Source organism: Microvirga sp. BSC39, assembly GCF_000739015.1.
Lineage (GTDB): Bacteria > Pseudomonadota > Alphaproteobacteria > Rhizobiales > Beijerinckiaceae > Microvirga.
Genome location: NZ_JPUG01000079.1, coordinates 1 through 57,671, shown reverse-complemented (window position 1 = coordinate 57,671; position 57,671 = coordinate 1). Strand labels below are relative to the sequence as shown.

Below are 57,671 nucleotides of genomic sequence, written 5' to 3'. Positions count from 1 at the left end.
ACCGCATGTCTTCGAGATGCATGGGTCTCAAGTTCGGGACGACTACGCCTGGCTGAAGGCAGAGAACTGGAAGGAGGTTCTCAAGGATCCGTCCGTCCTCGATCCGGAGATCCGCGCCTGCCTGGAACAGGAGAACGCCTACGCGGCCGCAGCCTTCGCCGGCACGGAGGAGTTCCAGGCGCGCCTCGTGGCCGAGATGCGCGGCCGCATCAAGGAAGACGATTCCAGCGTTCCCGAGCCTGACGGTCCTTACGCCTATTTCACCCGCTACCGGGAGGGCGGACAGCACCCGCTGGTCTGCCGCCAGCCGCGCGAAGGCGGACCTGAGACCATCATGCTCGACGGTGACAGAGAAGCCGAGGGCCATCCGTTCTTCGATCTCGGCGGAGCGGATCACTCGCCCGATCACCGGCTCCTTGCCTGGGGCGCCGACATCAAGGGGTCGGAATACTTCACGATCCGCGTGCGCGACCTGGAGAGCGGCACCGAACTGCCCGACGAGGTGACCCAGACCTCCGGCGGCGCCGTGTGGCTCAACGATTCGTCGAGCTTCTATTACGTGGAACTCGACGAGAACCACCGCCCGGTCCGGGTCAAGCTCCATCGCCTCGGCACCGGCTCCGATCAGGATCAGGTCGTCTACGAGGAGAAGGATCCCGGCTTCTTCGTGAAGCTCGGCACCACCCAGTCGGACGCCTTCGTGCTCATCGAGGCGAGCGACCACGAAACCTCCGAGATCTGGCTTCTCGACCGGGCCGATCCGTCGGCCACGCCACGGATCGTCGAGCCGCGCACGCCGCAACTCAAGTATGACGTGGAGCATCACGGGGACGATCTCATCATCCTGACCAACGCGGATGGATCGGAGGACTTCAAGATCGTCTCGGCCCCCGTGGCAATGCCCGGGCGCGAGCACTGGCGCGATCTGGTGCCCTACAGGCCGGGCACCATGATCCTCTCCCACGTGGCGCTCGCCCGCTATCTCGTGCGCCTCGAGCGGGAAGACGCGAATCCCCGCATCGTGCTGCGGGAATTCGCGACGGGCCGTGAGGAGAGCGTCGCCTTCGATGAGGAGGCCTATTCGCTGGGCTTCTCGGCGGGCTACGAGTTCGACACGGACATGATCCGCTATCACTACTCGTCGATGACCACCCCGAGCGAGGTGATCGACTACAACCTGCGCACCGGGGAACGCACGCTTCGCAAGCGGCAGGAAGTGCCGAGCGGGCATAATCCGGCCGATTACGTGACCCGCCGCCTGTTCGCCACCGCTCCCGACGGAGAGCAGGTACCGATCTCCATCGTCCACCGGCGCGAGGTCGCCCTCGACGGATCCGCGCCCTGTCTGCTCTACGGCTATGGCTCCTACGGCATGTCGATGCCGGCGGGCTTTCGCACTGGGATCCTGTCCCTCGTCGACCGGGGCTTCGTCTATGCCATCGCGCATATCCGCGGCGGAACGGAAAAGGGCTGGCGCTGGTACATGGACGGCAAGCGCGAGAAGAAACCCAACACCTTCACGGATTTCATCGCCTGCGGCGAGGCCCTGGTCGAGGCCGGCTACACCTCGCGCGGCCGAATCGTCGCCCATGGCGGCAGCGCCGGCGGCATGCTCATGGGGGCGGTGGCCAATCTGGCGCCGGACCTCTTTGCCGGGATCATCGCCGAGGTGCCCTTCGTCGACGTGCTCAACACCATGCTCGACAGCGAGTTGCCCCTCACCCCGCCCGAGTGGCCGGAATGGGGCAACCCGGCTGCGGACGAGGCCGCCTTCCGCACGATCCTGGCCTACTCGCCCTACGACAACGTGAAGCCCCAGGCCTATCCGGCGATCCTGGCGCTGGCAGGCCTCACCGACCCGCGCGTCACCTATTGGGAGCCGGCAAAATGGGTGGCGCGGCTGCGGGCTACCATGACAGGCGGCGGCCCGATCCTGTTCAGGCTCAACATGGAGGCCGGGCACGCCGGCGCTGCCGGCCGCTTCGACCGCCTCGAGGAGGTCGCCCTCGCTTATACCTTCGCGTTGAAGTCCATCGGGGGGTTTCAGAGCTGACGCAGAGCCCTATGTCTCGTTGTACCGTATCCTGCCGCTCAGTTTGAGGCAGTCGGGAGACACCGGGGATTTCGAGAGTATGCGTCGATGACCGAAAGGCGCCCTTCAGGCACGGCCGCCGATATCGCTTCCTATGGAGACGGCGACAGGCAGCGCCTTGCCGATCTGGAACGCCGCCTGCGTGAGACTGAGGATGCCCTGCGCCTGAGCAACGGCAAGCTGCGGATGGCGCTCGACATCGGCAAGGTCGGGTCCTGGGAGCGCGACCTCAGGACCGGAGAGGTGACGGGAACTGCGACCTTCAAGGCAACCCTGGGCCTGCCGCTAGATGCCTCCTTGAACTACGAGGAATTCGAGAAGCTCATCCATCCCGGCGATATGGACCGGATGAATCAGGCCATCGTCTTCGCGCTCAAGACGAAAACCGATTTCAATGTCGAGCACCGGGTGATCCGGCCCGATGGCCGCATCGGACGGGTTCTCGTCCGGGGAGGCGCAATCTTCGAGGGCGAGGAACCCGTTCGCCTGATGGGGATCATCCAGGATGTGACGGCCCGTGAGCAGGCCAAGGAGGATATGAATTCGGCGCAACGCCGTCAGGAGTTCCTCCTGACCCTGAACGACCAACTGCGCAGCCTCGAGGATCCCGACGCCATCATGGAGGCCACGGCCAAAAGCCTGGGGCGTTTCCTGAAGGTGGACTGTGCCGGGTATGGCGAGGTGGACGAGGAGCGCGGCGTCATCCTGGTGGAGCGTGAATGGTCTAAGGGAGCCATCGGCAACGAGGGGCGAGCCTACCGCCTCTACGATTTCCTGCCCACCATGATGGCGGAACTCAAGCTGGGCCGGCCCATCTTCGTCGAGGACATCAGGACCGACCCGCGCGCGGACAATCCCGAGGTCCAGACGGCTTACAGCACGATCAATGCCCGCGCGGCTCTGGCCGTGCCCCTGCTCAAGAACCAGAAGCTGACGGCTGTGCTCTACATGCACACGTCCCAGCCCCGCGCCTGGTTCGGAGACGAGCTGTCCCTCGTCGAGGACGTCGCCGAGCGGACATGGACGGCTGTGGAAAAGGCTCGGGCCGAAAGGGACCTGAGGGAAACCGATGCCCGGTTCCGACTGATCGCGGAGTCGCTGCCGGCACTGGTCTGGATTCTTAATCCGAAGACGGAACTGCTCTACACAAACGAGCGCTGGGTGACCTATTCGGGCCTTCCCCGCGAAGAGGCGCTCGGCCACAGCTGGACCCGGGCCATTCATCCCGACGACATGGCCAGAATGAGCGAGGAGCTGGTGCCGGTCGTCACCCTGCATACGCCCTATACGACGGAAGCAAGATACAGGTCGCATGAGGGTCATTACCGTTGGCATCTGATCCAGGGCGCCCCGATTCATTTCGAGAATGGGGAGTTCAAGGGTTGGGTCGGCACCAGCGTCGACATTCACGACCTGAAGGTGACGGAAGAGGCGCTCAGAAAAAGCGAGGAGCAGCTCCGCATCGCCCTTCAGGCCGCCAGGATGGGCGACTGGAGCTGGGATATCGCCACGGATGTGTTCGACCTCTCGGACAGAGCCGCGGAAATATTCGGTCTTGCCCGTGGATCGATCGAGAGAGAGGAGCTGGCCAGGCAGATACATCCATCCGACCTGCCCCGGATGATCGAATCCAAGATGGACGCTATTCAAAATCAGCAACAGTTCAGCACCGAACTCAGGGTGAGGCGTCTGAACGACAATGTTCAGGTTTGGGTCGCCGCCCAGGGCCAGGTGACCTACGATCAAGACGGCACCCCGAGCGGCATGACCGGGGTCGTTCAGGACATCACCGACCGCAAGCAGGCCGAGGAGCGTCAGCAGCTGCTGATCCGTGAGCTGCATCACCGGGTCAAGAACACGCTCGCCACCGTCCAAGCCATCGTCGGCTCCACCGCCCGCACGGCCTCCAGCATCGACGAGTTCTACCAGGGCTTCGTCGGCCGCATCGTGTCGCTCGCCCGCACCCACAACCTGCTCACCGAGGATCTGTGGCAGAAGGCAGCCCTCGAGGACCTGATCCAGACGGAGCTCGGCCCCTACGAGGACGAGGCGCGCAACCGCATCATCGTCGAAGGACCCCATGTGGAGCTGCCCTCGGAAGCAGCTGTGCCCATCGGCATGGCCATCCATGAGCTCACCACCAACGCGGCCAAGCATGGAGCCCTGTCGACCTTTGGTGGCCAGGTGGAGGTGCGCTGGCGGGTGGAGCCGGGCGAGGAGCGGCCGATCCTGCACTTTGCCTGGACCGAGCATGGCGGGCCGCGGGTGAGCACGCCCACCCGCCAGGGCTTCGGATCCAGACTGCTAAGGCGTGTGCTGGCCACACAGCTTCAGGCCGAGGTGCAGATGGAATTTCCCGAGGAGGGCCTGCACTTCACCATGACCATGACGATTCCAGGCGACCCGCCGATTTTCAACCCGGATCGCCCCGAGAATTAACCCTCTGTTCAATAGTCGTTCCCTCCTTTGATCTATTGCTGCCCTCTCAACATGACTTTACGGCATGAGGTGACGTAGCCTCCAGAAATGCTTAGAAAGCAGCAGACGCAGCTCCAGAGCATTGTTCATGATCAACAGGGTCGACGTTCCTCCGTTTCCTAAAGCCGTTGCGCCGCAAGGCGAGCGGCAGCCGAGCGCACAGGAAAAGGGCCGAGACATCAGCGGGACGGACTCACGCGGGAACAGCGCCATGCTGCGTCTGGCGCTTGAGATCGGCCGCTTGGGATCATGGGAGCGGGATCTCGTGACGAACGAGATGACGGCCAATCCGATCTGCAGGGCACATCTCGGGCTGCCGGTCGATGAGCCTTTGACCTTCGAGAAGCTGAAGAAGCTGCAGCATCCGGGCGATGTCGAGCGCATCAACCAGGCCGTCACCTATGCGCTGGCGACCCGATCCGATTTCAATGTGGAGCATCGGATCGTCCGTCCCGATGGTTATATCGGCCGCCTCCTCGTCAGGGGCACGCCGATTTTCGAAGATGGCAGACCGGTCCGTCTGGTCGGCGTGACGCAGGACGTGACGGAACGCGAGCGCGCCAAGGAAGAGCTCAAGGATGCCAGACACCGCCAGGATTTTCTCCTGAAGCTGAATGAGCAGCTTCGGAGCGTGAAAGATCCTTTCGCCGCCATGGAAGCGACGGCTCAGAGCATCGGCCAACTCCTGAAGGTGGATTGCGTCGGCCACGGCGAGGTGGACGATGGCCGTGGCGTGGTGCTCGTCGAGCGGGAATGGTCGAGAGGTGCGATCAGCAACGAAGGTCGTGCCTACCGCCTGCAGGAATTCCTCCACGGCATGATCGACGACTCGAAGGTGGGGCAGACCCTGACCATCGATGATGTTTCCGCCGATCCGCGAACGGGAAGCCCTGCTGTCCAAAACTTCTACAGCACCATCAACGCCAGGGCTGTTCTCACGGTCCCGCTGCTCAAGGAGGGCCACATCACGGCCATCCTCTATGTGATCTCGTCCACGCCGCGCTCCTGGTCGGAGGACGACGTGGCCCTGGTCGAGGACGTGGCTGAGCGCACCTGGACGGCTGTCGAGAAACTGCGTGCCGAACGCGGCCTGCATGATACCGAGTTCCGTTTCCGGACCTTTACCGAGGCGCTCCCCGGATTTGCATGGATCGCCACCCCGGAACTCGAACTGGTCTATTACGTGAATGAGCAAACCTGGTTCGAATTCTCGGGCCTTTCGCGCGAGCAGACCCTGGGCCACGGGTGGCTGTCGATCGTCCATCCCGAGGACCTCGCCGCCATCATGCAGGATGCCAAGAACGCGACCGGCGACGTGATGGAAGCCGAGATGCGCTATCGCTCGGTCGACGGAACCTATCACTGGCACATCGTCCGGGTGGGCTCGCTTTACGATTCCAGTGGCGAGTTCAAGGGCAAGATCGGGACGAGCATCAACATCCATAACCTGAAGGAAACCGAGGCGGCCCTGCGCAAGAGCGAGGAGCGGCTCGCCCTGGCACAACGCGCAGCCCGGATCGGCGTCTTCGATTGGGATGTGGGCAGCGGCACCATTACCTGGATGTCGGAGCAGGAAGAGCTGTTCGGGATCGAGCCCGGCAGTTTCGAGGGAACTTACGAAGGCTGGACCTCCCGCATTCACCCGGCCGACGTGAACGCGTTTGAAAAGAGCTTCCGGGAGGCGATTGCACGGGGCGATCGGGAGATGGGCTTCACGTATCGTATCCCGCTCCCGGATGGCTCCTTCCGCCACATCGAAGGCAGCCTGATGATCTTCTATGGGCAGGACAACGGCCCGGCTCGGATCATCGGCGTCAATATCGATGTCACCAAGCACAAGCAGGCTGAGCATCGCCAGCAGTTGCTGATCCGTGAGCTGCATCACCGGGTCAAGAACACGCTCGCCACCGTCCAAGCCATCGTCGGCTCCACCGCCCGCACGGCCTCCAGCATCGACGAGTTCTACCAGGGCTTCGTCGGCCGCATCGTGTCGCTCGCCCGCACCCACAACCTGCTCACCGAGGATCTGTGGCAGAAGGCAGCCCTCGAGGACCTGATCCAGACGGAGCTCGGCCCCTACGAGGACGAGGCGCGCAACCGCATCATCGTCGAAGGACCCCATGTGGAGCTGCCCTCGGAAGCAGCTGTGCCCATCGGCATGGCCATCCATGAGCTCACCACCAACGCGGCCAAGCATGGAGCCCTGTCGACCTTTGGTGGCCAGGTGGAGGTGCGCTGGCGGGTGGAGCCGGGCGAGGAGCGGCCGATCCTGCACTTTGCCTGGACCGAGCATGGCGGGCCGCGGGTGAGCACGCCCACCCGCCAGGGCTTCGGATCCAGACTGCTGCAAAGGGTTCTGGCAACGCAGCTTCAGGCGAATGTCGCGATGAACTTCCCCGAAGAAGGGCTTCGCTTCACCATGACCCTGCCGATTCCTGGTGCCCCGCCGATCTTCAACCCGGATCAATGACGCCATGCTGATGAACGCAAGCCGCTCCCACCTTGTCGTGGTCGATGTTCAGGCCCGCCTGATGCCCGCAATCCACGAGGGCGAAGGCCTTGTCCGCAATCTGGCGATCCTGCTCGAAGCAGCCAAGCGGCTCGGGGTTCCCGTAACGGTGACGGAGCAGTACCCCAAGGGGCTGGGAGCCACCCTTCCGGCGGTGGCGGAGGCGCTCCCCACGGAGGCCGTCACCCTGTCGAAGACCACGTTCTCGGCCGCCCGGGAGCCTTCCATCATGGAGCGGATCGCAACCATGCGGGGCAGCGGCCGGGATCATCTCGTGATCTGTGGAGCAGAGGCGCATATCTGCGTTCTGCAGACCGCCCTGGAGTTCAGGACATCAGGCTTCGAGGTCTTCGTGGTGGCCGATGCGGTATCGAGCCGCTCGCCTCACAGCGTCAGCGCCGCCTGCGCGCGCCTGCTGCATGCGGGCTGCCACTGGGTGACGACGGAGATGGTTGCCTTCGAATGGATGGAGCGGGCCGCGACGGACGAGTTCCGCGCTCTGGCCCCGCTCTTCAAAGACTAGCCGACGAATTGCCTTCACCGCCGGCCGCGATGAACTCCTTCAGTTCATCGAGAGACTGGAAGCGGAAGGTGCCGCTCGGGGTCTGAGCCTCGATGGAGCCGTCCGAGAACATGACGTACTTGTTGTCGCCGGAATTGTAGGTGCCGATGATCGTGGCCGGTCCCTCTTCGCCGGACGTCGCCTCGTCCTCGGTAAAGGCTTCCTGATCGGTTTCCGCAGCGGCAGGCTCGCTGTCACGTTGCAGTTCTACCTCGGAGTCAACGTCTGCAACGGGCTCCAGAGGCTCATCGCCCCGGTCGCGATCCCTGGCCTCGGGCTCACGTTCATTACCCTGCTCAAAGACCTCGACGTCGAGACCCGGCTCGGCAACGAGAGGCCCCTCCTCATCGTTGCGCTGCCGGTCCGCCAGGAGGAAGTCAGGCACCTTGAGTTCCGAGTCCTGCTCATCCTCGGCAGGCAGAACAACCGGTGTGGTCCTCGGCGGAAATGGAATGACAGGAGCCGCATCCCTGTGCTCGGGCCACTCGGCGGCTGCCACCGTGGAATTGTCCTGAGGCTTGTCCTGGAGTTCATCCTGCTCGCGTCTCTCCTGCTCCTCAAAGAGAGGCAGGGTCGGCTGGCTCTCGTCGTTACGGTCCTCGGTGGCACTCTCCTCAAAGGCGCCGGCCGCCTCTGCGGCCGCGAGACCGCTACCGAGCCCTGCGCCGGCAAGTGCTCCGGGAACGCGATGACCCGGGCTGAATTCATTGATGCCTGACCCAGCCTGCAGCCCTGAGAGGCGCTTCTCGATCTTCGCCAGCTTGGAGACCGCCGCGGCAATGCCGAGCAGAAGCGCACCGCTTGCGGCCGTGATGCTGCCTGCGATCACCATGGTCCAGCCGCGTTCGACCAGAACGATATCCCATCCGAAGAAGGCAGCCAGCAATCCGCCGAGGATCATCGCAAGAGCGAGGGCCAGAAGAGCGATGATCATGCTGTCTCCATCATACGCAAACCAAAGATTACCGCGGAAAAGCTATGCTTCTATAGGCAAAAGACAACCGGCTGTGAAGCTTGAGCAGAAAAAAGTCCGGAGCTTGGCCGTTGCTCTTCGGCCCCTCGCGCTTTAACTAATGCTCAAGCGCATCCGGCGATGCGCGGTCGCAAGAGACCGGCATCGGATCGACCCCAAAGTCGCCACTACTTTCGGGTCCGATGCCCCGGGTCGCTCAATCCAAAGGAGACGCCGATGTCGTTCACCCTGCCCGAACTGCCTTACGCCTATGACGCCCTGCAGCCCTACATGTCGCGGGAAACCCTGGAGTTTCACCATGACAAGCACCACGCGGCTTACGTCAATACCGGCAACAACCTGCTGAAAGGCACGGAATTCGAGGGCAAGAGCGTCGAGGAGGTCGTGAAAGGCTCCTACGGCAAGAACCAGGCCCTCTTCAACAATGCGGGACAGCATTACAATCACATCCACTTCTGGATGTGGATGAAGCCCAATGGCGGCGGCGCCCTTCCCGGCAAGCTCGAGAAGAAAATCGTCGAGGATCTCGGCTCCGTCGACAAGATGAAGGAAGACTTCATCCAGGCCGGCGTCAGCCAGTTCGGCTCGGGCTGGGCTTGGCTCGCCCTCAAGGACGGCAAGATCACCGTCATGAAGACCCCGAACGGCGAGAACCCGCTGGTCCATGGCGCCCAGCCGATCCTCGGCTGCGACGTGTGGGAGCATTCCTATTACATCGACTACCGCAACCGTCGCCCCGACTACGTGAAGGCCTTCCTCGACAATCTCGTGAACTGGGAGCATGTCGAGGAGATGTTCGAGCAGGCCTCGAAGTAAGCGATATACCGCACCGTCAGACGGGCCTCTTCGGAGGCCCGTTTTCATTTCAGCCCGTGCCGCTTGCCCGCCAGAACTCCGCATTGGGCGTGAACCCGTCTGCGTCGGCGCTGAACTCGGGCCAGATGCGGTTGAGGAAGTACATGTCGATGGCGCCGATGTGTTTGACGCCGACCGACCCTCGCGCCTCCGCGTCGAACAGGCGGGAGACATGGTGGAACGTGCTGGCCGAGATATTGACCCGCCCGGGCTCGCAGGCCTCCTCAAGGCGTTGCGCGACATTCACCGCGTTGCCCCAGATGTCATAGGTGAAGCGGCGATGGCCGACGATGCCGGCGATCACCGGGCCTGAATTGATGCCGATCCTCAGCTCCCAGGGCGCGAGGCGAAACTTCTCCCGCTGCCGGTTGGCGCTCTGGATGTAGGCTTGCATCTGCAGGGCCGCCAGGCAGGTGTCGATGGCGTGGGTACGGCTGGGCACGGGCAATCCGCCTGCGCAGAGATAGGCATCGCCGATGGTCTTGATGGTCTCCACCCGGTTGTTAGCCGCGATCTCGTCGAACCGCCCGAAATTCTGATCGAGCTGATCGATCAGCCGGGCGGGATCGAAGGATTCGGTGAGCAGCGTGAACTTCTTGAAATCCGCGAACAGGATGGTGGTCGCCTCGTGGAAGCGTGGCTCGACCTTTCCGTGGCGCTGCAACTCGTGGGCTACCGGCTCCGGCAGAATGTTGCGCAGCAATCGCTCCGATTGGTCCCGCGCCTCCTCGGCCGAGGCCTTCGCCTGGGCCAGTTCGGTCAACAGGACGTTGCGCTCCAGAAGCTGCCGCCTCAATTCGAGCAGGGACATGGCCTGCTGCGCGAGGCGGCGCACGGCCTCACGCTGAGACGGGCGCAGCTCCCGCGGCTCGAAGGCCACGACACACAGGGTCCCCAGGCCAAACCCTTCGCGCGAGATCAGCGGCATCCCGCAATAGAAGCGCAGATGCGGCTCACCTGTAACCACGCCGACATGCTTGAACCGCTCATGGACCGTAAGGTCGGGCACGTAGACGAGATCGTTCGCGCAAACCGTGGAATTGCAGACGGTGATCTCGCGAGGGCATTCGGTGAAATCTGTTGGCAGTCCATACTTGGACTTGAACCATTGCCGCCGCTCATCGATCAGGCTGACGATCGCCACGGGACAGCGGCAGATCTCCGCCGCGAGCTCGGTGACGGCATCGAAGGCGAATTCGGGTGGCGTGTCGAGCACCTGATAGAGGGCAAGCGCCGCCAGCCGCTCGGTCTCATTGACGGAGGGGGCCTCCTGCATCAGCCTGCTCCCTTGGCCCCTGAGCCCTTGGATAAGCCTGCACGCTTACACAGTCCGATCTTAGGTAATTCCCGTCAATTTCAGGGGGAAATGCGGCCTTATTCCGGCTCAGAGGGTCGGAGCAAGCTTCAGTTGCTTGGCTGTCAGCAAATCACCGAAGGCCTCGGACCTCAGGTATTCCAGCTCCGCGACACGGCTCTCCAAAGCAGGATCGAGCGCCCGCAGCTCGTCGTCCACATAGCCCGGATGACACATGACGACCGGGTGAGGCCCGAGCGTCGAGAAGGCCTCCTCAAACACGCAGGGAGCCGGCACCGAGAGGTCGAGCGGGGCAAAGCCTGAAAAGCCTTCGTTCGTCCGGAAACCGGCTGCTTGCGCAGCCCGGGCAAAGCCGCGGCTCAGGGATTTCACGATGAGAGCTTTGCGTCGCCCAATGGGACGGCGCAGGATCGAGGCTATCCTGTCGGAAGGGTCTCGCAGCCAGACACGCCCGGCATAGCCCCTCCCCTTCAGAACCTGGATCAGAGCCGGCCTGATCACCGGCAGAACATGGACATGCTGATGGCCGTCCACGAAGGCCGGCGGCTCACCGTGGGCCTCGATGAAGGCAACGAGCTGACGCTCGATCTCCTGCGCAATCTCGTCTGCCGGAATCCGGCGCTTCAGAGCCTTCGGCAGCAGGTCTTTCAGGCTGGGAAAAACGCCCGACGGGGCGAGCTGCGGCATGGAGCCGAGAGGCGATCCCGTGGTGAGGTTGAGGTGAAGGCCCACCGCGATGCGGCCCCTCAGGGGCTTCAAATCCCCCGCGGCCCGTGGCCAGCCGGGCATGTTGGTCATGGCTCCCGTGGCCGAGAGCCGGCCCATCTCCGCAAGTTCCACGATGCCCCGGCTCACCCCGTCGGCGAGACCGAAATCGTCGGCGCAGAGAATGACGTTACGAAAGGAACCCATGTATGCCCTAAATCCAGCTTTGCCGCACCCTAGAGCATGATCAGGAAAGGTGGGAACCGGTTTTCCGGAGGGATCATGCGGCAATAAGAGGCCGAGCTATCCGCTTTGGTCCGCTGCGAAATTGTACGAAGGCCCTTGAGCAAAGCTGCAAACTCGGCTCTTGATGCGGCCCGACAATCAAGGGTTCTTCCAGTGGCGTCGCCCAAGCTTAGCGTCATCATCCCGGTTCATAACGAGAGCGCGAACATCGCGCCCCTCTGCGAGCGCCTACTGCCGGTCCTCGGACGCATCACCCAGGAGTGGGAGGTGATCTTCGTGGACGACGGCAGCCGGGACGACACCCTGGACATCGTCAAGGACGTCAGCCGCACCGAGCCCCGCATCGGAGCCGTCTCCTTCAGCCGCAACTTCGGCAAGGAGATCGCCATCGCGGCCGGGCTCGATCACGCCCGGGGCGATGCGGTGGTCATCATGGACGCCGATCTCCAGCACCCGCCTGAAATGATCGAGGCCTTCGTGGAGCGTTGGCGGGAGGGCTATCTCATGGTCTACGGCCAGCGCACCGACCGCTCGGACGAGACCCGGGCCAAGCGCGGCTTCGCTCAGGCCTTCTACAAGCTCTTCGCCCGCTTCGGCGAGATCCCCCTGCCCGAGGGCGCGGGCGACTTCCGGCTCATCGACCGCAAGGGGGTCGACGTTCTCAGAACCCTCGGCGAGAAGGCACGCTTCTCGAAGGGTCTCTATGCCTGGATCGGCTTCAAGGCCACGGGCGTGCCCTTCGTGGTGGAGGAGCGCCGTTTCGGCACCACGAAGTGGAGCTTCCGCAAGCTCTTCCGCTTCGCCTTCGACGGCATCGCGGCCTTCTCCACCGTGCCGCTGCGGATCTGGACCTATATCGGCTTCCTGGTCTCGTTCCTGGCGATCGCAACCGCCCTGTTCTTCATGGTCCGCACGCTCCTGTTCGGCACCGACCTCCCCGGCTTCCCGAGCCTGATCGTGTCGATCATGTTCTTCTCGGGCATCCAGCTCATGTCGCTGGGCATCGTCGGCGAATATGTCGGCCGCATCTTCGCCGAGGTGAAGCGGCGGCCGCTCTATGTGGTGGCCGAGCGGGTCGGCGATGCGGCGGAGGTCTCGAGCGATCTCGTTCCCGACAGTTATCGTATGCGTCGGGCCTGATCGATGTTCAGAAAGATTCTCTCCGTCGGCGGCTGGACGCTCGTCTCCCGTCTCACCGGCTTCATCCGTGACGTGGTGCTGGCCGCCGTCATGGGCGTGGGCCCCATCGCCGACGCCTTCGTGGTCGCCTCCCGGATCCCGAACCATTTCCGAGCCATCTTCAGCGAGGGTGCCTTCAACAGCGCCTTCCTGCCCACCTATGCAGGTGTGCTCGAACGGGAAGGCGCCGCCCCGGCCCGCTCGTTTGCCAGCCGCATCAGCACTCTGATGCTGATCGTGCAGATCGCGCTGCTGGCGGTTGCCCTCCTGGGCATGCCCGTAGTGGTGACCCTGCTTGCCCCGGGCTTCTCGGACGATCCGCAGAAATTCGACCTGGCGGTGACGCTCACCCGCATCACCTTCCCGTACCTCCTCTTCGTCACCCTGGTGACGATCCTCTCGGGCATCCTCAACGCCCATGAGCGCTTCGCGGCCGCTGCCGCCGCACCCGTGCTGCTCAACGTCTCCATTGTGGCGGCGCTCGCCGTCGCTTTCCTGTTCCCGAATGCCGGCTATGCGGCCGCCTGGGGCGTGACGGTAGCGGGCGTGCTCGAATTGCTGCTGGTGTGGTTCGCCGCCAAGCGCCTGGGCGTGGCGCCAGCAATTGCAGTGCCGCGCTTCGATCCGGCCATGAAGCACTTCTTCAAGGTGCTGGGTCCTGCCGTCATCGGTTCGGCGGGCGTGCAGCTCGCCATGTTCGCCGACACGATCATCGCCTCCTTCCTGCCCACCGGCGCCGTGGCCTCGCTCTATTATGCCGACCGCATCTACCAGCTGCCGCTCGGCGTGATCGGGATTGCGGCCGGCACCGTGCTGCTGCCGGAGATGAGCCGCCGCATCGCCGCCGGTGACGTCACAGGGGCTCACGGCGCGCAGAACCGGGCCGTGGGGCTCACCCTGGCGCTTGCGGCGCCCTTCGTGGTGGCCTTCGTCACCATGCCCGACCTGATCATGTCGGCCCTGTTCCAGCGCGGCGCCTTCGATGCCGCCGCCGCCGAACGTTCGGGCGCGGTGCTCGCGGCCTATGCCCTTGGCCTGCCCCCGGCGGTGCTCATCCGCTCGGCGGTGGCGAGCTTCTATTCCCGCTCGGATACGGTGACGCCGCTCATCGCTTCTCTGACGGCAGTGGCGGTCAACGTGGTCCTGAAGATCGTGCTGACGGGACCTTACGGCGTGGTCGGGTTAGCCCTTGCCACCGCCATCGGCATCTGGGTCAATCTCGGGCTCCTCGTCCTTCTCGCCCTGCGCCGGGACTGGATGGCGCCGGGCGGCACCCTGGGCCGCACCGCAGCCGCCGTCGCTGTGGCAAGCCTGCTCCTTGGAGCCTTTGCCTGGTTCGCCCCGATTCCGCTGTCCGAGTGGACTACCCGGCTCCCCGCCTGGAACAGCGAGATCCTGCTCGCGGTCCTCGGGATGGCCGGCGCCCTGCTCTATGGCGGCGTGCTGCTGGCAGGCCTCAAGGTGCTCGGGGTCAGGCTGTCCAGACGCTGACGTCCGCCAGAGTGAACAGCTCCCGCTCCGCTGCAATGCCCCGCAGGCGATGGCTCCCGAGAGGGCGAACCGGCACCGGGCTCACGGAGGCGACGCGGTCGGACAGGATCACCGAGCAGTCGAGGGCGCTGCACAGGGCCTCCATGCGGCTTGCTTCATTCACGGCAGGTCCGATCACCGTGAAGTCGAGGCGCCCGGCGGCGCCAATATTGCCGTAGAACACGTCCCCGCAATGGAGCGCGATGTCGAGGGCGAGCGGCGTCTCGTGCTGGCGGTTGACGGCCTCGTTGCGCTCGAGCGCCACCTGCGCAGCCCGGATCGCCGCCGCGCAGGCGCTCTCGTGCGACCGCTCCTCGGTGATCGGGAAAGCGGCCAAGAGGCCGTCGCCGAGAAACTTGAGGACCTCGCCGCCCTGCTCGGCCACCGGGTCGGCCATGGCCTCCAAGTGCCGGTCGAGCCGGGCGATGAGATCGAGACCCGCCGTGTCCGCAAGCGTCGTGAAGCCTCGGAGATCGGCAAAAAGCAAAGCCGCCTCGATGGTCGTGCCGGAGCCGCGCCGGATTGCCCCGCTCAGCACGCGCCGGCCGGCCGAGAACCCCACATAGGTGTCGAGCATGGTCACGGTGAGGTCGAACAAGGTCATGCGGTAAGCCGCAAGCCCCAGGAGCGGAAGGAGTGCATCGATGCGGGCAACCTCCTCCGGCCGGAGGCCTCCGGGGCGGCTGGTGGAGAACGAGGCTCCGAATCCCCGCAGGTCCGGAGCGCTGGCGTTCCCGAAGCTGAAGAGACGCGCCAGGTAATCGGTCCCTCCGAGACGTCTGATATCCTCGAACACGCCGAACCTTTCCGCATCAGGGCCGTGCATAAGCCAGTGGCATTTCTCCTGGTCGGTGTTCATCATGTAGGCGAAGGGGCTGACCTCGAAGGCACCGTCATTGCGCTCGTGGGAGACTCCTTCCACGATGGTGCCGGCAGATCGGGTCCAGAGATGCGTGTAGACCCGGATCGTCGGATTGACGGTCGGCAGGGCGATATAGGCCCGGACGAGAGGGATCCCCTCGTCGACCAGCCGCTCGGCAACCCCTGAGAGCAGCGAGACCATGTCGGATCCGCGCAGGCCCTGTTCGATGATCCAGCTTTCGAGATTCGTCATGGCGGGCAGTCTAGCATTCCGCGCGGGAATGTCTCGATGCTGTCAGCGGCTGGCGTGGCGCGTCGTGCCTCCGGTTCCGGCGATCTCCGTCAGGAGCTTGCGGCGTGCGGCCAGGGCGAAGGGCCGCGTCTCGTCGGCAATCTCCACGAAGGAGCCGGGACCTCCGATGACGTTCTGCGCGTAGTAATCCTCCAGCGACATGCCGCCGGGACCGCCCGGTCGGCCGCTGCCGGGGCGGCGGATGGCGAGGGCGTTGATGGTGAAGCCCTTGGCCAGCGCCTCCGCCCTCACCTGTTCCAGGGACCGGCCGTTCATGTTGGGGCCGTCGCCCGACACATCAATCACCTTGCGGGTGCCCTCATGGGCGTTGCCCTCGACGAGGCGCATGGAGAAGTCGATGGCGTTGGAGATGGAGTTGTAGCCCGTCGCGCCCCGCGGGGCGCCGAGGAGCTTGTCGGCGAACACCCTTGCGCTCGCCTCGTCACGGATCACGTGCCAGTCGACGATGAGCACCTGGGAGCTTGGCCCGCCCCATTCCATGAAAGCGACCGCGATGGCTCCGATGGGACCGCCCTTGATGCCGGTGAGCACATCGGGGCTGGTCAGCGCGTCGGCCCAGCCCTGCCGCTGGAGGCGCAGCTCGTCGTTGTCGATGGAGCCTGAGCCGTCGGCTGCAAAGACCAGTTCCAGATCGACGGATTCCGCAGCAGCAGGCGCGGTCAGGAGACTCAAGGCAACAAGGCTTTTCAGGACGAGGCGCATCGAGGGCTCCAGCTTCGGGCACAATGCTGGAGCCATGTAGGGCGTGGAGCGGCGGAAACCGCCGCTCCACGCGATCACAAATGTGTTGAGCGGAGAAAAGCTCAGCGAGCCTTCAGGAGATCCGCGACGTCGAGCAGAACGAACTCGTTGTCGTCCTGCTTGGTCGGCTCGCGGCTCGACGAGAAGGGCAGATTGTTGTCGTTGCCGACGACGATGTGACGGTCATCGACCACATCCACGTTCTCGATGGTGAAGAATGGGAAGGTCAGAACGGTATCGTTGAGAGGCTTCCTGGCCTTCTTGTTCGGGTCGGCGATCTGCATGAGGTCCACATACCCGACCTTGCGGACAACGCTGTTCACGTTGGATTCCGACAATTCGATCTTGACGATCCGCTTGAACTTTGCCGGGTCCTGGAAGCAGTCGGGGCGCTTCTCGCCCTGCGGGCAGGCACGGTCCGCAGTTCCCTCGCCGTTATCGCGCTCGATGACGAGGCCCGTCGTGGCATCGATCATGTTGAAGTCGCCGATGGCGAGACCGTTCTGGTCGAGAGCATATTTCCAGTGGCGGCCGGTCCACTTCTCCGCGGCAACGTCGAATTCGAGGATGCGAAGGTATTCCCGACCGTCGATGGTTTCCCACTGCTTCTTCTCGGCATCCCAGATCGGACCTTCCAGGAGGGCATAGAGGAACTTGCCGTCCTTTGAAGCGGCCATGCCCTCGTAGCCCTTTGAGCGGCGGACAGTGAAATTGACGGAACCGGTCGGAACGGCCGGCGTCGTGACCGCGTAGTGGTCCGGTGAGCGGGCGGGCTTGCCGTCCACGAGCGTCTCGTAAACGGCTTCGATCTTGCCGGAGCGATCCGCCTTGATGAGGTAAGGGCCGAACTCGTCGGCGATCCAGAGTTTGTCGCCGACAGGCTGAAAGCTTTCGAGATCGAAGTCCGAGCCGGTGAGATAGCGCTTCTCTGTGCCCTCGTTGGCAATGCGGAACGGCACCTTCTTGTCAGGATCGTGCAGGAACACCGTCTCCAGGCGCTCGACCGAGCCCTTGCTCCAGTCGATGCGGTGGCGGTTGAGATAGAGCATGGAATCCGGCGAGTTGGCCTTGGATCCGAAGCCGTTGTCGGTGATCACCCAGAACGTCCCGTCACCCATGGACTTGATGCCGGAATGTCCCTGCAGAGGCTGCCCGTGGAATGGCAGCTTCACCCCGGTCGGCCGATCGCCCGAGGTGCCCTCGATCGTTCCCAGAGCCTCGACGCGCTTGCCAGTCGTGAACTTGCCGGACACTTTCAGATCGGCAGGAGCGTCCACCGGCGCGTCAACGAAGCTCAGGGCCGGTAGAACCGCATGGCCGGCAAGGACAGCCGGGAATTGCTGCTGCGCCAGGGCGCTTGTGCCGAGCAGCACGGTCAGCGGCAGGGCCGCGAAAAAACGGACGGACATCTGAGAACCTCGTTCGCTTGTTGAAGCGAGGCTGCTCTTGCAGGAGCCCGATGTCCGGCCGTTAACAAATCGACGACGGATTGATGACGTTGGGGAACAATTCCCCAAGCGCACTACGCCGCCTTGAGCACACCCTTGTCGTGAGCGAAGGCCCAGTAGAGCTCGCGGGCGCGGCGGTAGAACGGACCGGGCTGGAGATCGCGGGAATCGATGCGCAGCACCGGCATCACCTTGGAATAATTGCCCGAGATGAAGATCTCGTCGGCGCTGGCGAAGTCCTCGTAGCGCAGGGTGCTCTCGACCACCTGCACGCCATCGTCGCGCAGGAGTTGGATCACGCGCTGGCGGGTGATGCCATTGAGGAACGTGCCGTTCGGATACGGCGTATGGACCACGCCGTCCTTGGCCATGAACACGTTGGAGGTCGCAGTTTCGGCGATGTTGCCCAGCGCATCGCACACCAGCGCGTTGTCGAAGCCCTTCTCCTTCGCCTCGCGGATGACGCGGGCGTTGTTGGGATAGAGAGCACCGGCCTTCGAGTCGGTGGGCATGGATTCGATTGTCGGGCGGCGGAAGCTCGACTTCATGACGGAGAGGCCGCCCGGCACCGGCATCGGCGCCTCGAACAGGGAGAGGCAGAACTGAGTCGATTCCGGATCCGGCGCAATGGTGGACAGGCCCTCGGCCTCGCCCCAGTACATGGGCTTCACATAGAGCGCGGTGCCGGGCGCGAACTTCTTCACGCCTTCACGCACGAGATCCATGATGGCCCGAGGCTCCATGGTCGGCTTGAGCCCGATGGTCAGCGCGGAGCGGTTCACGCGCTCGCAGTGAAGGTCGAGATCGGGCGCCACGCCCTCGAACACGCGGGCTCCGTCAAAGACGGACGACCCGAGCCAGGACACGTGAGAGCGCGGCCCGATCAGGGGCGGATTGCCCTCCTGCCAGGTGCCATTGAACCAATTCCAGGTTTGCGAATACCAAGCCACGTGTCCCATCCTTAATCGGTCAGAAGTTCTGCCCTATCGAAACGCCTGCGCCTGCAACCGTCAATCGCCGGGTTCATGGCTGGGGCATAAAGTCTTGTGATGGGTTTCATGAGGAGGGCTGATCATTGGCCGGCTTGCCATTGCCCGCGCCCGGTGGAAATCTGCCCTTCATGACCAGCACCAGCCTCATTCCGCCCCGTGCGAAGGCCGTGATCTTCGACGCCTATGGAACATTGTTCGACGTGCATTCCGCCGTCGGCCGCCACATGGCCCAGGTGGGGCCCGACGCGGCGCGTTTCTCTGAAGTGTGGCGTACGAAGCAACTCGAATATTCCTGGGTCCTGTCGCTGGCGGGCCGCTATGAGCCGTTCTGGACATTGACGGAACAGGCCCTGGACTATGCCTTCGCGCGTTTTCCTTCCGTCGACCGCTCGATCCGGCCTCTCCTGCTCGAGGCCTACCGCGCGCTTGACGCCTATCCGGAGGTTCAGCAGGCACTGGAAGCCTTGCGCACACGCGGCCTTCGCACCGGCATCCTGTCGAACGGCGATCCCGGCATGCTCAAAGCGGCAGTGGACTCGGCGAACCTTGCCGGCGATCTCGACGTGGTGTTGTCCGTCGATGCCGCGCAAGTCTTCAAGACGAGCCCGCGCAGCTACGATCTCGTGCTGCAGGCACTGTCCATCGCTGCGCATGAAGTCGTGTTCGTGTCGTCCAACCGCTGGGACATCGCAGGGGCTGCCGCATTCGGGTTCACGCCCATCTGGGTGAACCGGCTCGGCTTGCCGGACGAATACGCAGAGCTTGCGCCGAGCGCGGTGGTCGCATCGCTCGACGGGTTGATATGACTGCAATCACTGTCATTCCGGGGCCGCGCAGCGGAGCCCGGAATCCATAAACGCTGACGATGCAGAAAGAGGCGTAACGCTGCTCACTCTTTCCTTGTGATGTCGTGGTTATGGATTCCGGGCTCGGCTCCCGTGAGCCGCCCCGGAATGACAAGAATATAGGATTCTACTTCGCCAGAGCCGCCAGGATGCGTGCCCAGGAGCGGGTGCCCTTGTGGAAGCTCTTGAGGTCGTACTTCTCGTTCGGCGAGTGGATGCGGTCGTCGTCGAGGCCGAAGCCGACGAAGAGGGTGTCGAGGCCGAGCGTGCGCTTGAAGTCGCCGCCGACCGGGATCGAGCCGCCCATGCCGATGACGATCGGGTCCTTCTGCCACTCGTCATGCAGGGCGGATTTCGCCGCCGTGATGGCTGGGAAGTCGTGCGGCAGCGCCAAGGCCCGCGAGCCCTTGTGATGGATGAACTCCACCGAGCAGTCGGCAGGAATGCGCTCACGCACGAAGGCCTCGAAGTTCTGGGAGATCGCAACCGGATCCTGGTCGCCCACGAGACGGAACGAGACTTTGCAGCGCGCTTCGGATGCAATCACCGTCTTGGTGCCTTCGCCCGTATAGCCGCCGATGATGCCGTTCACATCGCAGGTGGGGCGCGACTGGATCTGCTCGATCAACATGCGTCCCTTCTCGCCGGCGGATTGCTTGAGGCCAACCTGCCCAAGGAATTCCTCCTCCGTGAGGTTCAGCCCCCTCCACTGCTCCAGCACCTGCGTAGGCGTTTCGTGGACGCCGTCGTAGAAGCCGGGGATCGTAATGCGGCCGTTGTCATCGTGAAACGCCGCGATGATCTTCGACAGCACATGGATCGGGTTGCGTGCCGCGCCGCCGAAGGTGCCGGAATGAAGGTCGCGATCGGCGCAGCGGACGATGATCTCCTCGTAGACCATGCCACGCAGGGACGAGGTGATGCCGGGCGTATTCTGATCCCACATGCCCGTGTCGCACACGAGCGCCACATCGGCCTTCAGCTCGTCCTTGTTGGCCTCGATGAACTCAGGGAGAAACTTGGATCCGTCCTCCTCGGCGCCTTCGACCAGGAAGGTGATGTTGATCGGCAGCGAGCCCGTCTCGGCCTTCCACGCACGGCAGGCCTCGACGAAGGTCATCACCTGACCTTTGTCGTCCGAGGAACCGCGGGCGCTGATGGCCTTGCGGCCGTCGGAAAGCGTGATCATGCGCGGCTCGAAAGGCGGCGTCTCCCACAGCTCCAGCGGGTCCACCGGCTGCACATCGTAGTGGCCGTAGAACAGCACATGCAGCTTCGCATCGCCCTTGGCGTGACCGACCACGGCCGGGTGCCCGCCCGTCTCGCGCAAGGAAGCCTCGATGCCGATACTCTTCAGCTCATCCACAAGCCACTGGCCTGCCGTGCGGCAATGATCCTTATAGGCGGGGTCCGTGGAGATGGACGGAACCTTGAGCCACTGGAACAGGCGCTCCAGGGAGGAATCGAGGTCGGAATCGATACGCTGCAGAACTTGGTCGAGCTTGGACATGGTGGCCCTGTGTTGGAATTTGTCGCGGCCGACAAGGTGCATCCAACAGGAGGATGCCGCAAGAGGTGTTCATGAAAACCGTCATCCCGGACGAAGCGCAGCGCAACTCCGGGATCGGACGCAGGATGTAGCCTAGAATCCCTCTCCCTGAGGGAGAGGGTTGGGGTGAGGGGTTAGTGTTTTGTCCGGATGAACCTGTAACCCCTCACCCGCGCCTGAAGGCGCGACCTCTCCCATAAGGAGAGGTGAACCGGCGCCACACTCGTCCAGCGATCCCGGATCGGCTTCGCCGTCCGGGATGACGATGCTTCTACCGTCTCAACAACCCACCCAAGGTCCCGCGCACGATGGCGCGCCCGATGGAGCTGCCCTGGCGGCCGCCGATGGACTTGCCGATCTCCGCCGCGAGATTGCCGACCGTCTGGTTGACGATGGTTCGCGTCACCTCGCGGGTGACGCGCTGTCCCACCGTCATGGAGCCCTTGCGCTGCGGGCCGGCGCCGAAGAGGCCGCCCAGCATGTCGAGGATCCCGCCTCCCCCTTCCGCCGCCTTCGCCTCGGCGGCCGCCTGCTCGGCGCGCTTGGCAAGCATCTCATATGCCGATTCCACATCGATGGACTGATCGTATTTTCCCTTCATGGGATTCGCCGCGATGATCTGCTGGCGCTCGGTCAGCTCGATCGGCCCGACTTGTGCCATGGGCGGCGCGATCAGCGTACGCTCCACCATGGACGGCGCGCTCTTGCCCTCGAGCGTCGAGACCAGCGCCTCGCCGACACCGAGTTCGGTGATGGCCTTCTGCGTGTCGAAGGCCGGGTTCTCCCGGAAGGACTGGGCCGCCGCTCGCACAGCCTTCTGCTCGCGCGGAGTATAGGCGCGCAGCGCGTGCTGGACCCGGTTGCCGAGCTGCGCCAGCACGCTCTCGGGAACGTCGATCGGATTCTGGGTGATGAAATAGACCCCGACGCCCTTGGACCGGATGAGGCGCACCACCCGCTCCACCGTCTCGACGAGGGCCTTCGGCGCATCGTTGAAGAGCAGATGCGCCTCATCGAAGAAGAACACCATCTTGGGCTGGTCGAGATCGCCTACCTCTGGCAGTTCCTCGAAGAGTTCGGACATCAGCCAAAGCAGGAAGGTGGCATAGAGGCGCGGATTGCTCATGAGCTTGTCCGCCGCCAGGATGTTGACGATGCCACGTCCATCGCGGTCGTTACGCATCAGGTCCTTGATGTCCAGCGCCGGCTCGCCGAGGAATTCGTCGCCCTGCTGGTTCTCCAGCACGAGGAGCTGGCGCTGAATGGTGCCGATGGTCGCCTTCGACACATTGCCGTAACTGGTGGTGAGCTGGCTGGCATTGTCGGAGACGAGCTGCAGCAGCGCGCGCAGATCCTTCAGGTCGAGCAGCAGGAGCCCCTGCTCGTCGGCGATGCGGAAGGCGATGTTGAGCACGCCCTCCTGCGTGTCGTTGAGATCGAGCAGGCGCGAGAGCAGCAGCGGCCCCATCTCGGAGATCGTGGCCCGCACCCGGTGCCCCTGCTCGCCGAACAGGTCCCAGAACACCACCGGGAACTTGTCGGGCACGTACTCGACACCGATGTCCTTGGCGCGCTTGACCAGAGGCTCCTTGCCGTTGCCGGGCGCTGCCATGCCGGAGAGATCGCCCTTGATGTCGGCGGCGAAGACGGGAACGCCCGCGTTGGAGAAGCCCTCCGCCAGCACCTGCAGGGAAACGGTCTTGCCCGTGCCCGTGGCTCCGGTCACGAGGCCGTGCCGGTTGGCGAGCCTCAGATCGAGATATTCGGGTTTCGTGCTCTTCCCGATGAAGATCTTCCCGTCCTGCAGCATCGCGTCCCTCCGAAATCCCTATAATGGATCTTAGAAGCGTTGCCGCGAGTTTCCACTCTCGGAATTCTTGATTAAACAGTTCAGATGTGAACTATCGGCCCCGTTCCAGCTTCAGGAGAATCAGATGGAAGAGCTTATCGCCCGCGTGACGCAGAAGACCGGTCTCGACGCAGCGACCGCCCGCAAGGCGATCGGCATCATCCTGGGCTACCTCCAGAAAGAGGGACCCTCGAGCGAGGTCAACCAGCTGATCGAGGCTCTTCCGGGCGCGATGGACGCCATCGAGGAGGGCAAGACCGGAGCCAGCGGCGGCCTCATGGGCATGATGGGCTCCATGGGCGGCGGCGTGATGGCGCTCGGCGGCCAGCTCATGGGCATCGGCGTGTCCATGGGCCAGATGCAGCCGCTCGGCAAGGAGCTCTTCACCTATGGCCGCGAAAAGGCCGGCGAGGACGTGATGGGCCCGATCGTCGGCTCGATCCCGGGGCTGTCGCAGTTCGTTTGATCACTCAAAGCTCGCCATCCGGGACCGTTAAAGCCGATGCGGGATCGTGGGCAGGATGGAGCCCCTGAACCTCCCCGGTGTCATCCCCGCGCAGGCGGGGATCCATAAACACGACGTTTTAGGAAAGGCGGGCAGCGTTACGCTTCATCCTGCCTCGTCAGCGGTTATGGATTCCGGGCTCGGCTCCGCCGCCCCGGGATGACAGCGCTGGACTGGTTTGCCCGATCCCGGATCGGCTTTGCCGTCCGGGATGATCTCTGTCAAAGAGCCAGCACTTCTGGGCCCGCAGCTGGCGCTGCGAGCCTGAAGAGTAATCGAGGGTGGCGCGTTGGGCAGCCCGGCTCGATGATGGATGGTGATAAGGAAGAGCCGGGATGCCTCTTCGCGCACGGCTTCTTTAGGCGGACAGGCGATGCCAGCCCGGTGACCGTCTCAGGCGGGGTCCGTCTGCTCGACGGGGGCCTGAGACCGGTTCCGACCACCGGCCCACAGCCTGGGCCTCCTGTCGGTGCTGCTTGCAAGGCTGCACCACAGGACCGTGCCTGCTCCCACACTGCGACGCCTCGCGAGCGCGCCCCTCTCAGGAACAGATCTAAGGAAACTATATAGCTTAGCTTAGGCGAATTATCAAGAACAAAGTGAGAACATGGCCTCCCCGTCATGGCCGGGCTCGTCCCGGCCATCCACGTCTTCGGTCCACTGCGTCTCTCCCTCTGCCCTCATCCTGAGGAGGTCACGCAGTGACCGTCTCGAAGGAGCCTCCAGAGAGCACGGGACGATCCTTCGAGACGCAGCCTCGCGGCTGCTCCTCAGGATGAGGCTGGAGAGATGGGCAGCGAAGACGTGGATCCCCGGAACAAGTCCGGGGATGACGAACAGGGTGGCAGGGCCGGAACAGTGTCATTCCCGGCCGGAGCGCAGCGGAGGGGAAGGGAATCCACCCGCACCCTCATCGCCATGGATCCCCTTCCCGGCCTCACGGCCGCCGGGGATGACACCGCGCGTTGTGGCTGGACCGCGGCGGGGATCGGGTCGATCCTTCCCCACCCTTTAGGGCATTCCCACCGCCTCCTCCTCCCGGTATTGTCCCGCCCTATTCGCGCAGCCTTCCTCCGGACGAGGCCTCCATGGACGATCTCTCTCTCGCCGCCGACTTTCCGCAAGCGACCCGCGAGCAATGGCTCAAGCTGGTCGAAGGCGTGCTGAAGGGTGGCGACTTCGAGACGAAGCTCGTCTCCCGCAGCCATGACGGCATTGCCATCCAGCCGCTTTATCCCAAGGCGGAAGGATCCACCCCGGTGGCACGCGAGCAGGCTGGTCGCTGGCGCGTCTCGCAGCGCGCCGACCATCCCGATCCTGCAAAGGCAAACGAGCTTGCTCTCCTCGACCTCGAAGGCGGCGCCGATGCGCTGACCCTCGTCACCCGCAAGGCTCCTGCGGCGCGCGGTTTCGGGGTGCAGATCAACTCCGTCGATGATCTCGACCGGACGCTCAAGGGCGTCATGCTCGACCTCATCCACCTGCGCATGGACGCGGGCGGGCATGGCCGCCAGATGGCCGCGCTGGTGCTGGCGTTGGCCGAGCGGCGCGGACACAAGCTTTCCGATCTCTCCCTCGATCTCGGCCTCGATCCGCTCAGCGCCATGGCGGCCATGGGCCGGATGTCGGCCTCCTGGGAGGCCATGGCGCAGCGCATGGGCGATACGCTGGCCCACCTGACGGACCAGGGCTTTGCCGGTCGTGCGTTCCTGGCCGATGGGCGCGTCTATCACGAGGCCGGCGCCAGCGAGGCGCAGGAACTCGCGGCCGTGCTGGCGACGGGCTTGAGCTATCTGCGCGGTCTGGAAGCCGCCGGGCATTCGCTCGATGCCGCGCGGCGCTCTCTGGCTTTTCTGCTCGTGGCCGATGCGGACGAGTTCCTTACCGTCGCAAAGCTCCGGGCCCTGCGCCGCCTGTGGGCGCGCGTCGAGCAGGCCTGCGGCATCGAGCCGAGGCCGATCCGACTGCATGCGGAAACCGCCTGGCGCATGACCACACGACGCGACCCCTGGGTGAACATGCTGCGCACCACGGTGGCGGCGTTCTCGGCCGGGATCGGCGGAGCGGATGCGATCACGGTGCTGCCCTTCACAGCCCCCCTCGGCCTGCCCGATGCCTTCGCGCGCCGTGTTGCGCGCAACACGCAATTGATCCTGCTCGATGAGTCCAACCTCGCCCGCGTGGCCGATCCTGCGGCCGGCGCCGGCGGGTTCGAGGCGCTCACCGACGCCCTGTGCGAAAAGGCCTGGGGCCTGTTCCGGGAGATCGAGCGCGAGGGCGGAATTCTGGAAAGCCTGAAGGGCGAAACGCTCCAGGGTCGCATCGCAACTGTTCGCGCCCAGCGGGAGAAGGCCGTGGCCACCCGCAGGGAGCCGATCACCGGCACGAGCGAGTTCCCGAACATCAACGAAGCGGACGTGACGGTTCTGATGTCTGTACCGGCCGCGACAGAGAATGACGGACCTGCGCCCCAGGCTGCTGCTCGCTCAGGGGAAACCTCATTCGCCTCTCTCGTGCAGATGGCTGCCGATGGAGCAACGCTGCCGCAGCTTGCCATGACGGCAGCGGGCGCCAACGTCGTAGCGATTGCCCCCCTGCCTTCCGTTCGCACCGCCGAGCCTTTCGAACGCCTGCGCGACATCTCCGACGCGTATCGGGCCAGGACGGGCGAGCGACCGAAGGTGTTCCTCGCGAACCTCGGCTCCATTGCCGATTTCACCGCCCGCGCAACCTTTACCAAGAACTTCTTCGAGGCCGGCGGTGTAGAAGCCATCATGAACGATGGATTAACAGACCAGGATAGCCTGCAAAAAGCTTTCACCGACAGTAAAGCCAAGATTAGCTGCATCTGCTCTACTGACGAGATTTACAGGCTTCATGCCCCTGCGACCGCAAGGACCTTGCATCGGGCAGGCTCAAAACTTATCTTCCTGGCTGGCCGCCCCGGGGAAGATCAAGAAGAGCTGACCGGGGCCGGCATAACAACCTTTATTTTCACCGGGTGCGATACCCTCAAGATCCTCGCCGAGGCCCTCGATAAGGCCTGCGCGGAGCCTTGAGATTGTCCTCCCGGCCCCACAACCGGGAGGATCACGGTTATGACTTTCACGAAGATGACGGCTGCAGCCCTCGCTCTCGGCATCATGGGCGCCGGCGCGGCCCTGGCCGCACCCAAGGACAAGCACGATGGCACCTGGCAGGTGCAGATGGTGACGGATTCCGGCATCTGCGGCACCAACACCTATGCCATCACGGTCGAGAAGGGGAATGTCCGCTACCACGGCAATCCCGGTGACACCCCGGCTCAGATCAGCGGGCAGATCGCCACCAACGGTTCCGTCAGCCTGGACATCCGCCGCAGTTCCGCCCAGGCCCAGGCCTCGGGCAGCCTGGCGGGCCAGTCCGGCTCGGGCGTCTGGAAGGTCGACTCCTACGGCTGCTCCGGCCGCTGGAATGCCCAGAAGCGCTCCAGCGTCGCGCAGAGCTGACCGGCCCCGCTTCTTTCAAGCCGCTGCATCCAACGGGTGCGGCGGCTTTTTTCGTGCCTGCGACCGTCTGCCATGAAGAGGAACCCCGCCCGAAACACCCACGTTGGTTCATCCGATCCAATGTGTTCAGGAGTGTTTGATGCGTGTTCTTTCCTGGCTTGGCGGAATCGCCATGGCGGGCCTTGTCGTGGTTCCCCAGGCCCAAGCCCAAGCCAACCGGTTCGACGGCAACTGGAGCGTCGAGGTCGTCACTGAGCAGGGCGCCTGCGACAGGGCCTACCGCTATCCCGTGATCGTCCAGAACGGCCAGGCCCGTTACGGCGGCCCTGAGAGCTTCAACGTCAACGGCCGGGTTCAATCGAACGGCTCCGTGTCCGCCAGCATCTCGCGTGGGCAGGACCGGGCCAATGTCTCGGGCCGGTTGTCCGGAGCTACGGGCCGCGGCACCTGGACCACCTCGGGCGGGCGGGTCTGTTCCGGCTACTGGAATGCCGAGAAGCGGGGGTGACACCCACACCGTCATGGCCGGACTTGTTCCGGCCATCCACGTCTTGGGAACCACAGCGCCTTAAAAAAGTGGATCCCCGGGACAGATCCCCGGATCAAGTCCGGGGACGGGGATGACGAGGAGGTCATCGAGGCCTCCGACCATGCGCCGATAGCCTCCCGTCAGCGGATGCCCTAGAATGCACCTCATTCGATCCGTTTCCACCGGCAAGGGCATCCGCTTCATCCCATGACCAGCATCCCGGATTTCGCGAGCGTCGCTTTCACCGACGCTCCCCTGGCATCCTCCCCGCAGGCCTCGGCCGAGCCGTGGCTGACGCCGGAGGGCATTGCCGTGAAGGGATCCTACGGGCCCGAGGATCGCGCCGGGCTCGACTTCCTCGATACCTATCCGGGCATCGCGCCCTTCCTGCGCGGCCCCTACCCCACCATGTACGTGAACCAGCCCTGGACCGTGCGCCAGTATGCGGGCTTCTCCACGGCCGAGGATTCCAACGCCTTCTACCGCCGCAACCTCGCGGCCGGCCAGAAGGGCCTGTCGGTCGCCTTCGATCTCGCCACCCATCGCGGCTACGATTCCGACCATCCGCGCGTGTCGGGCGACGTGGGCATGGCGGGGGTCGCCATCGATTCCATCTACGATATGCGCACCCTGTTCGCAGGCATCCCGCTCGACCAGATGAGCGTGTCGATGACCATGAACGGCGCCGTGCTGCCGATCCTGGCGCTCTACATCGTCGCCGCGGAAGAACAGGGCGTTCCCGCCTCCAAGCTGTCGGGCACGATCCAGAACGACATCCTCAAAGAGTTCATGGTGCGCAACACCTACATCTACCCGCCTAAGGGATCGATGCGCATCATCTCGGACATCTTCGCCTACACCTCCGCGAACATGCCGAAGTTCAACTCCATCTCGATCTCCGGCTATCACATGCAGGAGGCGGGTGCGACGCAGGACCTGGAACTCGCCTATACGCTGGCCGACGGCGTCGAGTACATCCGCGCCGGCATCGCGGCGGGGCTCACCATCGACCAGTTCGCGCCGCGCCTGTCGTTCTTCTGGGCGGTGGGCATGAACTTCTTCATGGAAGTGGCCAAGATGCGCGCCGCGCGCCTCATCTGGGCTAAGCTCGTGAAGGGCTTCAACCCGCAGAGCGAGAAGTCGCTGCCGCTTCGCACGCATAGCCAAACCTCCGGCTGGTCTCTCACCGCGCAGGACGTGTTCAACAACGTCACCCGCACCTGCATCGAGGCGATGGCGGCGACGCAGGGCCACACGCAGTCGCTGCACACCAATGCGCTCGACGAGGCGCTGGCCCTGCCCACCGACTTCTCGGCCCGCATCGCCCGCAACACGCAGCTGTTCCTGCAGCAGGAAAGCGGCACCACGCGCATCATCGATCCGTGGGGCGGTTCCTACTATGTCGAGCGCCTCACCTATGAGCTGGCGCAGAAGGCCTGGGCGCATATCCAGGAGGTGGAGAGCTTAGGCGGCATGGCGAAAGCCATCGAGGCCGGCATTCCGAAGCTGAAGATCGAGGAGGCTGCCGCGCGCACGCAGGCGCGCATCGATTCAGGCCACCAGAAGATCATCGGCGTGAACAGCTTCAAGTCCACGGACGAGGCCTCCATCGACATCCTGAAGGTCGACAACGCCGCCGTGCGCGCGAGCCAGATCGAGAAGCTCAAGCGTCTGAAAGCCGACCGCAACCAGGCCGATGTGGATGCAGCGCTCAACGCCCTGTCGCAGGGTGCTGCGGGCAACGGCAACCTGCTCGATCTGGCGGTCAAGGCCGCCCGCGCCAAGGCGACGGTGGGCGAGATTTCCGACGCTCTGGAAAAGGTCTGGGGCCGTCACCGGGCCGAGATCAAGGCGATCTCGGGGGTCTACAAACGGGAGGTCGGCATGGCGTCGCCAGCCGTGGAGAAGGTCCGCAATCTCGTCGAACAGTTCGAGCATGACGACGGGCGCCGCCCGCGCATTCTGGTCGCCAAGATGGGCCAGGACGGACATGACCGCGGCCAGAAGGTGATCGCCTCGGCCTTCGCCGATCTCGGCTTCGACGTGGATATCGGCCCGCTCTTCGCAACTCCGGCGGAAGCGGCCCGTCAGGCCATCGAGAACGACGTGCACATCATCGGCGTCTCGTCGCTGGCGGCCGGCCACCTGACCCTGGTGCCCGAGCTGAAAAGCGAACTCGCCAAGTACGGCCGGGAGGACATCATGATCGTGGTCGGCGGCGTGATCCCGCCGCAGGATTTCGACGCGCTGTACAAGGCTGGCGCCTCGGCCATCTTCCCGCCCGGCACGGTGATTGCCGACGCGGCCGTGAACCTCATCGAAGATCTCAACCAGAGGCTCGGCTACGGGCCGAAGCAGGCGGCGGAATAGGGCAGCCTCCCCTTCCCTGCCTGTGAGGATCCGGAGCCTATCAACCCTCCGATAACCCTCTGAACCGATAGAGGATCTGACCTTACCAGCCCGGGCGGATTACATCGCCCGCTTCATTGATCCGTAAGATTCCCCATGGGAAGCTTCCTGCAAGTTTTTTTAAAGCAATTGCGGGGATCCCATGGCCATCAATCTCGAAAATTACACGCTGACCTTTTCCGACGAATTTACGGGCAATTACCTCGATACCTCGGTCTGGGGCACGAAGTACTGGTGGGGCGGGCGCACGCTGGCGAGCAACGGCGAGATGCAGTACTTCGCCGACCGCTCCACCGCGGTAATTCAGCAATATCCGAGCCTCGATCCGTTCCGGATCTCCGGCGACCCCTATCAAACCGGCGACGGCGTTCTGACCATCACGGCCCAGCCCTCCCCGGATACGAGCCTCACCGATGGCCTGCCCTATGTGTCGGGGCTCATCAACACCTATGGGACGTTCTCCCAGACCTACGGCTATTTCGAAATTTCGGCGCAGGTGCCTTCGGGCCAGGGCCTGTGGCCGGCCTTCTGGCTCTTGCCGCAGAGCGGCAACTGGCCACCGGAAATCGACGTGCTGGAACTGCTCGGCCACGACCCGTCGACCTATTACGTCGGCTCGCACTGGAAGGATTCCACGGGCAAGCACGCGTTCAAGACGCAGGGGATCTCCACCGGCATCGATCTCTCGAACGGCTTCCACAGCTACGGCACGTTGTGGACCGCCGAGACGATCACCTACTATCTCGACGGTACCCAGGTGTTTTCCATAGCGACGCCGGCAGGCATGAACGAGCCGATGTACCTCCTCGCCGGCCTCGCCGTCGGCGGCAACTGGCCCGGTGCGCCGGACAGCACGACCGTGTTCCCGGCCGAGTTCAAGATCGACTACATCCGCGCCTATGCGCCTAGCATCAAGCCGACGATCTCGGGCAACGACAGCAACAATTCGCTGGTCGGCGACAAGGTGGCGACGGCTCTCAACGACATCATCTTCGCCTATGGCGGCAACGATACGATCGAGGGCCTGAAGGGCAACGACACCCTGGCGGGCGGCAGCGGCGCCGATACCTTCATCTACCGCACCGGCCCAACCGGGCACGACGTGATCCTCGACTTCGATCCCCTCGGCGGAGACGTCGTGCGCATCACGAAGGCGATTGCAGGCCAGAAGAACTTCTCGGGCCTGTATCGGATGATCAAGGACAATGGCGAGGGCGATGCGGTTCTCAAGCTCGCCGACGGCGGCTCGATCACCTTCGACGGCGTGAGGAAGGCCCAGCTCGCCTACGACGACTTCCTCATCGTGTGAGAGTGCTTTGTCGAGCGGTCTCTCACGACCGCTCGATTGCCCGCTTCACCACCTGCTGCACTTCCTTGTTCGACAGGAACAGGTCGTGGTTGATGATGCCGCCGCCGAATTCCGAGGCGTCGGCGACGCGCACGCCCAGGGCTTCCAGCCGCTCGCGGTCGGCCGCCCCTGCCCTCACGATGCCGCCGGCGAGCCGGCTCGAGACGGCGAGCGCCCGGTCGTTGGTGGAGCTGATGACGGTGATCTTCTTGGCATCCGGCCCCAGACGCTCCAGACCGCGGGCGAACAGGTCGATATCGATGTCGGGAGCGGCCAGCACCACCGCGCCGATGCGCTCCATGGCGCTCTCGCCGCCGGAGGCGCGCAGCATGCGCAGGGTCTCAAGGGTCAGCAGCGTGCCCATGCTGTGCGCCACGATGTGGATGCGCCCGCCGCTCGGGGTCTTGGCGATGGCGGCCAGCAGATCCTCCAGCGAGTCGCGCGACCACATGGCGCTCTCGCGGTCGGCCACGTAGCTGAAGGTCGAGGCGGCGGACGGCCAGGTGAAGAGGCCGGTCACGCCCGCGAACTTGATGCCCTCCGACAGGTCGATGGTCGAGGTCGCGGCCGTCTCGAAGCTCTCCTTGTAGCCGTGGATGTAGAGCAGCAGGTCGCGGCCGAAGGCGGCCTGCGCGAAGGCCTGCGCGGCGCTGCTCCGCTCCACGTTATCGACCTTCGCGATGCTCCAGCTGCCGCTGCTGAGGAGCGAGTCCGATGGTGGGATCAGGCGCGCCTCCGCGAAGATCATGTCTGCCGAGCGTTCGCTGCTGAACCAGGGCTTCCTGAGCGGTTCGCCCACCGGGAGCCGCGTGGTGGCGACAAGGAGCTTGGGATCCTTGCTCAGTCCAATCTTGAAGGATGCGGGACTGACGAGCGCCGAATCCTCTCCGACGCAGCCGGACAGGGCCACGCCGGCAAGGCAGACGATCGCGAGGCGGGAGAAGGAAAAACGCATGGAGCCCAGGTTTCGACAGGAGACGGGAAAGGTCATGCTGTTTCGCCCTCGATCATGGCATGCGCAAGGCGGAAACCCTGCGGCACGCCTACTCGTGCCGGATCGCGGTAAAGCATTGGTGAACGGGAGCATGGGGTCCGGTGCCTTGATGCAGGCAGGCCCCGACCGTACCTTCCCCCCATGCTCGCCGCTCTCGCCCGTACCCTCCTTGTCATCGTTGCGCTTTTTCTCGTCCCCCTGGGGGCTCATGCCCTCTGGTGGGCCATGCGCGACGATATCGCGCCGAATTGGGGGGCGGCCGACTGGTCGAGCGCGAAGCTCCTGCCGGCGGCGTCCGAGGCTCCCGGGGCCATTGTGGCGGTCTATGCGGCACGGGTCGGACGCTGGCGCGGCATCTTCGCACACCACACCTGGGTGGTGGTGAAGGAGGCCGGAGCCCGCCAGTACACCCGCTACGACAAGGTCGGCTGGGGCAGCCCGGTGCGAACCAACGGCTGGGCGCCGGACGGGCGCTGGTTCGGCAATGCGCCCCATCCCGTGGTGGTGATCGAAGGCCCCGAGGCCGAGCGGCTGATCCCGCAGGTGCGCCAAGCCGTGGCGAGCTATCCCTACCAGACCTTCGGCGCCTACAACGCCTGGCCCGGCCCGAACTCCAATACCTTCGTGGCCCATGTGATGCGCTCCGTCCCCGAACTCGCGGCTCCCCTGCCGCCCACGGCGCTGGGCAAGGACTGGCAGCCCTGGCGCGACATCGTGGGCCTGACCCCGAGCCGAACCGGCATCCAGATCTCGCTCGGCGGCTATGCGGGCATCGCGGTCGGCTGGATCGAGGGGATCGAGCTCGACTTCATGGGCCTCGTCGCCGGCCTCGACCTGCGCCGCCCGGCCATCAAGATTCCCGCCTGGGGACGGTTCGGCATGGATCCGATCACTTGGTGAATATGCTGACGGGCCGTCGGCTCAGACCTCGCTGAGATAATGGGTCAGCGTGAGAAAGCGCGTCATGCCAAGCGTCTCCGCCAGCTTTATCGAAGCGGCATTGTCTTCGGCGACGTGGTAGCGAGGAACGCATGCACGACGCGCCAGCTCGGCCAGGGCTGTTCGGACGGCTCGCGATCCCAGCCCTTCGCCACGCCTTGCGGGAACCGTGTAAACGCCGCCGATTTCCCAAATCGCCCCGTCGATCTGAAAGGCAAAACAGGCTGAAAGGGCCTGTCCATCCTCCTTCACGGCGGAGACGAAGGCGCGACCGCTGTCGATCAGGCAGCCCAGCCACTCCGGATCATGGTCCTGGGCTGCGAACATTCGAGACAGCGAGTCGCTGAGGGCGAACTCGACATCTGCGCCCGGAGCGGCGGCGGCAAACGCCGATGCCGTATACGAGTGGTAAGCCGTCTGTCTCTTCAGCGGGAACTCCTCGGCGACTACGAGTCGGTCAGCCTCATCGGTCAGCTTGAAGACCAGGGTCTCGCCGCGCGGCGCGAAGGCCAGCACCTTCCGGGTGAGTTCCGGGCGAGTGCTGGAGATGATCGCGGAGACCCTGGCCGCCGGGTAGGCCTTCCGATCGAAGCTGCTGAACCGGTGATCGACGAGGAGAAGGCTGGCAACATCATGGCCGTCGACGGCCTGGTGGAGAGTCGAGCTCCCGAGCGTCGTGTCCAGAAACTTCAGGAGCACCACGTTCCTGAGGGGATCGCGCCTGAGGATCTCAAGAGCGCCGGTGATTTCGGTTGTTCCCGGAGGCATTCTGGAAGAGCTCTTGTCATTCGAACGTAGGCAGGGAGGGATCGGCCAGGGATCTTTATGGAAGATGCTCTTCGGTCTCCAATTCATCTTGCCGATATGTCGTATCAATTCGCCTTATGAAGCCGCGTCAGCCTCTCTGTTCCGCCTAAGAACCGAGTCCACTTTTCCGCACAATGCGCTAAAGCTCCCGTATGACCGGGGGCACTCAAAAGACACCAGTTTCGGCCGAGATGGTTGCCGGCGGCGACCGGGCCGCGCTGGCGCGCGCCATCACGCTCATGGAATCGCGCCGGCCCGACCATCGCGAGGCGGCCCGCGTTCTTCTTCAGGAGCTGATGCCCCGCACAGGCAAGGCCGTGCGGGTCGGCATCACCGGCGTTCCCGGCGTGGGCAAGTCCACCACCATCGATACGCTGGGCTCCATGCTCACCGAGAAGGGCCACAAGGTGGCGGTGCTCGCCGTCGACCCCTCCTCCACCCGGACCGGCGGGGCGATCCTCGGCGACAAGACCCGCATGGCGCGACTGGCCGCCGACCCGAACGCCTTCATCCGCCCCTCGCCCTCCTCCGGGACGCTCGGCGGCGTCGCGGCCAAGACCCGGGAGACCATGCTGCTCTGCGAGGCCGCCGGGTTCGACGTGATCCTGGTGGAGACCGTGGGCGTCGGCCAGTCGGAAACGGCGGTGGCGGACCTCACCGATTTCTTCCTCGTCCTGATGCTGCCGGGCGCCGGCGACGAGCTGCAGGGCATCAAGAAGGGCATCCTGGAGCTTGCCGACCTGATTGCCGTCAACAAGGCGGACGATGCGGGCGCCAAGGCAAAGGCAGCTGCCGCCGAGTACAAGGCCGCCCTGCACATCCTTGCCCCAGCCTCGCCCACCTGGACCCCCCCCGTGCTGACGGTCTCAGGGCTTACCGGCCAGGGACTCGACGAGCTCTGGACCAAGGTGCTCGACCACCGAAAGCGCCTCGAGGCGACCGGCGAGCTTGCCGCCAAGCGGCGGGCGCAGGACACGAAATGGATGTGGGCCCTCGTCCACGAGCGCCTGCACGAGCGCCTCACCCACGATCCCGCCCTGCGTCAGCGCGTGCCGGAGATCGAGCGCGCCATTGCGGGCGGCACGCTGTCGCCCAATGCGGCGGCGAGCGAGATCGTGAAGCTGCTGGGACTCTAATTCAGCAGGCCGGGTGAGCGCATCGTCAGCGCATTCACGCCGCGCCCGTGATCTCCGAAGTGGGCCTGATCTGCCCGAGTTCGATCCCGTTCCAGTTCTTGAGCACGGGCTGCGCCAAGCCTTCGACCACTTTGCGCTCGTTGTCGCTCAAGGGGAGGAAGCGAAGGGCGAGGCCGGCCATCATGGCCTCGGCCGCGCGGGCATTGCCGTCGTCCGCCTTCAGGGCGATTCCGTAGCCGAGTTCCGGGAACGACGCGCAATAGACGCCCTCGGCGCCCACTTTCACGAAGGCGCGTTCGCCGAGACATTCCATCAGCTTCGTGTCGAACCGTCCGGTGCCGGCGACCATGAAGGGATGGCGGGCCACGGCCTTGCGGATCCGGGCGGCCGCGGCCTTGCCGTCGCCCGGCAGGCCGATCCCGGTGCCGAACCGGGCGAACCCGAAGGCCAGCGACGGGAGCCGGATCGCATAAGTGGGGATCGAGCAGCCGTCGATGCCGCTCTTCTCGACCGAGTGGCAGGCGCCCGTGATGTCCTCCAGGGCCTCGCGCACGCTGCGCTGGACCGGGTGATCCGCCAGCACGTAGCCTGTGGGGTTCTCCCCTTGGCCGCAGGCGAGGCAGATGAAGCCCGCATGCTTGCCCGAGCAGTTGTTGTGCAGGGCGCTGGGGCTTGCTCCTGACGCCGCCAGGGCGCGGTTCGCGGCCTCGCCCATGGGCCAATGGGTGCCGCATTCGAGGCAACCGGCATCCTGGCCTGCCTTGGCCAGCATGGATGCGGCCACCCTCACATGGTCCGGTTCACCGGAATGGGACGCGCAGGCCAGCGCGATCTCTTCGTCGGAAAGGCCGTACTTGTCCGCGATCCCGCTCTCGACCAGCGGCATGGCCTGAAGCGCCTTGACGGCGGAGCGCGGAAAAACGCGCCGGTCCACGTCGCCGATCGACAGAACCGTGGCCCCTTCCGCGTCTACCACCGAGACGCTGCCCCTGTGGCGCGACTCGACCAGATGGCCGCGAGTGACCTCGACAAGAAATGGATTGTCCATCAATGCCCCGTTTGAAAAGCGGCGGTGTTGTGGAGGCACTGATGGCAGAAGTCAAAGGGGACGTTGTTGCAAAAGAGCGGAAAGTCCCCCCGAAATCGTCGCAGGCGACGGCTTGCGGCTCGGCGCTCGCCACCCTAAACCCAAGGTTCAACGAACGGGGAGCCCCTGATGCATGTCGCGATGATCGGAGCAGGCTATGTGGGCCTGGTGTCCGGCGCCTGCTTTGCGGATTTCGGCCACGAGGTCTGCTGCGTCGACAAGGACCCGGCCAAGATCGAGGCCCTCAACCGGGGCGAGATCCCGATCTTCGAGCCGGGACTGGCCGAACTCGTGGCCAAGAACGTGCGCGAGGGGCGACTGACCTTCACCACCGACTTAGGCAAGGCGGTCAGGAGCGCCGAATCCGTGTTCATCGCGGTGGGAACCCCCTCCCGGCGCGGCGACGGCCATGCGGACCTGTCTTATGTCTACCAGGCCGCCCGCGACATCGCTGCCGCCATTGACGGCTACACGGTGATCGTCACCAAATCCACCGTGCCGGTGGGCACCGGCGACGAGGTCGAGCGCATCATCCGCGAGACCCGGCCCGATGCGGAATTTGCTGTGGTGTCCAACCCGGAATTCCTGCGTGAAGGCGCGGCCATCGCCGACTTCAAGCGCCCGGACCGCATCGTGATCGGCACCGAGGACGAGCGCGCCAAGGCGGTGATGAACGACATCTACCGGCCGCTCTACCTCAACCAGTCCCCGGTGCTCGCCATGTCCCGGCGCACCGCGGAGCTGACGAAGTATGCGGCCAATGCGTTCCTCGCCACCAAGATCACCTTCATCAACGAGATCGCGGACCTGTGCGAGCATGTGGGGGCCAACGTGCAGGACGTGGCCCGGGGTATCGGGCTGGACAACCGCATCGGCTCCAAGTTCCTCCATGCGGGTCCCGGCTATGGCGGCTCGTGCTTCCCGAAGGACACGCTCGCCCTGATCAAGACCGCGCAGGACCACGAGGCGCCGATCCGCCTCGTGGAGACGGTGGCGGCGGTCAACAGCCAGCGCAAGCGCGCCATGGGCCGCAAGGTGATCGCGGCCTGCGGCGGTTCCGTGCGCGGCAAGACCATTGCGGTGCTGGGCCTGACCTTCAAGCCCAACACCGACGACATGCGCGATGCGCCCTCCCTCGATGTCATCACGGCCCTGCAGGATGCAGGCGCCCGGGTGAAGGCCTACGATCCGGAGGGCATGGAAGCCGCCCGGTCCATGCTGACCGATGTGCAGTACGCGAAGGACGCCTATGACTGCGCCCGCGATGCCGATGCCCTGGTGCTCGTGACCGAGTGGGACCTGTTCCGGGCGCTGGACCTGCGGCGCCTGAAGGCCGCCCTGGCCGAGCCTGTGGTGGTCGACCTGCGCAACGTCTACCGGCCGGACGAGATGCGCCGCCACGGCTTCACCTATGTGAGCATCGGACGCCCGTGACCCTGACCTGGGACCGGCTTGCGCGCCGGTCCCGCCGATGCCATGAGAGGGGCATCTCAAAGATTGCGCCACCGGGAGCGGCTCATGCAGACCTTCTTCGTCGAGATCAAGTGCAAGCTCGGCAAGACCTACGCCGTTGCGAACGCCCTCGCGGACCGGGAGATCGCATCCGAGATCTACTCGACTGCCGGCAACTACGACATCCTCGCCAAGTTCCATGTGGACGACGGGGTCGATATCGGCCACTTCATCGCGGAGAACGTGCAGGTCATCCCGGAGATCGCCGACACGCACACGATCATCACCTTCAAGGCGTTCTGACGCCTGCCGTTCCGTCTGTGATCCAGGTCACATCGGAAAGCCCCTGCAGCGATTAACATCGAAACTCCTTCAGGGAGGATCCGATGTCATCTCGCACGGACTGGCAAAAGGTCTACCGCTTCTGGTTTCCGGTCGATCTCTCGAACGCCGACATCGCGGCCCATTGGCAGATGCTCGCCTGGTGGATGCGCGGCGGCGCCAATGCGGATCTGGTGCGCTTCGCGCCCGTGGTGCATGCGGCGCGATCGGGCCGGTTGGATCACTGGCTGGAGACCCCGCAGGGGCGCCTGTCTCTCATCATCGTTCTGGATCAGTTTCCACGCGGCCTGTTCGCCGGGGCGGCCGAGGCCTATTCGTCGGATCAGGATGCATTGAGCATCGCCGAGGAGGGCTTCCGGAACGGGCATTACGAGGCCCTGCAGAGCCCCTATGAGAGGTTCTTCCACCTGCTCCCGCTGGCCCATGCGGAGGGTCCGGACCACCTGGAGCGGATGAGGCGCATCGTGGCCATTTCGGAACAGGCCCTTGAGGAGGCTCCGGAGCACCTCAAGCCCGTCTGGGCATTCTCGCTGGGCCAGGCCAAGGCCAATGCCGACGTGATCACCCGCTTCGGCCGGTTCCCGCACCGCAATCCGGTTCTGGGCCGAGCCTCAACGCCGGTGGAACTGACTTATCTGGCCAAGGGAGACTTCGTCCATATGCGGACGCTGCCGGCCTCGGCCCAATCGGCGATCAGCGCCGTCGGCTGAGAGGCAGTATAAGCCTGCTGGACCAAGCAATGGGGGAGCACCCGATCCAACCCGTATCAATATAACAATATATAGTTATAATCACAGGAACCGGGTGGCACGCTCAATGGACCAACTTAAAGGTGCCATCTCTCGATTGTGGGGATCCTTTCATGCCAAGCGTCAACCGCAACATGACCACTCTTGAGTGGGTCATGCTTGTTACCCTCTCCGTTCTCTGGGGAGGATCGTTTTTCTTCACCGGGGTGGCGGTCAAGGAGCTTCCGCCCTTCACGATCGTCGTGCTGAGAGTCGGTCTTGCGGCCTTGATCCTCAACATCGTGATCCGGACTATCGGGTTGCGCATTCCTGGCGACAAGCGGGTGTGGATTGCCTTCTTCGGCATGGGACTTCTCAACAATGCTATCCCGTTTCCATTGATCGTGTGGGGGCAAAGCCACATCGCGAGCGGGCTCGCCTCCATTTTGAACGCCACCACGCCGCTATCCACAGTCATCGTGGCTCACTTCCTCACGCAGGATGAAAAGATGACCGGCAACAGGCTCGTGGGCGTGCTGATCGGCTTGGTTGGCGTCGTGGTGATGATTGGGCCGGAGGTATTGACGGGTCTCGGGACCAACGTACTGGCTCAACTCGCCGTCCTGGGAGCAGCCTTGTCGTACGCCTTTGCAGGCGTTTACGGACGCAGGTTCAAACAGATGGGCGTTGCTCCCATGGTGACAGCAACGGGTCAGGTAACGGCCTCGACGATCATCCTGATCCCAGTCGCTGTCCTCTTTGAGCAGCCATGGCAGTTGCCCATGCCGAGTTTGCCGGCTTGGGGTGCGCTGATCGGCATTGCTGCCCTATCGACGGCTCTTGCCTACATTCTGTATTTCCGGATTCTCGCAACGGCCGGAGCCACCAATCTCCTGCTTGTGACCTTTCTGATCCCGATCAGCGCGATCATCCTGGGATCGGCGGTACTCGGCGAGCGGCTGGACCCCAAGCATTTCCTGGGTATGGCCCTGATCGGTCTCGGACTAGCTGCGATCGACGGCCGTCTCATCAAGCTGCTCCGGCAAAAGAAGCAGGTGCCTCCTGAAGCATATCAGGGGCAGGACATCTGAGCTCGGGTCACGATTGCCTTGTCGGGTCATCACGGGCCCTTGAGGAGGCTCCGGAGCACCTCAAGCCTGTCTGCGCATTCTGGTTGAGCCAGGCCGAGGCCAAAGCCGACGTGATCACCCGCTTCGGCCGGGTTCCCGCATCGGAATCCGATTCTGGGCCGAGCCTCAACGCCGACGGAGTTGGCCTATCTGGCTGAAGGTGACTTCGTGCATACGCGGACATGGCCGGCTTCGGCCATGTCCGCGATCAGCGCTATCGGATCAAGTGCCACCACGAGCACTCCCGATTTGATCGATGTAGAACAATATGCAATTTTATTAAGTTGCATGCATATACAATCCATCACATCGCGTGGGGCATGCAACTTGGGAGTGAATAATGAAAAAAGAGAAAGACAAGAAGAAGCCACCGACAGTATTGACTGAGAAAGAGCTTGCCAGCGCTGCTGGTGGAAAAGTCAGCATGACTGATTTCCACTTCATCATCGGTTAGCGGCTAGAACTAGCGCTCAGTGACTTAGTCGATCGGAGCTACCGATGATCACATCGGTAGCTCTGCTTCATCTGCACGATCATTGCATAATGGAGTTTGCTTCCGCAGTTCTCTCAACCGGACGGCTGATCTCGGCGAGATAAGGGCCGATGCCTTCATACCGATCAAGGCGGCGGACGATCTTCGAATCGATCTTGTTGTAGAGCTCGGCGACGGTCACGGGACGGCGCTTGCGGCCCTTGCCTTCCATGAAGAGCCCGGTATTGGCCCGGGCCGCCTTCGGGAAGAGCGAAGAGGCCTTCATGTTCGGGTCCCGATCCAGCACTTCGAGGAACCGGACGGCGCTGGACGCGCCCAGGAAGTGGGCAAGGTAGAGCTCGGCCTCGGCCAGTTCCCGCTCGCCCTGAGCCTGAAGGGCGCGTTCCACGTCCTTGATCAGCTCGCCGGCCATGACCGCCGAGAAATAGGGATCCGTGCGCAGGCTCATGATCCATTCGCGGTCCTTGGGATCGACGGCGAGCTCGCCGTTCACGTAGCGGATCGCCTCGGCGGCTGCCTTGAAGCCGTAATCGGCGGCATGCTGGTAGACGGTCTCGATCCAGGTGCTGTCGATGAACTGGAACAGCCCCTGGGCCGAGGAGGTGCGTGCCTTGGCTTCGGGCGAGAGGCTCGATTCCACATCCGCCAGGGTCATCATGTAGACCGGATCGACACCGGTCGCATGGGCGGCCTTGAGGATGGAATGCACCAGCCAGCGCGGCACGTTGCGCCCATTGAAGGGGATCAGCTCGTCCGGATCACCGATCTCCGTCTCCGAGATGGTCGGGGATGCCGGCTCCTCGACCCGCGGCTTCACGATGGAGAAGGCGCCGTCGAGGATGGCCTTGAAGAGACCCGGATCCTTGGCAAGCTTCGGGGTGAAAGCCACGGACGCCGTTACCACCGAACCGGTGATGTCCTCCTGCACGGGCGCAACGGCAACAGGCCGCGCCAGCAGTCCGGTGGGGATGGTGGCCACGGCGGCCGGACCGGCACTGAGACCCTGGAAGCCCATGATCAGGCCTGCGGCCAGGGCGAGGTGGAGTGAGCGGCGACTTCCAGTCTTACGCACATCCGCAACAGGCTGCGGTACTGCGCATAGCAGCGTTCTCGCGTTACTCATCATCACTTATCCCGCATAGCCCAACCGGACGATCAGGCCTTCCCTTGTGTTCTTCTGGGCACAAGGGTTGACGGGTAGATGTGTCGAGAATCGGTCAGCTTGGCCATAAAAAGTAGGATTTCGCTAACCTTGTCCGGCTTTTCCCCGGGAAATGTTCAGGTTTTTTCCGGAAATTTAGGATGAGGATTGTGCGACGAGCTGTGCATTGGTCCGCTCGAGGCGCTTGGCCAATTCCCGCATGATGGCCAGGGACATCTGCGGGAACTGGGCCAGGAGCTCCAGGAAAACCCTCTTGTCGATTCGAAGCGCCGTGGTCGGCTCGGCCGCCATGATCGTTGCCGAGCGCGGGGTATCGGACAGAATTCCCATCTCTCCCACCAGGGCGTTGCTGCCCAGTTCCGCCACCTGGATATCTCCGCCAGGGGTGTTGAGCAGCACGCTGGCCCGCCCGTCGAGGATGACGTAGGCGGCGTCGGACGGATCTCCCTGGGAGAAGAACCGCTGCCCTCCGGCGAACTGCACCCGCTCGCTGGTGAAGGCGAGAAGCTTCAGACGAGCGGGGTCCACATCCCGGAACATCGGGACCTGCCGCAAGGACTGAACTTCCGTCTCAAGGGTCATGCCACCTCTCCTGCTATCCTCTGGGGGGCGTCCGGCTCGGGCATGGAGGGCCTCGGAGCCGGAGCGGCCGTCTTGTCTGTTATGATCTGTCCATCGCGAAAACGCATCTGAACATCGAAGTCGCCGGCCTGTCGATCATTCGGAAGCACCATGAACAGGCTTTGTTGATCGAGAAGGTCGAGAAGCAGTTGCATCAGCTGCTGGCTGCGCGCCTCGTCGAAGGGCGCGAGGGCACCATCGATCACCAGGATGTCCGGGCGTTTCACCAGGCATCGAACCAGGTTGACGCTCGCCCGCTCCTGCGGCGAGAGGAGCCTGCCCGCCGTGCCCACCTGATATTCCAGGCCGACCCTCTCGACCTCCTCCTGAAGGTTGAGCTCGCGCACGACGGCGGCCACCGCTTCCGCAACCCGCGCGCGGGCATTGGCCACCTGATAGCTGACCCGTCCGAACAGGAGGTTGTCCCGCAAGGGGGCGGCCGAGCAGATCCCTTCCGGGTCATAGAATTCGACGCCGGCCGATCCGGCCTTTTCGAGAACCTCCCGGACGAGCCCCCGTGCCTCGACGATCCGGCCGGTCATGGCGTCATCGAGAAGGCCCAAGCGATGCCGGGCTTCGATATAGGCCAGCGGCAGGGACAGAAGGCGCGTCCGGTCCTCGCGCCTCAGGCTGCCCTCTCCCCGGCCACGACGACGCAGGATGGCCTCGAACTCGGTCAGCTCATCGGCGCCGATGAAGGAGAACTGCTCGAACAGGGAATGCCCGGGCGGCAGGCCTTCGAAGATCTCGGTCATGGTCTCGGCGATCTGAAGACCCATACGGACGAGGTCGTCCGTCATCTCCGCCCTGTCGATGGCGTCGCGGAACTGGGCATTGTCGGCGAGGTTGCGCCCCTTGAACTCGTCGGAGATCGGCACGCCGAAGAGAAGGTTTTCCGCAATCGTCGCCTGGCTGTTGTAACACGCCGGGTCGAAGGGCTCGACCAGATCGGCCATGCCATTCGACTGGAAGGTGTCGCGGAGGCGGTGTCGGGCTTCGACGAGGCGCTCGGCAAGGCTCGTATGGCGCTCCGGATCGATCCTGCCGGCAAGGCCGAACAGATAGATCGTGTCGCCCATACCCACCTTGTCGAGAAGATCGAGGAGGATGCGGTCCAGCTCGTTTTCGTCCTTTGCGCCAAGGCGCTCGTAATCCACCCACTGATCGGAGATGCTCTCAATCGGGTTGCCGGTTCTGAGCGCCTCCGCGATCCGCCGGTCCATCTCCTGCCTGTCCTCCTTCAGCCGGCCCAAGGGCTTGGAACGGAGGCCATAGACGAGATTGTCGCGAATGCTGCCGGGGAAGAGGATCGGATCCACGCCCGCATAGGCGATCCTGTGTCCGGTTACAGCCATGGGAAGCTGGGTCAGGTCGCGCTCGCCGATTCGGATCCGGCCGCTGAACTCCAGGCTCCGACGGGCCAGAATGCGCGCCAGCATGCTGGCGGCCGCACCGCCGTTCGAGATCAGCGCAACGCTTGTGGGCAGCTCGATCGTGAAGGCGCCCCCTTCGATGATCAGGTCGCCGTGCGGTCCGGCAATCCGGATGTCCTCGCCCACGAAGGAGCCGGTCAGAGGCTGGTCCGCCTCCCCCGCCTCACGCGACTCCAGCAGCGGGCCAAGTCTGTCCTCGGCGAAGTGCTGGGTGACCTGATCGTACTTCACCTGAACGTCGAGACGCTGCTGGTCCCAGTCGATCAGCTCCTTCAGGGGCGGCGGCAATTCGCGGTAGGCTGCGATCACGGCGACGAGCTGGCCGATGTCGAGGGTGCCGCGCAGGGCGAAATAGCCGCCGATGGCGTAGAAGAAGAACGGCGTCAGCTGGGCCAGGAAATTATTGAGGGTTTTGACGAAGAATTTCCGGTTGTAGATCTTCAAACGGATGGTGAAGAGATTGAAGAGCCGGTGCCCGATCTCGGCCCTTTCCCAGCCATAGGCATTGTGGACGTGGACGACCTCGATTCCATCGAGGACTTCCGCAATGCGGCCCGCCAGCTGGCGGGAGGCGAGCTGACGCTGCTTGCCGAGACGCAGCAGCTCGCGACGCAGCCGCGGAATGATCGTGAACTGCACGGCGATCACGGAGAGCGCGATCAGGCCGAGCCAAACGTTCTGCACCATGATGAACACGAGCGCCGTGATGGCCTGCGTGCCAAGGAACACGGGGGTGATGAAGGCATCGCCGATGAAGCCGCCGATCGGTTCGACCTCATCCTTGATGATCGTTGCGGTCTCCGAAGATTTTACGGTCCGCAGGGCATCCGGCGTGAAGCGCAGCACCATGGAGAACAGGTCGAAGCGCATGCGCCGGAGCATGCGCTCGCCCAGCACGCCCTTGGAGACGTTGATCCAGTATTTGAAGGCCCCGTTCACGATGACAAAGAACAGGAACACGAAGGACAGGCCCATGAGCAGGCCGACCCGGCCGACCTGAAAGCCCTCGAAGATCTCCCACGAGCCGCCGCCGCCGAGCCAGCCCGGCCAGTCGAACGACAGATTGAGGAAAGGAGCCGTCGGGTTGCCGTCCCGGAAAGCCTCGCCCTGGATAGCCTGGTTCACGATCTGGCGAGGCAGATCGAGCGACATGAAGTAAAATGGCAGGGACGCGAGCACGACCGCGCAGATGATCATCTGGTCGCGCTTGGAATGGGTCCAGATATAGCGGAAAAGGCTCTTTTCCATCAGCGCAGTGATGCCATCTTCATGTGCCTGTGATCCCTCTTTCCGTTTTGGGGCATCGCCATAGTTTGACGAGGGGGGCTATTGCAAGGGTAGAGATAGCTGGCCTAACGTCAATAAACGATACGTCAAATTCCTTTTCTTGCCCACCAAGGGAAGCCTGCATGGCAAATGCGGTCATGGAGCCGAGAACAGAGACAGGCCTGCCCCTGGTCAAATCCCGTCCGGGAGCACGGGTTCTCATCTACAGCCACGACACGTTCGGGCTCGGCCATCTGCGCCGGTCGCGGGCGCTGGCCAATGCCATCGTGGAGGCGCAGCCGGGCACCTCGGTGATCATCATCTCGGGCTCGCCGGTGATCGGCAATTTCGAGTTCGAGAGCGGGGTCGACTACATCCGCATCCCGGGTGTCACCAAGCTTCATGACGGGGATTACCGCAGCCTCAACCTCAATGTGAGCCTGGACGAGGCCGTGGGCCTGCGCCAGGCGCTCATTCTCCAGACGGCCAAGGCCTTCCAGCCGGACGTGTTCATCGTCGACAAGGAGCCGACGGGCTTCCGCGGCGAGGTCGTGCCGGCCCTCGACTATCTCCAGGCGGCCGGCTGCAAGCTCGTGCTCGGCATCCGCGACGTCATGGACGAGCCTGCCCTCCTGGTCCCGGAATGGGAGCGCAAGGGCGCAAAGACAGCCTTGATCCGCTACTACGACGAGATCTGGGTCTATGGACTGAAGGATGTCTACCAGCCTCTCAAGGCACTGGATCTCCCATCGGATGTGGAAAACCGGATCACCTATACCGGCTACCTGCGCCGGGACGTGCCGCCGACTCCGTCCCTGACCAAGTACCCGAAGATCACCAAGCAGCCCTTCATCCTGGTGACCACCGGCGGCGGCGGCGATGGCGACGACCTGATCGACTGGGTGATCTCGGCCTACGAGGCGGATGCGGAACTCGACCAGCCTGCGCTGATCCTGTTCGGCCCGTTCATCGACAGGGACAAGCGCCGCTCCTTCGTCGAGCGCATCGCCCGGCAGCCCAAGCTCGATGTGCTGTCCTTCGACAACAAGATCGAATGGCTCATGAAGAAGGCCGACGCGGTGGTGGCCATGGGCGGCTACAACACCTTCTGCGAGGCTTTGTCCTTCGACAAGCGCACCCTCATCGTCCCGCGCACGCGGCCGCGGCTGGAGCAGTATATCCGGGCGGTGGAGGCCGAGCGCCTCGGCCTCGTGCGCATGCTGAGCGACTACAAGGAGCCGCGCACGCCGGAGCGCATGGCGGCGGCCCTGCGCGCCCTCTCGTCCCAGCCCCGTCCATCGGAGGTGGTGATCCCGGCCCTGCTCGACGGGCTTGACCGGGTGCGCGAACGGCTCAAAGTGCTGACCGAATCCCGACCACGGTTTGCCCCTGCCTATCATCAGGCGGCCGAGTAGCGTGAAGAATGCTTCCTTCATCAGCAGCCCGACGCATCGCCATCGTGGTGAAAGGTTATCCACGGCTTTCTGAGACCTTCATCGCCCAGGAGATCCTGGCCCTCGAGCAGCGCGGGCTCGACCTCGAGATCTGGTCTCTCCGGCACCCGACCGAGCGGGCCGTGCATCCGATGCACAAGGCCATCAGGGCGAAGGTCACCTATCTGCCGGAATACCTCTATGAGGAGCCCCTGCGCGTGCTGCGCGGCGCCCTCTGGAGCCTGGGACGCAAAGGCTTCGGCGCCACGATCAAGGCGTTCTGGCGCGATCTGAAGCGCGATTTCACCGCCAACCGGGTGCGCCGCCTCGGCCAGGCCTTCGCCATGGCCCGGGAACTGCCCGCGGACGTGGGGCACCTGCATGTGCATTACCTGCACACGCCGGCTTCCGTCGTTCGCTATGCCGCGCTCCTGACCGGCCGGACCTGGACCTTCTCGGCCCATGCCAAGGACATCTGGACGACGCCGGACTGGGAGAAGCGGGAGAAGATGGCCGAGGCCCGCTGGGGCGTGACCTGCACGGCCCAAGGCGCCGCGCATCTGCAATCGCTGTCGCGGCCGGAGCAGGTGTCGCTGGTCTATCACGGGCTCGACCTCTCGCGCTTTCCCGCACCGCCCGAGAGCCGCCCGGTGCGTGACGGTTCGGACCCGCTCGACCCGGTGAGGATCGTCTCCGTCGGGCGGGCGGTGGCCAAGAAGGGCTATGGCGACCTGATCCAGGCGCTCGCCGCCCTGCCGCCGGATCTGCACTGGCGCTTTGCCCATGTGGGCGGCGGCGAGTTGCTCAACAGCCTGAAGAAGCAGGCGCAGGAAGCGGGCATCGGCGACAAGGTGGCGTTCCTCGGCTCCAAGGCGCAGCCCGACATCATCGCTCTCCTGCAAGAAGCCGATCTCTTCGTGCTGCCGTCCAAGGAAGCGAAATCGGGCGACCGGGACGGCCTGCCGAACGTGATCATGGAAGCCGCGAGCCAGGGGCTTGCCATCGTAGCGACGGACTTCGCCGGGATCCCGGAATTCATCCGCAGCGGCACCGAGGGCGAGTTGGTCCGACCGGGAGATTGGGAGGCGTTGTCCAACGCCCTGAACCTGCTCGCCCGCGAGCCTGAACTGCGGAAGGTTCTCGGCGCTGCCGCGTTCACGCGGCTGCGGCGGGACTTCTCCATGGAGGGTGGAATCGACGTGCTGGAAACGCGCCTGCGCACCGTCACCGACAACCCGCACAGAGAACCGGAGCGGGTGTGACCCACGCGCGGCCAGTGGCGTTCTACGCTCCGTTGAAGAGTCCCAACCATCCGCTTCCATCGGGCGACCGCACGATGGCGCGTCTGCTGATGAAGGCCCTCGACCGGGCGGGCTACCGGCCGCAGCTCGCAAGCGAGCTGCGCACCCTCGACAAGACGGGCGATCCGCAGCAGCAGAATCTCATCAGGCAGCAGTCGCTGGAGGAAGCCTCGCGTCTCATCGCACATTATCGAGCCTTGCCGGAGCAGAGCCGTCCATGCCTGTGGTTCACCTACCACGTCTACTACAAGGCGCCGGACTGGATCGGTCCCCGCGTGGCGGAGGCACTGGGCATTCTCTATGCCGTTGCGGAAGGATCGCGTGCAGCAAAGCGCGCGCACGGGCCTTGGGCTCTGGGGCATGAGGGAGCCGAGGCGGCTCTTGATAAAGCCGACGCGATCTTCGTCATGACGGCCCATGACCGAGGGGCCTTGGAAAAGGCGCAACCGGCACACCAGATGCTGGTCGATCTTCCGCCTTTTCTCGACATGCAGGACTGGCCTGCACCGAGTGCTCCTCTCCCGCACGGAATTGAACCGCGCCTGCTCACCGTCGCCATGATGCGCAGCGGCGACAAGTTCGCCTCCTATGGCATTCTTGCCGCCGCTCTTGAACGTCTGCAGCATCTGCCCTGGTCGCTCGATATCGTGGGCGACGGCGAGGCTAGGGAGGAGATCGCGCAGCTTTTCTCGCGCCTCGCAGACCGGGTGCGATACCATGGTCAGATCGAGAACAGAGCCGATCTGAGAGTCCTCTATGAAAGCGCCGATCTCTTCATCTGGCCTGCCGTCAACGAGGCTTATGGCATGGTGCTGCTGGAGGCTCAGGCCATGGGCTGCCCGGTGCTCGCCGGAGCCTATGGCGGAGTGGCCAGCGTGGTGAAGCATGGCGACACCGGCGTCCTGACCCAGCCAGGCGACATCGCGGCCTTTGCCGATGCGTTAGGCGTCCTCCTGCAGGATCGAGACCGGCTCCGGAGCTTGGGCGCCAATGCCTTGCGTTTCGTGCGCCAGGAGCGCGATCTCGATCACGCCGCTTTGCGCTTGCGCAAGACACTCGAACCAATCACGGCTGGAATGGGAGCATGACATTGCGCGTTCTCATCGCCGTCACGCATCTCTTGGGCGCCGGCCACCTGACGCGGGCGGCAGCCCTGGCGCGGGCCTTCGCCCGCAAGGGGCATGAGACCATTCTCGTCTCAGGCGGCACCCCTGCCCGACTGGCCGATCTCGGGCAGGTCAGGCTCGTTCAGTTGCCGCCCGTGCGCACCGCCGGGACGGACTTCAAGACGCTGCTCGACGAGAACCTCCAACCCATCGATGAAACCTATCTCGACCGGCGCCAAGCGATCCTGCTCGACACGCTCCGCAGCACCAGGCCCAACATTCTCATCACCGAACTCTTCCCGTTCGGGCGCCGGGTGCTGGCGGGCGAGTTCACGGCTCTGATCGAGGCCGCGCGTCGCTTGAATCCGCGTCCGCAGATCCTGTGCTCGATCCGCGATATTCTCGTGGCCCCGGCAAAGGCCGAGCGCATCGCGCAGGCGCATGAGCGTATCCTTCAGAACTACGACGCCGTTCTCGTCCATGGCGACCCTGACCTCGTGCCCCTGGAAGCCTCATGGCCTGTGGATGAGCGGATCACGCCACTCCTCCGCTACACCGGCTACGTGGATGAAAACGAGAATGTCATTCCCGAGGGTCACAGGCATGGCATCGTGGTCTCCGGCGGATCGAGCGCCGCGAGCCTGCCGCTCTACCGTGCTGCCCTTGAGGCAGCCCGTCTGGTCAACGATCGCCCCTGGCACATCCTCATCGGGCGGGGCGTATCGGAAGACGACTTTCAAGCGCTCCAAGGTAACGCCCCGGCTCATGCCGTCATCGAGCGGGCGAGACCCGATTTCCGGATGCTGCTTGCCAGCGCTGAAATCTCCGTCAGCCAGGCGGGCTACAACACGGTGGTGGACCTTCTGCGCTGCGGTGTGCGATCGGTTCTCGTCCCCTTCGAGGCCGGCCACGAAACGGAGCAGCGCCTGCGGGCCGAGCGCCTGAAAAGCATCGGCCTTGCCGAGATCGTCTCCGAGGACACGTTGTCCGGGCCGCGCTTGGCGGAGGCGATCCGCCAGGGGCTGTCGCAGCCGGCAACATCACCCCCGACCGTTGCCATCGATGGAGCACGGCAAAGCGTCGCCATCGCGGCAAGCATGGTCCTGTCCAAGCCTGCCCTGCACCCGACCATCGACTGGTCGCCTCTGAACGCCGCGCTGGAACGGGCCAGCGACCACGGCTGCCCCGTCCGCTTCTGGTGGCGCGATGACGATGCGGTAGCCGACACCCCTGCCCTCGACCGCCTTCTCGCGCTGGCCCGCCGCTACGATGCCGGGATTGGCCTCGCCGTCATCCCGCGCGACCTGGATGCCTCCCTGGCATCGCGGCTGGCAGATGAAAGCTCGGCTTTCGCCCTCGTGCATGGCTGGAGCCACGACAATCATGCCCCTCCGGCGACCAAGAAGGCGGAGTTCGGCGCTCATCGTCCTGTGGAGGCTCTGGTGGCGGAAGCAAAGCGTGGTCTGCATGAGGCCCGCGAGCAGTTGGGTGCGAAGCTGCTGCCGGTCTTCGTGCCGCCCTGGAACCGGATCACGGGCGAGTTGATCCCGCACCTGCCGCACCTGGGCTTTGCAGGATTGTCCACGTTCACGGATCGGAGCGCCGCCTCCCCCGCTCCAGGCCTCCTCCAGATCAACACCCATGTGGACTCGATCGACTGGCGCGGCACCCGCAGTGCGGTTGAGCCTGAGCAGGTCATCGCCGGCTTCACAGGAGCCATCGAACGGCGCATTGCCGGAGAGGCCGACCGGGACGAACCCATTGGGTTTTTGACCCATCATCTCGTCCACGACGAGGTCGTATGGTCGTTATGCGAAAGGGTTATTGCGCACCTTGCCGCAAAGGACATCCATTTCCTGTCTCCTGATGTGTGTTTCGGAATGGAAACAAGATCACATTTGCGATCTAATGGGGTCTGAAGCGTTATGCTCGTAGGCTTGGAGGAGCATATGGAAGCGCCAATTCTGTCGGTTCGCCAACTGACAGTCGATTTCAGCACCGATGCCGGAGATTTCCGAGCGGTCGATGGGCTCAATTTCGACATCCCGAAAGGCAAGACCGTGGCGCTTGTCGGTGAGTCCGGGTCCGGCAAATCGGTGACGGCGCAAGCCATCCTTCAGATTCTGTCGAAGAAGGCCAGGATCACCAACGGCTCTCTTCTCTTCAACGATCCTTCGAACGGAGGAAGCATCGATATCGCGGCGCTGGCGGCTGAAAGCGAGGCCATGCACAGCTTACGCGGCGGTCGCATCGCCATGATCTTCCAGGAGCCGATGACGTCCCTGTCGCCGCTCCACACCATCGGCGACCAGATCTCCGAAGCGCTGATGATCCACGCGGACGTAGACCAGGCGACGGCCAACCAGCGGACTGTGGACGTGCTGAGCCGGGTCGGCTTCCCCGACCCGAAGCGGGCGCTCAGAACCTACCCGTTCGAGCTCTCGGGCGGCCTTCGCCAGCGCGCCATGATCGCCATGGCGCTCATCACGCGCCCGGCCCTTCTCATCGCCGACGAGCCGACGACGGCGCTGGATGTCACGACGCAGGCGCAGATCCTCGACCTCATCAAGGAGTTGCAGGCTGAGACCGGCATGTCGGTGCTCCTCATCACCCACGATCTCGGCGTGGTGGCCAACGTGGCCGACGAGGTGGTGGTGATGTATCGCGGGCGGATCATGGAGGCCGGCTCGCGGGAGGAGATCTTCCGCAATGCCCAGCATCCCTATCTCCAGGCGCTCATGCGCGCGGTGCCGCGCTTTGCCATGGCGGAGAACGAGCGCCTGACGCCGATCCGCGAGGTGAAGAGCGCGAGCCTCGCGGCCGTCGATGCCCCGCAGCGCGTTCAGCCGGCAGGCCCGATCCTGAAAGTGGAGCGCCTCACGAAATCCTTCACGCTCCGGTCCGGCTGGTTCTCCGGCAAGACCAGGGAGATCCGCGCCGTGAGCGAGGTCGATCTCTCCCTCGGAGCTGGCAAGACCCTGGGGCTCGTGGGTGAATCCGGCTGCGGCAAGACCACCGTGTCCAAGATGATCATGCGGGCGATCACGCCCAATTCCGGAAAGGTTCTGTTCGACGACGGCACAGGCCGCAGGGACGTGCACAAGCTCGAAGGCGAGGCGCTGACCACCTATCGCCGTTCCGTGCAGTTCATCTTCCAGGACCCGTTCTCGTCCCTCAATCCCCGGATGACCGTCTACGAGCTCCTGACCGAGCCCTTGCGCATCCATGACATCGGCACATCCGACGAGCGCTATGAGCGCGTGAAGCATCTTCTTGAACTGGTGGGGCTCGACCAGCGGGCGCTCCGGCGCTACCCGCACTCCTTCTCCGGCGGCCAGCGCCAGCGCCTCGGCATCGCCCGGGCGCTCGCCCTCGAACCGCGCGTGCTGCTCTGCGACGAGCCGGTCTCGGCCCTCGACGTGTCGGTGCAGGCGCAGGTGCTGAACCTGCTCAAGGACCTGCAATCGGCGCTCGGCCTCTCGTACCTCTTCGTGTCGCACAACCTCGCGGTCGTCGACTACATCGCCGACACCATCGCGGTCATGTGCCGGGGCTACATCGTCGAGGAGGCGCCGAAATCGACCCTGTTCCGCAACCCGGTTCACCCCTATACTCAGGCGCTGCTCGCGGCCGTGCCGGACCCGGACATCGACCGGCCCCTCGACTTCACCAAGCTGCGGACGGGCGGCTTCTCGCAGCCCTCCGCATGGCCGGAGCCCTTCCGCATCGAGCCGGGCGAGTTCGGCGTGATGAAGGAAATCGAGCCCGGCCATAAGGTCCGCATGGGGCGCCTGACAGCCCGGGAGGCTGCATGATGCTCGACATCCGCAAGACCACGCTTGCCTTAGGCCTGACCCTCGGAGTGCTGGCGCTGCCGGCCTGGGCGCAGGATTACCAGGAACCGCCCTTCTTCACCGATCTGCCGCAGGACAAGAAGCTGCCGCCCATGGCCGAGCGGCTCCCGAAAACGCCCATCGTGGTCGGCTCCTCCGGCCAGTACGGCGGCGACATCGTCACCCTCGTGCCCCGGCCGCGCGACATCCGCTACATCTCGACCTTCACCTATACGCGCCTCGTCGGCTACGACCGGAACCTGGAGCTCCAGCCCGATCTTCTGGAGAGGCTCGAGAACGAGGACGACCGGGTCTTCACCTTCACCCTGCGCGCGGGCCATCGCTGGTCGAACGGTTCGCCCTTCACGGCGGAGGACTTCCGCTACTACTGGGAGGACGTGGCGCACAACCTGGATCTCTCGCCCGCCGGCCCGCCCGAGTTCATGCTGGTGAACGGAAAGCCGCCCCGCTTCGAGGTGCTAGACGAGCGCACCGTTCGCTACACCTGGGACAAGCCCAACCCGCGCTTCCTGCCGCAGCTGGCGGGTCCCCTCGATCCCGGCATCTACCGCGCATCCGCCTATCTCAAGCAGTTCCACGCCAAGTACGCCGACAAGGCGGCCATCGAGGAGAAGGCCAAGCAGCAGAAGCTGAAATCCTGGGCGGCGCTCCACAACCGCATGGACGACATGAAGGAGCAGACCAATCCGGAGCTGCCGACCCTCATGCCGTGGCGCGTCATGAATGCGGCGCCGGCAAACCGCTTCGTCTTCGAGCGCAATCCCTACTATCACCGCGTCGATACCGAGGGCCGGCAGCTGCCCTATGTCGACCGGATCGTCATGGACGTGTCGGCCAGCGGCCTCTTTGCCGCCAAGGCCAATGCGGGCGAGGAGGATCTGCTGTTCCGCGGCCTGAACATGGGCGACATCCCCGTCCTGAAGCAGGGTGAGAAGGCGAAGGGCTACACCACCCTCCTCTGGCCTTATGCGCGCGGCACGGAGCTCGCGCTCTATCCCAACCTCAACACGGTGGATCTGGTCTGGCGCCAGCTCAACCGGGACATCCGCTTCCGCCGCGCCCTGTCGCTTGGGATCGACCGCAAGACCCTGAACAACGCGCTGCTCTTCGGGCTCGGTGTCGAGGGCAACAACACCATCGTGGCGGAAAGCCCCCTGTTCATGCCGGAGTTGCGGACGCAGCACGCGGCTTACGATCCTGACCAGGCCACCCGCTTGCTCGACGAGATCGGCCTGACGAAGCGCAACGGCGCTGGCATCCGCCTGCTGCCCGACGGGCGCGAGCTGGAAATCATCGTCGAAACAGACGGCGAGAGCAGCCTCGTGGTGGATGGCCTGACCCTCATCGGCGAGTTCTGGCGCGAGATCGGCGTGCGGCTCTTCGTGAAGCCGCAGGACCGGACCGTGCTGCGCAACCGCTCCTATGCGGGTCTCACCGTGATGGTGGCCGCCCCCGGCCTCGACAACGCGATCCCCACCGCCCTCATGCCCCCGACAGAACTCGCTCCCATGCGGCAGGACAATTACGCCTGGCCGAAATGGGGGCAGTACATCGAGACCAAGGGCAAGATGGGCGAGTCGGTCGATATTCCGGAGGCGGAGCGCCTTCTCAAGTCCTACGAGACCTGGATGAACACCGGCAACCGGGAGGTCCAAGGAGCGGCCTGGCAGGAGATGCTGAGGAACCACGTGGAGAACCAGTGGACCATCGGCACCATCGCCGGCGCCCTGCAGCCCATCGTCGTGCGAAACGGCCTCCAGGGCCTTCCCGCCAAGGCCCTCTACAGCTGGGAGCCCACGGCGATGCTCGGGATCTACCGGCTCGATGAGATCTACTGGAACAAAGCCGCCGGCAAAGAGGCCCGTCGATGATCCGCTTCCTGTTGCGTCGCATCGTCACCATGGCGGTGACCCTGCTGATCATTTCGGCCCTGGTGTTCTTCATCATCAAGCTGCCGCCGGGCGACTTCCTGACCAACCAGATCGCGGAGCTGCGGGCGCAGGGCGAGTCCGCCTCCATCGCCAAGGCCGAGTTCCTGATCCGGCAGTATGGCCTCGACAAGCCGGCCTGGCAGCAATACCTGGTCTGGCTCGGGGTGATGCCGGGCCCGAACGGCCTTTCCGGCCTGCTGCAGGGCGACTGGGGCTGGTCCTTCGAATACGACAAGCCCGTCGTGGACGTGGTGGGCGATGCCGTGTGGCTGACGCTGCTCGTGAACCTCGCCGTGGTGATCTTCATCCACCTGATCGCGATCCCGATCGCCATCTATTCCGCCACACGGCAATATTCTATCGGCGACTACATCGCGACCTTCATCGGCTATATCGGCCTTGCGACCCCGAGCTTCCTGCTCGCGCTGATCCTGCTCTATTACATGAACCGCTGGTTCGGCATCTCCATCGGCGGGCTTTATGACCCGCAATACGCAGGCGAGCCCTGGAGCTGGCCCAAGATCCAGTCTCTTCTCTCTCACTTGGTCGTTCCCACAGTGGTGATCGGGCTCGGCGGAACCGCCGCCATGATCCGGCGCATGCGCGCCAACCTTCTCGACGAGTTGGGCAAGCAGTATTACGTGACCGCGAAGGCGAAGGGGCTGGGCCCCACCAAGGCCCTGCTGAAATATCCGTTCCGCATGTCGCTCAACCCGTTCATCGCCGATATCGGCAACCTCCTGCCGCAGCTCGTCTCGGGCTCGGTGCTGGTCTCCCTGGTCCTGAGCCTGCCGACCGTCGGGCCGATCCTGCTCAGTTCGTTGAAGAGCCAGGACCAGTTCCTGGCAGGCTTCATCCTCATGTTCGTCGCCGTGCTCACCGTGGTCGGCATGCTGGTCTCCGACCTGCTTCTGGCGTGGCTCGATCCGCGCATTCGCATAGGAGGCGCACGATGAACAATGTCGTGACCTCCAGACGGCACTACGTCGATCCCGCACCCTTCGATCCGGGCGCCACGGAGCCGGTGGGCGCGGAGAGCGAAAGCTTCTATCGCGCGTCCTCCTGGCAGCTGATGTGGTGGAAGTTCCGGCGGCACAAGGTGGCGCTCGCCGCCGCCTTCGTGCTCCTCGCGCTCTATGCCATCGTGCCCTTCGTCGAGGTGATCGCACCCTACAACCAGACCAAGCGGCACGGCGACTTCCTCTATGCTCCGCCGCAGGGGATTCACCTGATGCACGAGGGGCAGCTCATGCGCCCCTTCGTCTATCCCTATACCTACAGCTTCGACCTGGAGAACTTCCGGCGGGTCTACACGGTCGACGCCTCAAGGCCACAGCCTATTCGTTTCCTGTGCCAGGGTGACGACTACGAATTCTGGGGCATGTGGCAGACAAATTTCCATTTGGTCTGCCCGCCGGAGAACGGCACGATGTTCCTGCTCGGCACCGACCGGCTCGGGCGGGACCTGCTTTCGCGCATCATCTATGGCGCGCGGATTTCGCTCACCATCGGCATCGTGGGCATCGCGGTTTCGTTCACGCTCGGTCTCTTCTTCGGCGGCCTCGCGGGCTATCTCGGGGGCTGGGTCGATCACGTGATTCAGCGCACGATCGAGATCCTGCGCTCCCTGCCGGAGCTGCCCCTGTGGCTGGCGCTCTCGGCTGCCCTGCCGCCCAACTGGAGCCCGATCCTCGTGTTCTTCGGCATCACGATCATCCTCGGGCTGCTGGACTGGCCGGGCCTCGCCCGCGCCGTGCGCTCCAAGCTGCTGTCCCTGCGCGAGGAGGACTTCGTGAAGGCCGCGGAGCTGATGGGCGCTTCCAAGCAGCGCGTGATCGCACGCCACCTCATCCCCAACTTCATGAGCCACCTGATCGCCTCGGCGACGCTGTCGATCCCGTCCATGATCCTCGGCGAGACCGCGCTATCCTTCCTAGGATTGGGCCTGCGGCCCCCGGTGACGAGCTGGGGCGTGCTCCTCAACGAGGCTCAGAATCTGGCTGCCGTGCAGCTGCACCCCTGGCTTCTGTTCCCGATGCTTCCCGTGGTGATCGTGGTGCTCGCCTTCAACTTCATGGGCGACGGCCTGCGTGACGCGGCGGATCCGTATCATTAGGCGAATGGCCTGTTGTCCTCGATCCGAGGGAATGCGAGACATCCTGCATCGATGAAGATGGCAGAGGTGTTTCGTGGCCGAATACCGGATTGATGCGTCGCCCGAGAGCGTTCACTGGGGCTATTTCGATGCGGGCATCCCCCCGCTCCTCAACGTGAATTCCGGCGACACGGTCACGATCTCGACCGTGTCCGGTGGCCCGGAGGCGATGCCGAGGGGCCCCTTCGTGATCCCGCAAGCCCTGTCGGATATTCATGCGGCGCACAAGCCGAAGCTGCCGGGCCACATCTGCACTGGCCCGGTCGCAGTGCGCGGCGCCAAGGCCGGTCAGGTTCTTGAAGTCCGCATCAAGGACATCCAGCTGCATTACGACTGGGGCTTCACCTATTCCGCCCCGCAGAAGGGCGCCCTGCCCGACGATTTCGACGAGATCCATTTCATGACGATCGGGCTCGATCGCAAGCGGATGACAGGCAAGCTGCCCTGGGGCCTGGAGCTGCCCCTGAAGCCGTTCTTCGGCGTGATGGCCGTGGCGCCGCCGGCCTCTTGGGGGAGCTTGAGCACCCTGCCGCCGCGACGCAACGGCGGCAATCTCGACAACAAGGAACTGGTGGCGGGCACGACTCTCTATCTGCCCATTCATGTGGACGGCGCCCTGTTCTCGGTCGGCGACGGCCATGGCGTCCAGGGCGACGGCGAGGTCTGCGTCACGGCCATCGAGACCGGCCTCATCGGCACCTTTGAGCTGCATCTGCGTGAGGACATGCATCTCACCTGGCCCATGGCCGAGACGCCGACGCACGTCATGACAATGGCGTTCGATCCTGATCTCGACGATTGCGTGGTCATCGCTCTGCGCAGCATGATCGACCTGATCGTTGCCCGCACCGGCATCACCAAGGCGGAGGCTTACGCCCTGTGCAGCCTCGCGGCCGACCTGCGCATCACCCAGGTGGTCAACGGCAACAAGGGCGTCCACGTGATGCTCGACAAGAGCCTGCTGCAGAAGGCGCAGCGCT

General features: G+C 64.3%; 44 protein-coding genes and 1 pseudogene (1 of these 45 running past the window's edge). 30 read left to right on the top strand and 15 right to left on the bottom strand.

The genetic code is table 11. The features are described from left to right. The 4 genes from MA07_RS26460 to MA07_RS26445 all read left to right on the top strand — a co-directional run. Nucleotides 1-2,053: the 3' portion of a S9 family peptidase gene (locus MA07_RS26460; protein WP_036359478.1), read on the top strand. It extends 59 nt beyond the left edge of the window; only the last 2,053 of its 2,112 coding nucleotides appear in the window; its start codon lies beyond the left edge, outside the window; its stop codon occupies nt 2,051-2,053. 87 nt (nt 2,054-2,140) lie between these two features. Further along, nucleotides 2,141-4,531 carry a PAS domain-containing protein gene (locus tag MA07_RS28240; RefSeq protein ID WP_052003572.1) on the top strand — a complete coding sequence of 797 codons (2,391 nt, stop codon included), beginning with the start codon at nt 2,141-2,143 and terminating at the stop codon, nt 4,529-4,531. 127 nt (nt 4,532-4,658) lie between these two features. Beyond that, nucleotides 4,659-7,040: a PAS domain-containing protein gene (locus MA07_RS28235; protein ID WP_052003571.1), complete on the top strand. Its 2,382-nt coding sequence runs from the start codon at nt 4,659-4,661 to the stop codon at nt 7,038-7,040. 4 nt (nt 7,041-7,044) lie between these two features. Beyond that, complete coding sequence (locus MA07_RS26445) at nt 7,045-7,602, top strand: hydrolase (protein ID WP_036359476.1); 558 nt, start codon at nt 7,045-7,047, stop codon at nt 7,600-7,602. On the opposite strand, the gene MA07_RS26440 is transcribed toward MA07_RS26445, so the two are convergent. Further along, entirely contained in the window at nt 7,592-8,575 is a 984-nt protein-coding gene (locus MA07_RS26440; protein WP_036359474.1) for a hypothetical protein, read from the bottom strand. The two genes, MA07_RS26445 and MA07_RS26440, sit on opposite strands and share 11 nt — an antisense overlap. A 255-nt stretch (nt 8,576-8,830) precedes the next feature. Here MA07_RS26440 and MA07_RS26435 point away from each other — a divergent pair, with 255 nt between their 5' ends. Then, nucleotides 8,831-9,430: a superoxide dismutase gene (locus tag MA07_RS26435; RefSeq protein ID WP_036359472.1), complete on the top strand. Its 600-nt coding sequence runs from the start codon at nt 8,831-8,833 to the stop codon at nt 9,428-9,430. Between the two features lie 49 nt (nt 9,431-9,479). Here the strand turns inward: MA07_RS26435 and MA07_RS28230 are convergent, their stop codons facing one another. Together MA07_RS28230 and MA07_RS26425 are read right to left on the bottom strand one after the other, a co-directional pair. Continuing rightward, complete coding sequence (locus MA07_RS28230) at nt 9,480-10,745, bottom strand: adenylate/guanylate cyclase domain-containing protein (RefSeq protein ID WP_052003570.1); 1,266 nt, start codon at nt 10,743-10,745, stop codon at nt 9,480-9,482. Nucleotides 10,746-10,853: 108 nt separating this feature from the next. Next, complete coding sequence (locus MA07_RS26425) at nt 10,854-11,696, bottom strand: ChbG/HpnK family deacetylase (protein WP_036359461.1); 843 nt, start codon at nt 11,694-11,696, stop codon at nt 10,854-10,856. Nucleotides 11,697-11,888: 192 nt separating this feature from the next. Here MA07_RS26425 and MA07_RS26420 point away from each other — a divergent pair, with 192 nt between their 5' ends. Together MA07_RS26420 and murJ are read left to right on the top strand one after the other, a co-directional pair. Then, nucleotides 11,889-12,875 carry a glycosyltransferase family 2 protein gene (locus tag MA07_RS26420; protein WP_036359459.1) on the top strand — a complete coding sequence of 329 codons (987 nt, stop codon included), beginning with the start codon at nt 11,889-11,891 and terminating at the stop codon, nt 12,873-12,875. 3 nt (nt 12,876-12,878) lie between these two features. Further along, nucleotides 12,879-14,405 (top strand): murein biosynthesis integral membrane protein MurJ, encoded by a 1,527-nt coding sequence (gene murJ / locus MA07_RS26415; protein WP_036359456.1) that lies wholly within the window; start codon nt 12,879-12,881, stop codon nt 14,403-14,405. On the opposite strand, the gene MA07_RS26410 is transcribed toward murJ, so the two are convergent. From MA07_RS26410 to MA07_RS26395, 4 genes are all read right to left on the bottom strand, one after another. After that, nucleotides 14,386-15,558 (bottom strand): adenylate/guanylate cyclase domain-containing protein, encoded by a 1,173-nt coding sequence (locus MA07_RS26410; RefSeq protein WP_052003569.1) that lies wholly within the window; start codon nt 15,556-15,558, stop codon nt 14,386-14,388. The genes murJ and MA07_RS26410 overlap by 20 nt on opposite strands. A gap of 42 nt (nt 15,559-15,600) precedes the next feature. Continuing rightward, complete coding sequence (locus tag MA07_RS26405; RefSeq protein WP_036359455.1) at nt 15,601-16,320, bottom strand: DUF1194 domain-containing protein; 720 nt, start codon at nt 16,318-16,320, stop codon at nt 15,601-15,603. A 101-nt stretch (nt 16,321-16,421) separates the two neighbouring features. Then, a complete protein-coding gene (locus MA07_RS26400) occupies nt 16,422-17,768 on the bottom strand; it encodes an esterase-like activity of phytase family protein (protein WP_036359454.1) in 1,347 nt (448 codons plus the stop codon). Nucleotides 17,769-17,881: 113 nt separating this feature from the next. Continuing rightward, complete coding sequence (locus tag MA07_RS26395; protein WP_036359452.1) at nt 17,882-18,766, bottom strand: branched-chain amino acid aminotransferase; 885 nt, start codon at nt 18,764-18,766, stop codon at nt 17,882-17,884. Nucleotides 18,767-18,927: 161 nt separating this feature from the next. Here MA07_RS26395 and MA07_RS26390 point away from each other — a divergent pair, with 161 nt between their 5' ends. After that, nucleotides 18,928-19,605, top strand: coding sequence for a haloacid dehalogenase type II (locus MA07_RS26390; RefSeq protein ID WP_036359451.1), 678 nt, complete (start codon nt 18,928-18,930; stop codon nt 19,603-19,605). A 166-nt stretch (nt 19,606-19,771) separates the two neighbouring features. On the opposite strand, the gene MA07_RS26385 is transcribed toward MA07_RS26390, so the two are convergent. Then, entirely contained in the window at nt 19,772-21,154 is a 1,383-nt protein-coding gene (locus tag MA07_RS26385; RefSeq protein WP_036359626.1) for a M20/M25/M40 family metallo-hydrolase, read from the bottom strand. Nucleotides 21,155-21,464: 310 nt separating this feature from the next. Further along, entirely contained in the window at nt 21,465-23,003 is a 1,539-nt protein-coding gene (locus MA07_RS26380) for a helicase HerA-like domain-containing protein (protein WP_036359450.1), read from the bottom strand. Between the two features lie 124 nt (nt 23,004-23,127). On the opposite strand from MA07_RS26380, the gene MA07_RS26375 reads away from it, so the two are divergent. The 6 genes from MA07_RS26375 (at nt 23,128) to MA07_RS31055 (ending at nt 31,282) form a co-directional block, all read left to right on the top strand. Continuing rightward, complete coding sequence (locus tag MA07_RS26375; protein WP_036359449.1) at nt 23,128-23,508, top strand: DUF2267 domain-containing protein; 381 nt, start codon at nt 23,128-23,130, stop codon at nt 23,506-23,508. A 1,127-nt stretch (nt 23,509-24,635) separates the two neighbouring features. Next, on the top strand, nt 24,636-26,606 hold the full coding sequence (locus MA07_RS26370) for a methylmalonyl-CoA mutase subunit beta (RefSeq protein ID WP_036359447.1): 1,971 nt from the start codon (nt 24,636-24,638) through the stop codon (nt 26,604-26,606). 39 nt (nt 26,607-26,645) lie between these two features. After that, nucleotides 26,646-27,035: a hypothetical protein gene (locus MA07_RS26365; RefSeq protein ID WP_052003568.1), complete on the top strand. Its 390-nt coding sequence runs from the start codon at nt 26,646-26,648 to the stop codon at nt 27,033-27,035. 139 nt (nt 27,036-27,174) lie between these two features. After that, nucleotides 27,175-27,543: a hypothetical protein gene (locus MA07_RS26360; protein ID WP_036359444.1), complete on the top strand. Its 369-nt coding sequence runs from the start codon at nt 27,175-27,177 to the stop codon at nt 27,541-27,543. A gap of 228 nt (nt 27,544-27,771) precedes the next feature. Then, complete coding sequence (gene scpA, locus MA07_RS26355) at nt 27,772-29,934, top strand: methylmalonyl-CoA mutase (protein WP_036359441.1); 2,163 nt, start codon at nt 27,772-27,774, stop codon at nt 29,932-29,934. 181 nt (nt 29,935-30,115) lie between these two features. Continuing rightward, nucleotides 30,116-31,282, top strand: coding sequence for a family 16 glycosylhydrolase (locus MA07_RS31055; protein WP_052003567.1), 1,167 nt, complete (start codon nt 30,116-30,118; stop codon nt 31,280-31,282). Nucleotides 31,283-31,304: 22 nt separating this feature from the next. Here MA07_RS31055 and MA07_RS26345 read toward each other — a convergent pair whose 3' ends face one another. Continuing rightward, complete coding sequence (locus tag MA07_RS26345) at nt 31,305-32,276, bottom strand: alpha/beta hydrolase (protein ID WP_036359438.1); 972 nt, start codon at nt 32,274-32,276, stop codon at nt 31,305-31,307. Nucleotides 32,277-32,456: 180 nt separating this feature from the next. On the opposite strand from MA07_RS26345, the gene MA07_RS26340 reads away from it, so the two are divergent. Further along, nucleotides 32,457-33,215 (top strand): DUF3750 domain-containing protein, encoded by a 759-nt coding sequence (locus tag MA07_RS26340; protein WP_036359434.1) that lies wholly within the window; start codon nt 32,457-32,459, stop codon nt 33,213-33,215. 21 nt (nt 33,216-33,236) lie between these two features. Here MA07_RS26340 and MA07_RS26335 read toward each other — a convergent pair whose 3' ends face one another. After that, on the bottom strand, nt 33,237-34,022 hold the full coding sequence (locus MA07_RS26335) for a GNAT family N-acetyltransferase (protein WP_036359433.1): 786 nt from the start codon (nt 34,020-34,022) through the stop codon (nt 33,237-33,239). 191 nt (nt 34,023-34,213) lie between these two features. On the opposite strand from MA07_RS26335, the gene meaB reads away from it, so the two are divergent. Continuing rightward, a complete protein-coding gene (gene meaB / locus MA07_RS26330; protein ID WP_036359431.1) occupies nt 34,214-35,197 on the top strand; it encodes a methylmalonyl Co-A mutase-associated GTPase MeaB in 984 nt (327 codons plus the stop codon). A gap of 34 nt (nt 35,198-35,231) precedes the next feature. Here the strand turns inward: meaB and MA07_RS26325 are convergent, their stop codons facing one another. Continuing rightward, the gene (locus MA07_RS26325; protein WP_036359424.1) at nt 35,232-36,245 is read right to left on the bottom strand and encodes an asparaginase; all 1,014 of its coding nucleotides are present in this window, start codon (nt 36,243-36,245) and stop codon (nt 35,232-35,234) included. Between the two features lie 168 nt (nt 36,246-36,413). Between MA07_RS26325 and MA07_RS26320 the strand changes: the two genes are divergently transcribed. The 5 genes and pseudogenes from MA07_RS26320 to MA07_RS29830 all read left to right on the top strand — a co-directional run. After that, nucleotides 36,414-37,718: a UDP-glucose/GDP-mannose dehydrogenase family protein gene (locus MA07_RS26320; protein ID WP_036359420.1), complete on the top strand. Its 1,305-nt coding sequence runs from the start codon at nt 36,414-36,416 to the stop codon at nt 37,716-37,718. A gap of 84 nt (nt 37,719-37,802) precedes the next feature. Then, complete coding sequence (locus MA07_RS26315; RefSeq protein ID WP_009494007.1) at nt 37,803-38,039, top strand: Lrp/AsnC ligand binding domain-containing protein; 237 nt, start codon at nt 37,803-37,805, stop codon at nt 38,037-38,039. 83 nt (nt 38,040-38,122) lie between these two features. After that, entirely contained in the window at nt 38,123-38,788 is a 666-nt protein-coding gene (locus MA07_RS26310; RefSeq protein WP_052003566.1) for a DUF924 family protein, read from the top strand. A 152-nt stretch (nt 38,789-38,940) separates the two neighbouring features. Further along, nucleotides 38,941-39,897 (top strand): DMT family transporter, encoded by a 957-nt coding sequence (locus MA07_RS26305; RefSeq protein WP_052003565.1) that lies wholly within the window; start codon nt 38,941-38,943, stop codon nt 39,895-39,897. A 107-nt stretch (nt 39,898-40,004) separates the two neighbouring features. Continuing rightward, nucleotides 40,005-40,092: pseudogene (locus MA07_RS29830) on the top strand (DUF924 family protein); the annotation flags it as partial. A 377-nt stretch (nt 40,093-40,469) separates the two neighbouring features. Here MA07_RS29830 and MA07_RS26300 read toward each other — a convergent pair. The 3 genes from MA07_RS26300 to MA07_RS26290 form a co-directional block, all read right to left on the bottom strand. Continuing rightward, entirely contained in the window at nt 40,470-41,552 is a 1,083-nt protein-coding gene (locus MA07_RS26300; RefSeq protein ID WP_160195501.1) for a transglycosylase SLT domain-containing protein, read from the bottom strand. Nucleotides 41,553-41,726: 174 nt separating this feature from the next. After that, nucleotides 41,727-42,173: a Crp/Fnr family transcriptional regulator gene (locus MA07_RS26295; protein WP_036359417.1), complete on the bottom strand. Its 447-nt coding sequence runs from the start codon at nt 42,171-42,173 to the stop codon at nt 41,727-41,729. Continuing rightward, the gene (locus MA07_RS26290) at nt 42,170-44,893 is read right to left on the bottom strand and encodes an ABC transporter ATP-binding protein (protein ID WP_036359416.1); all 2,724 of its coding nucleotides are present in this window, start codon (nt 44,891-44,893) and stop codon (nt 42,170-42,172) included. The genes MA07_RS26295 and MA07_RS26290 overlap by 4 nt, the downstream gene beginning before the upstream one ends. Before the next feature lie 176 nt (nt 44,894-45,069). Between MA07_RS26290 and MA07_RS26285 the strand changes: the two genes are divergently transcribed. The 9 genes from MA07_RS26285 to MA07_RS26245 form a co-directional block, all read left to right on the top strand. Next, nucleotides 45,070-46,326: a glycosyltransferase gene (locus tag MA07_RS26285; RefSeq protein ID WP_052003587.1), complete on the top strand. Its 1,257-nt coding sequence runs from the start codon at nt 45,070-45,072 to the stop codon at nt 46,324-46,326. A gap of 8 nt (nt 46,327-46,334) precedes the next feature. Next, the gene (locus MA07_RS26280) at nt 46,335-47,606 is read left to right on the top strand and encodes a glycosyltransferase family 4 protein (RefSeq protein ID WP_036359415.1); all 1,272 of its coding nucleotides are present in this window, start codon (nt 46,335-46,337) and stop codon (nt 47,604-47,606) included. Further along, nucleotides 47,603-48,733 (top strand): glycosyltransferase family 4 protein, encoded by a 1,131-nt coding sequence (locus tag MA07_RS26275; protein WP_036359414.1) that lies wholly within the window; start codon nt 47,603-47,605, stop codon nt 48,731-48,733. The genes MA07_RS26280 and MA07_RS26275 overlap by 4 nt, the downstream gene beginning before the upstream one ends. Continuing rightward, nucleotides 48,730-50,670 (top strand): glycosyltransferase, encoded by a 1,941-nt coding sequence (locus MA07_RS26270; RefSeq protein WP_036359411.1) that lies wholly within the window; start codon nt 48,730-48,732, stop codon nt 50,668-50,670. The genes MA07_RS26275 and MA07_RS26270 overlap by 4 nt, the downstream gene beginning before the upstream one ends. Nucleotides 50,671-50,700: 30 nt before the next feature. After that, nucleotides 50,701-52,566 (top strand): ABC transporter ATP-binding protein, encoded by a 1,866-nt coding sequence (locus MA07_RS26265; protein ID WP_036359406.1) that lies wholly within the window; start codon nt 50,701-50,703, stop codon nt 52,564-52,566. After that, complete coding sequence (locus MA07_RS26260) at nt 52,563-54,476, top strand: ABC transporter substrate-binding protein (RefSeq protein WP_036359404.1); 1,914 nt, start codon at nt 52,563-52,565, stop codon at nt 54,474-54,476. Before MA07_RS26265 ends, MA07_RS26260 begins: the two co-directional genes overlap by 4 nt. Further along, nucleotides 54,473-55,492, top strand: a complete 1,020-nt coding sequence (locus MA07_RS26255) for an ABC transporter permease (RefSeq protein WP_036359401.1) — start codon at nt 54,473-54,475, stop codon at nt 55,490-55,492. Before MA07_RS26260 ends, MA07_RS26255 begins: the two co-directional genes overlap by 4 nt. Then, nucleotides 55,489-56,652, top strand: coding sequence for an ABC transporter permease (locus MA07_RS26250; protein WP_036359398.1), 1,164 nt, complete (start codon nt 55,489-55,491; stop codon nt 56,650-56,652). Before MA07_RS26255 ends, MA07_RS26250 begins: the two co-directional genes overlap by 4 nt. A gap of 73 nt (nt 56,653-56,725) precedes the next feature. Beyond that, nucleotides 56,726-57,671: acetamidase/formamidase family protein (locus MA07_RS26245; protein ID WP_152569030.1), on the top strand; the 946-nt coding region annotated here is incomplete at its 3' end.

What these genes read in the sequence shown, in the direction of transcription:
- MA07_RS28240 (WP_052003572.1), top strand. Translation starts at nt 2,141, where the DNA reads ATGACCGAAAGGCGCCCTTCAGGCACGGCCGCCGATATCGCTTCCTAT.
- MA07_RS28235 (WP_052003571.1), top strand. Translation starts at nt 4,659, where the DNA reads ATGATCAACAGGGTCGACGTTCCTCCGTTTCCTAAAGCCGTTGCGCCG.
- MA07_RS26445 (WP_036359476.1), top strand. Translation starts at nt 7,045, where the DNA reads ATGCTGATGAACGCAAGCCGCTCCCACCTTGTCGTGGTCGATGTTCAG.
- MA07_RS26440 (WP_036359474.1), bottom strand. Translation starts at nt 8,575, where the DNA reads ATGATCATCGCTCTTCTGGCCCTCGCTCTTGCGATGATCCTCGGCGGA.
- MA07_RS26435 (WP_036359472.1), top strand. Translation starts at nt 8,831, where the DNA reads ATGTCGTTCACCCTGCCCGAACTGCCTTACGCCTATGACGCCCTGCAG.
- MA07_RS28230 (WP_052003570.1), bottom strand. Translation starts at nt 10,745, where the DNA reads ATGCAGGAGGCCCCCTCCGTCAATGAGACCGAGCGGCTGGCGGCGCTT.
- MA07_RS26425 (WP_036359461.1), bottom strand. Translation starts at nt 11,696, where the DNA reads ATGGGTTCCTTTCGTAACGTCATTCTCTGCGCCGACGATTTCGGTCTC.
- murJ (WP_036359456.1), top strand. Translation starts at nt 12,879, where the DNA reads ATGTTCAGAAAGATTCTCTCCGTCGGCGGCTGGACGCTCGTCTCCCGT.
- MA07_RS26410 (WP_052003569.1), bottom strand. Translation starts at nt 15,558, where the DNA reads ATGACGAATCTCGAAAGCTGGATCATCGAACAGGGCCTGCGCGGATCC.
- MA07_RS26405 (WP_036359455.1), bottom strand. Translation starts at nt 16,320, where the DNA reads ATGCGCCTCGTCCTGAAAAGCCTTGTTGCCTTGAGTCTCCTGACCGCG.
- MA07_RS26400 (WP_036359454.1), bottom strand. Translation starts at nt 17,768, where the DNA reads ATGTCCGTCCGTTTTTTCGCGGCCCTGCCGCTGACCGTGCTGCTCGGC.
- MA07_RS26395 (WP_036359452.1), bottom strand. Translation starts at nt 18,766, where the DNA reads ATGGGACACGTGGCTTGGTATTCGCAAACCTGGAATTGGTTCAATGGC.
- MA07_RS26390 (WP_036359451.1), top strand. Translation starts at nt 18,928, where the DNA reads ATGACCAGCACCAGCCTCATTCCGCCCCGTGCGAAGGCCGTGATCTTC.
- MA07_RS26385 (WP_036359626.1), bottom strand. Translation starts at nt 21,154, where the DNA reads ATGTCCAAGCTCGACCAAGTTCTGCAGCGTATCGATTCCGACCTCGAT.
- MA07_RS26380 (WP_036359450.1), bottom strand. Translation starts at nt 23,003, where the DNA reads ATGCTGCAGGACGGGAAGATCTTCATCGGGAAGAGCACGAAACCCGAA.
- MA07_RS26375 (WP_036359449.1), top strand. Translation starts at nt 23,128, where the DNA reads ATGGAAGAGCTTATCGCCCGCGTGACGCAGAAGACCGGTCTCGACGCA.
- MA07_RS26370 (WP_036359447.1), top strand. Translation starts at nt 24,636, where the DNA reads ATGGACGATCTCTCTCTCGCCGCCGACTTTCCGCAAGCGACCCGCGAG.
- MA07_RS26365 (WP_052003568.1), top strand. Translation starts at nt 26,646, where the DNA reads ATGACTTTCACGAAGATGACGGCTGCAGCCCTCGCTCTCGGCATCATG.
- MA07_RS26360 (WP_036359444.1), top strand. Translation starts at nt 27,175, where the DNA reads ATGCGTGTTCTTTCCTGGCTTGGCGGAATCGCCATGGCGGGCCTTGTC.
- scpA (WP_036359441.1), top strand. Translation starts at nt 27,772, where the DNA reads ATGACCAGCATCCCGGATTTCGCGAGCGTCGCTTTCACCGACGCTCCC.
- MA07_RS31055 (WP_052003567.1), top strand. Translation starts at nt 30,116, where the DNA reads ATGGCCATCAATCTCGAAAATTACACGCTGACCTTTTCCGACGAATTT.
- MA07_RS26345 (WP_036359438.1), bottom strand. Translation starts at nt 32,276, where the DNA reads ATGCGTTTTTCCTTCTCCCGCCTCGCGATCGTCTGCCTTGCCGGCGTG.
- MA07_RS26340 (WP_036359434.1), top strand. Translation starts at nt 32,457, where the DNA reads ATGCTCGCCGCTCTCGCCCGTACCCTCCTTGTCATCGTTGCGCTTTTT.
- MA07_RS26335 (WP_036359433.1), bottom strand. Translation starts at nt 34,022, where the DNA reads ATGCCTCCGGGAACAACCGAAATCACCGGCGCTCTTGAGATCCTCAGG.
- meaB (WP_036359431.1), top strand. Translation starts at nt 34,214, where the DNA reads ATGACCGGGGGCACTCAAAAGACACCAGTTTCGGCCGAGATGGTTGCC.
- MA07_RS26325 (WP_036359424.1), bottom strand. Translation starts at nt 36,245, where the DNA reads ATGGACAATCCATTTCTTGTCGAGGTCACTCGCGGCCATCTGGTCGAG.
- MA07_RS26320 (WP_036359420.1), top strand. Translation starts at nt 36,414, where the DNA reads ATGCATGTCGCGATGATCGGAGCAGGCTATGTGGGCCTGGTGTCCGGC.
- MA07_RS26315 (WP_009494007.1), top strand. Translation starts at nt 37,803, where the DNA reads ATGCAGACCTTCTTCGTCGAGATCAAGTGCAAGCTCGGCAAGACCTAC.
- MA07_RS26310 (WP_052003566.1), top strand. Translation starts at nt 38,123, where the DNA reads ATGTCATCTCGCACGGACTGGCAAAAGGTCTACCGCTTCTGGTTTCCG.
- MA07_RS26305 (WP_052003565.1), top strand. Translation starts at nt 38,941, where the DNA reads ATGCCAAGCGTCAACCGCAACATGACCACTCTTGAGTGGGTCATGCTT.
- MA07_RS26300 (WP_160195501.1), bottom strand. Translation starts at nt 41,552, where the DNA reads ATGAGTAACGCGAGAACGCTGCTATGCGCAGTACCGCAGCCTGTTGCG.
- MA07_RS26295 (WP_036359417.1), bottom strand. Translation starts at nt 42,173, where the DNA reads ATGACCCTTGAGACGGAAGTTCAGTCCTTGCGGCAGGTCCCGATGTTC.
- MA07_RS26290 (WP_036359416.1), bottom strand. Translation starts at nt 44,893, where the DNA reads ATGGAAAAGAGCCTTTTCCGCTATATCTGGACCCATTCCAAGCGCGAC.
- MA07_RS26285 (WP_052003587.1), top strand. Translation starts at nt 45,070, where the DNA reads ATGGAGCCGAGAACAGAGACAGGCCTGCCCCTGGTCAAATCCCGTCCG.
- MA07_RS26280 (WP_036359415.1), top strand. Translation starts at nt 46,335, where the DNA reads ATGCTTCCTTCATCAGCAGCCCGACGCATCGCCATCGTGGTGAAAGGT.
- MA07_RS26270 (WP_036359411.1), top strand. Translation starts at nt 48,730, where the DNA reads ATGACATTGCGCGTTCTCATCGCCGTCACGCATCTCTTGGGCGCCGGC.
- MA07_RS26265 (WP_036359406.1), top strand. Translation starts at nt 50,701, where the DNA reads ATGGAAGCGCCAATTCTGTCGGTTCGCCAACTGACAGTCGATTTCAGC.
- MA07_RS26260 (WP_036359404.1), top strand. Translation starts at nt 52,563, where the DNA reads ATGATGCTCGACATCCGCAAGACCACGCTTGCCTTAGGCCTGACCCTC.
- MA07_RS26255 (WP_036359401.1), top strand. Translation starts at nt 54,473, where the DNA reads ATGATCCGCTTCCTGTTGCGTCGCATCGTCACCATGGCGGTGACCCTG.
- MA07_RS26250 (WP_036359398.1), top strand. Translation starts at nt 55,489, where the DNA reads ATGAACAATGTCGTGACCTCCAGACGGCACTACGTCGATCCCGCACCC.